The following is a 57,671-nucleotide window of genomic DNA, read 5'->3' on the forward strand; positions in this document are numbered from 1 at the left end:
CAGCTCTTGAAACACGCGGTTGCAGAGTGTCCCGAACTCGGCGACGCGTGGTACTACCGGAGCCTGGTGGAAAAACGGCTCGGCCATGATGTCCAGGCCAAATACGCTATGGACAAGGCAAGCTTCAACGGCTCTGAAGCATTGCAGCAAGGTTTGAATCCATTGGTTCTCTCCACGCCCGCGAGCCGCGGCCTCTCCGCCGTAGCGGGTTCTGAAAGTGCAAGCACTCCCTCATCCGTTCCCGTTGGTCCGGTCAACCAGAAGTGGGCTCTCGTCGTCGGTATCGGCAAGTTTGGCGATACCGGCGTCCCAGCGCTTCGCTTCACCACCGCCGACGCAAATGGAATTGCAAACGCGCTGAAAGATCCAGCCATCGGGCGCTTTCCGCCGGCAAATGTGCATGTCCTGACCGATGAGCAGGCAACGACGAAGAACATCAAAGAGGAGCTCAACTGGATCGCGCGTCACGCCCAGCCCAATGATCTTGTGCTGATCTACGTGGCCACACACGGCACGCCCCGCACGCTGGATTCCAGCGGCGGTGCGAATTATCTGGTCACATACGATACCGAAATCTCCGCTGGAAGCGGTGTTAACGAAGACGCCCTCTATGCCACCGCATATCCCATGGTGGATTTGGCAAACGCAGTGGCTACGCGCATGAAGTCTCTGCGGACTGCGGTGATCCTCGATACCTGCTACAGCGCCGGATCCATCAAGACCGATGCATCCTCCGTTTCCCCGATCGCCAGTTCAGCGCCCTCCGATCAGATGTTGAAACACATGACCGACGGGACAGGCCGCATCGTAATCGCGGCAAGCGGAGTGAATGAGGAATCCCTCGAAAGCCCCGACTTGAAGCACGGGTATTTCACTTACTTTCTGTTGCAGGCTCTCGAGAAAGGCAAAGGACGAACTCCCCTCAGCCAGATATTCGCATCTGTCGCGAAACAAGTGTCACAGAGCGTGAACACACAGCACCCCGTAATGAGCCGGAGTTCACCCGATGCCGACTTCGCCATCGGCGACAACTCGACAGCAACCGCTTCGAGCGAGCCGTAGACACCGCCATTTACCCCAGTTCAGCGATTATTTCTTCACGCCTCCACCACCTGATGGCATGGATGGGGCTGAGGGAGCGGCAATCGGAGCGGGAGACGCGGTCGTCCCGCCGCCGCGCATTCCGCCTGACCCTGCGTAGGATGTCCCGAAGGAATTCCCCGAGGATGATGAACTCGAAGAAGGCGCATACCCGCGATGGATCGATGCGCTCAGCATCTCCGACTTTGTGATGCCGCCCCCCATGGGCTGGCCCGCCCGCGGAACGCTGGCATAAATCGCAGTGCTGGCGGTGCCGTGGCTGATCGATTCGCGTGAGAACTTATTCAGGTTCCCGAGCGTTCCCCGCGGCACACCCAATCCGGCCGAGTCCTTTCGGAATTCGAACTTCGTCGGCGATGCGACTTGCGAACCCACGATGGGCCTGGTGTTCACAGCGATCATCGAGGGCGCATGCGGAAGCGGCGGGTGGCCCGGCAAGTGCGGCGGCTGCGTGCGTCCACTGCCTCCTCCCGAAGTGTGTCCGATCGGCGTAAGGGCGGCGACGTTATTCAGGCCGTACCATCCTCCTCCGCCTGCGCCGGGAAACCATCCCCAGCCCATATCGCCGCAGTACGCCCACGAGCCAGAGTGATACGGTGTCCACCCCCATGGGTACGGAGAAACCCAGGAATAGCCCGCGCCCTGGTACCACGCCCAGGTGCCATTCGCGAACGGATCCCACGCCGCGCTGGCGAAGTAAGGCCGCCACATTGACCCGCCACCACCACAGCCGGCGGCATTGACGAAACTTCCGTAGTACGACATATCCCGGGTGCCATAGGCATAGGGAGAGTTGACCCCGCTTAACGCAGCCACACCCGAGTGATACGAGGACGCTTCGTGATCCCATCCATCAAACGGGCTTGTCTCGACGTTGTGGGCGATCGTGGGCTCACTCTGATCCGAAGTCTGAAACGTCGCTGTCTTTTTTTTGGGAATGCTCACTGCGCCGTTCGCTTCATCGATGTGAAGTGCTCCATCCATCACGGCGAGCTTGGCCTCGGTGCCTTCGAGGGCCAGCCGAATATGCGCCGCAGGATCGAGATTGAGCGTGCGATCTCCAAAAATCAATTTGAATTCATTCGCCGCCTTGCCGCTCTGCGGCTTCACCAGGCTGACGTACGCGGTTCCCTCGATGAGGTGAATGGAAGAGATGGTCGCTCCGCTTGCAGAGCGCTCCAGGCGCGGAAACTCGACAAGGGAATTCGGCGCCAGACGAAGGGAGCTGTTGTCTTCAAACTCCACCTCGGCGACGCCCTCGCCGGTGCGCAACTGGTTGTGTTCGACGATGGGCAGGTTTGCGATGGCCCGTTCATAGCCGCGCCCGTCGCTGCGGTCGACCTGGACAGAGCCCTTCACCTGGCTCAGGCGCACAATGCGTACCTTGGATACGCCAGGAGTTGTACCTGTTGCGTCATTCGACTGCGCGTGCAGGATCGGAGCAAGCAGCAGCAGCGGGAGAAATGTCATGGCCTTGGAAAGGTATGTCGATCGCATGTTCGCATCCTCTTGTTCTTTGTTGGGCGAACGTTGGTAGTCAAGCGCCTAGCCACAGCACCGGCCAGGACGCACCGTGCCACAAATGCTAGCACGATCTTTGACGGCTTGCTGGCTTTTCAAGTTCCGCGGTTCCCTGGGTATATTTCGTTCGGGAAATCTCCGCTTTGAAGGAATCCAACCTTGCTTTTGAGAATTCGGAGTGACCGACTCCAAAAGCCTGCAGTGTCGACAGTCCGGTCTGCAAACCCAGCGGCCCCCTCACCTTGGCTGTGCGACAGTAAAAGTAAGCATGGCAGAAGCAACGACATTGACCCCGCGCACCCGGTTTCTCGGGTACGGAGCATGCGCAGTCGCGGGATGCCTGTGGGGTACCGGTTTCTACTTTGGTCGGCTCGCGCTCAATGAGATGAGCGTGGAGCACATGGTGCTCTACCGGTTCCTGTTTGCCTGCGTCGGCCTTCTCCCCGTCGCGCTGCTCAACCGGGTGCGTTTCACTGGCAGCGAGATTCGCATCCTGCTTGTTTCATCGTTCTTTGGGATTCCCGTCCAGTTCCTGATTCAGTTCCACGGCCTGGCACACACCACGGTCAGCCACGCATCCCTGATGGTCGGCTCCATGCCGGTCCTGCTCGGCGTCGCGGCGGCCCTCTTTGCCGGCGAGCATCTCGATCGCTTTGGCTGGGCGGCCCTGATCGCCTCCACCATTGGCGCGGCGCTGATCGTCCTTGGCGGCCACATCGGGGTCCCCGACGAGCGGTCTTTGCTTGTTGGGGTGATTCACCGCGGTCCTGCAACGCTGGGCGAACCCACACTGTATGGCGATTTGCTGGTGGTCCTCTCGCTTTGCACCGCGCTCAGCTGGATCCTGCTCAGCAAAAAGCTGATGCAGACCCACAGCCCCATGGTGGTCACTGCCTACAGCATCGTGGCCGGCACCGTCATGCTGGTGGCGTGGATCCTGGGGCCGATGATCCTGAACCCCTGGCGGGCAGACAAAGTGGCGCCGCCGCCCTTCGCCCATGTCAGCCTCACCGCCTGGGTGGCCCTGGCCATCAGCGGCCTGGCCTGCACGGCAACCACAACCTTTCTGTGGAACTGGGGCATCCACCACGTCCCGGCTTCGCGCGCCGGAGTCTTTCTCAATATCGAGCCAGCCCTCGGCTCCTACCTCGGCGTCCGGCTTCTCGGCGAACACCTCGGCCCGTACGCCTGGTTCGGCGGAGCTCTCATCCTCGGCGCTGCCATCGTTTTAACAACGCGCAGCCATAACCAACCAGACGTGATCCTTGAATAAGACTCCCAGGAGTAAGAAGCACCAGAGTAATGCGCCGAGGTCACATGCCGGGTGAACCCAAAGGCTCATGCCCTCCCCACCATAGCGCCATTGTGACTCTCCTCAGCGGAGCTAGACTTGCCCTTGTTCGTGGAGGTGAAAGTGACGCTTTTGACGTGGAGTCACGAGTGCATCGTCGGCGTCGAAGCCATCGATGATCAGCACGGCATCCTTATGGATACGCTGAATGAACTGCGCGTCATGCTTCTGCGCGGAGGCGACCGCCGAGACGTCACCCTGCAGCTCGAACGCCTCATTGACTTCACCCACATGCACTTCCGAAGTGAAGAACAGCTTTTGCTGCAACAAGGATTCCCCGGTATCAACGACCATCGGACCGCACATCATCACCTGATGGGAAAGCTTTATGCGGCTCTGGAACAAATCAATCACGAAGAAGTCCTTCACTTCCCATCGTTGCTTGGGTTCCTGCCCTCGTGGTACCTCGATCATGTGGAGAAGCTGGACCAGCCCTGCGGCGCGTGGTTGAACCAGCACGGCGTCTATTGATTAGCTACAGAAGGCAGCTTCAGGGCCTTCTACCCCTCGAACGACAACTGCGCCGAGGCCCACGGCGATGGCGCGGCTTTCGGCTCCGCTGCCAGGTCGTACACCAGCCGCTCCAGCACAAGCCGCTTATCCGGCGGCGACGAGCGAAGCTCGAGATCGGCACGCGCAATCAAGCGAAGCGCCCGCGTTAAATCGCGCCGGCTCTTGTACCGCCGCGCCTGCCGAATCAGATCGTCCGCTGCGAATGGCGGCATGCGAAACCCCTGCCACAACGCCTGCCAGATCGCGCGCGAATCCCGCACATTCTTCTCGACGATCACCAGCATCTGCCGAAACGTGCGCGCCAGCATATACAGGTGGCCGATCGCGGCATCCTCGCCCGCATCCGAGCTGTTCAGCAGCCCGTGCAGCAGCGCGAGGGCCTTCGCCGTATTGCGTGAGCTGATGGCGTCAGTCAGTTCATAAAGCGAGCGCTGCTTGGCGGCCAGCACCATCGTCTCGACATCCCCCAGCGTAATGCGGCCCCGTCCAAAGGTGTAGAGCAGCAGTTTCTCCAACTCCGACGCAATCAGCATCATGTCCGCGCCCAGGGCATCCACCAGCTCGCGCGCCGCGTCTGCCTCCAGCTTCGTATCGGCAGCCAGCGCCGTGGCGACAGCCCAGCGCATCGCATCTTCGTCCGCCACGCGCGCCAGTTCGACCATGCCGCAATGCTCGCCCAGCGTCTCGGTCAAGCGCTCGAAGCGGTTCTTGTCGTCCATCTCCATGCGCCGCGTATCGGTGGGAATACGCAGAAAATCGGCGACAAAAATCAGCAGCGCCTGCGGATTCGGCGACTTGAAATAACGATCCAGCGCGGCAAACTCGTCCTTTTTCGCCCCACGCGTATACAACTGGCGCACATTGCGCACAAAAATCACTTGAAACGGCGCCATGAGCGAAGGCGTCTGGGCACGGTCCAGCACATCGAAAATCGGAGTTGAACCCAGGTCGAGGTCGGAGAGGCAAAAATCCTTCAGGTCGGGAGGAACAAATGCCTTCAGAACAGCCTCGCGGCACCGATCCAGCAGGAAGATCTCATCGCCCGCGAGCACATAGCCCGCCCGCAGGGAGCCTTTTCCGGCGGCCGCAGCCTCAATCTCCCCCACAAAACGCCCGACGGCGCTGATGCCCGCGCCCCAGCGAGAGCCGGTCATCGCACAAAGCCCCAGATTTGCAGAGCGGCAGGCATGCGTATACAGATTACCAGCGCATCACCATTGGAAACCTGAGGATTAGAAGGCCGAAACCCCGCACGCAACAGCCCCCGACTCTGGGCTTGTCACTCCCTATTCCCTAGTCCCTGGTCCCTATTCCCTGCTTTTTACATTCCTTCCAGCACATCCGCCACCAGCGCCCGGGCAAATTCGCGTGACAATCGGTCAATTGCCGCAGGGCGCTCATCCAGAAATGTCGGCAGATCGGAGGTCGACTGGTACTGTCCGCGAAAGACGTAGTTCTTGTTCTCATACAGCACCTTGCCCTCGCGGTCCTGCAGCGTCACGGAAACAACCAGAGTAATGAGAAAACTCGACGACTGTTGCGTCGTGGTGTTGTAGGTCAGCGGCGCCACCGTTTCGTTCAGGATCGTCCCCTTCAAAACCACGTCGGAATCAGTGTTCGCGGACGGCGTCACGCGCATCCGCGAACGCGCCGCAAACTCGCGAATCACCGCGTCGGTCAGTGCAGATTCGGTGTGGTAAGCCTCGGTGTGCGTGGCAAACACCGGAACCGAAAGGGTGCGCGCATTCGGAGGCAGATGGGTAGGCGCGCCGAGGGTGTGGTATCCGCAGCCGGACACGGCGCCCAGGGCCGCCACAACTACGAATCCTAAAATGCTGCGCATCATGCTGGCTCCATTGTAGCGTCGCGTCGCTTCCGACTTCACACCCACGCAGTAGCCAGCATCCCCAGGCCGAGCAGAGAAAGCTTCAGGCCATCCGCGCGGTTGTTGAAGTAAAGATCGTTCAGGCGGACAGAATCGACTTGCTCGACGCGATGGAATCCCGCCTGTCGCAGTTCCGCCTCCAGAGTCTCCGGTGTAAAGAAAAGCTGGAACGGCTCCCCGGCCGCTGCGACGCGTTCCGCCAGCCGGTCAAACGCAATGCGTCCGATGGGGCTCAGCGTCTCTGGATCTACTGCGTAATCGAATGTGACCGCACTTCCCGCAGGCATCTGCGCCACCACGCTCAACGTTGCGCGAAATGCTTCGAGCGTCAGATACGGCACAACGCCGAGCCAGCCGAAGAACGTCGGCACTTCGAAATCCAATCCTGCCTGCCAGAGCCCTTCGGCCAGCGTCTGGTGCTCGAAGTCCAGCGCGACAAATACGAGATTGGACGGCAATGCGATCGCAGCCTGCTCCAGCATGGCTCGCTTCCACACCTGCGTGGCCGGAAAGTCCACCTCAAACACCCGCAATGCCGGAAATGGATTGCGGTAGGCAAACGTGTCCAGTCCCGCTCCGAGCACCACGTATTGCGTTATGCCGCCGGCGACAGCCTCAGCCAGCCGGTCCTCCGCATACCGGCTGCGCGCCGCCATGAATCCGCGAAAGTCGCGCCCCACCGGGTGCAGTGCACGCTCCATCAGCCGCGGATATCCCTCGCCGACCAGGCGCAGCGCAATGGGGTCATCCAATACCGGAGGCTTGTCGGCCAATTGATGCGCCGCGCGCCGAATTGCCACACCCAGAGCTGTTTTGCTGGCCCGACCCGTCTCCATAAAATCCAGTCTAGATGAAGGAACAACGGGCCGCTGCCGCATACCATAAGTGCTATGACTTGGATTGGATGGGCGCTTCTCTCAGCCGTCTTTGCCGCTGCAACAGCCTTGCTCGCGAAAGTGGGCGTGGCGCACGTCGACTCAAACCTCGCCACCGCCATACGCACCACGGTCGTCCTCGTGTTTGCGTGGGGCATCGCGCTGGCGCTCGGCAAGCATGGCGAGATCCGCCTTCTCGACGGGCGCACCTTCCTCTATCTCGTGCTCTCCGGACTGGCCACCGGACTTTCGTGGCTCTGCTATTTCCGCGCTTTGCAACTTGGACCAGCCTCGCGCGTCGCCCCGCTCGACAAGCTGAGCGTGCCGCTCGTGATGGTCTTCGCATGGCTGCTGCTCGGCGAAAAGCTCACTGTACCGACCGTCGCCGGAGGTCTGCTCATCACCGCCGGTGCAGTAGTGATGGTCCTCGGATGAGTTAGCTTGCCTGGCGCCCAGATCTCGCTTTTGGAAGACTCTGAGAGAGCAATACCTGGATTAACCGGAGCCGGACCGAGTCGGAGTCTGGGTGCTCACGATTTTTCATGTCAATCCCCTTTACCGGAAATATTTCCTAACTATCTTTCGCTTCAGTCACTTCCCGATAGGACCATTTTGCAGGTAATTACTGTACTCGGCGCATAATGGAATCAGCTTCACGAGATAGGTTCTGCTTGCACTGCCGCACATCGGTTTATGATCCCTTGGCCCCTGATCTCTAATTGCTGGGTCGTAAGTCCTTTGTTGAGAAATATTTACGCATAGACTCTTTCTTGTGAAGATTCTGCTGGCTTGCCCGCCGCTAGGTTGCTGAAAGAAGCTAGCTTAGCCCCAAAGTGTGTAGGGGTACCCCCGGCCCGAGCCGAGACTGGAAGGCCTCGTTTTGGTAATGAGAAATCAAACAGCGCCGCCGCGCCGCATCGTTCTCACCGGCTTCATGGGCTCCGGCAAATCCACTGTCGGTCCCATCCTCGCCGCGCGCCTCGGCTGGCAATTCATCGACGTGGACAACGTGATCGAGGCCGAAGCCGGCGCCGCGATTGCTGAAATCTTCGCGCGCCACGGCGAGAGCGCCTTCCGCGACCGCGAGCATGCAACCATTGCGCGGCTCGCCGCAAGCGACGCCTTGGTGCTGGCTCTCGGCGGTGGCGCCATCGAACGCGAAGACACACGTACCCTTCTTCTCAACGCTCCCGGCACCCTGCTCGTGCACCTCGAAGTCGAGCTCAACACAACACTAGCCCGGTGCAGCGGGACCGAAAATACGCGTCCTGTCCTCGCCGATCACTCCAACCTGGCCACGCGGTACGAGCGCCGATTGCCGCTCTACCGCACAGCCCACATTTCCGTTCGCGCAGACACTCTCACGCCCGAACAGGTAGCAGACGCCGTCCTCGAAGCCGCAGGACTGAACCGCCGCATCGACTGAGAGCCGGTTCGAATCCTTTTTTGCTGGTGCCTTATGCCTCGCAACGACGACCTCTACAACGAACTCGCGTTCTACACCCTGGCGCACCCCGACCCCGCCTTCATCCATCAGCTCGTTGTCGATGCCTACGCCGCGCAAAATGCGGACGAATCCACCAAACCGATCGCGATTGTCTTCTCCCTGATCGGCCTCTACCTGCACCTCGAGAAAAGCTTCACCGGCAAACAGGTGCAGAGGGCGCATATGCAGCTCGCACGGTGGCCGAATACCTGGACGAAGCCACCCCTCCCCGCCTTCCGCGGCGCGATTCGCATTGAGGATGTACTCGCCGCCGAACCCGGCTCTGCTCGCGACGCGATGATCGAACGCTGGTGCGCCAACGTATGGGAATGCTGGCAGGCGAGCCGCGCCCAAATCGTGGAAGTGGCACGAAAACACCTTGAAGTGGCCTGACACACCGGTCAGCCCTGTACGGTCGCCGCTTGATATCATCAAGACAGGTGCCAGGGCTCCGCGCCGCCACAGAGGTCACTTTCCGCACAATGACTCCCGTTTCCCAGACTGTCACCTCATCAGAATTCGCTGAGCACGAGGCACGTCTGCCTGGGGAGCCTGCACATGCCGCACACCAGATTCACGCTCCGAGCCCCGGTATGACGGCAACGCTGATCACCGATCTGCGCGAGCTGTTCAAGGTGCGCGTCACGGGAATGGTGGTTATCACCGGGTGGGCGGGTTTCTACCTGGGGTCGATGCAATCGGGAATCTCCAGCGTTCAGCGCGGCCTGCTCGACACACTCATCGGCATCGGCCTGGTTTCCGCCGGGGCCAGTGCCCTTAACCAGGCTCTCGAGCGCAGCAGCGACGCCAAAATGAAGCGCACCGCCGATCGGCCCATTGCCGCCGGGCGCATTTCGCTTGCCCAGGGAATCGTGGCGGGAATCGGCGCCCTGGCGTTCGGCGGATGGTGGCTGCTTCTGCACACCAACCTGCTCACCGTGTCTCTCGCGCTGCTTACGGCATTCTGCTACGTGGCGATTTATACGCCCCTGAAGCGCGTCACTTCGCTTGCAACATTCATCGGCGCATTTCCTGGAGCCATGGGCCCGATGCTCGGCTGGACCGCCGCCCGCGGACGCATTGAGTGGCCCGCAGTTGCGCTCTTCGCTATTCTCTTCGTCTGGCAGTTTCCGCACTTCATGGCCATCGCGTGGCTCTACCGCGAGGACTACGGACGCGCCGGCATCCGCATGCTCCCCGTCGTTCAGCCCGACGGGTGGTCCACCTTTGTGGAGGCACTGTTCTACGCCATAGTCATGATTCCGGTCAGTCTCCTGCCGTGGCGGCTCGGCATGGCAGGCGCGGTTTACGCGTTTCCCGCAACCGCACTGGGACTCTTCTATCTCGCCTACACGATCCGTTTCAGCCGCATCCTGCGCGCGACCAGCGAAACTGAGAGCCGCATGGTGGCCCGCGATCTGCTGAAGGTGAGCGTCATCTACCTGCCTCTCCTGCTGACCACGTTGATGGTTTGCGCCATCGCCAAACACTGAGGAAAGAATGGGCGCCACGGCAACAACATCGCAACCCCGCGCGAATACGGGTCCGGCCATTCTCGCCATCCTCGCGATCAGTGCGGCTGCTTCTTTGTTTCTCTTCTGGCTGATCTACGAACACCCCGCCGCTGACACCACAAGTACAAAGCTTGCATTTCTGCCCGCGCTCAACGCCGCACTCAACGGCCTCAGCGCAACCGCGCTCCTCGTTGGCTACACTTTTATTCGCGCCCGCAAGATCGCCGCTCACCGCGCGTCGATGATCACAGCTTTCGGTTTTTCCACGCTCTTTCTCGTCAGCTACATCCTGCACCACTACCTGCACGGAGACGTCCGCTACCCCCACGACGCCGCATGGCGCTCGGTCTACCTCCCGCTGCTCGCGAGCCACATCGTTCTTGCAGTCATCGCGCTCCCCATGGTGCTGGTCACGTTCTTCTTCTCCCTTACGGGTCGCTTTCCACAGCACCGTATAATCGCGCGCTGGACATTTCCGATCTGGCTTTACGTATCAGTCACCGGCGTCGTCACCTACGTGATGCTGCGCCTCGCGCAGGGATCGTGAGCCGCATGCCCGTGATCGACCGCGCCCCAGCATCGCCGCAACGCATCACCTCACCCAACGACGGCACGCGCCAGCTTTTGCAATGGGGATCGTCCATGGTGGGCGCGGGCGTGCTGGCCGCAATTCTGCTTCAGACACTGCTCGGCGGCTTCGGCCCCACCGGCGCCAGCACCAACGCCGGCTGGTTCGCTCTCATCGTCGCGCTGATGTGCATCCCGTTCGGCGGACTTCTTCTTACCCTCGGCGTCGCCAAATGGTTTCGCAATCGCAGCCTGCGGCGCTCCGGCAGCCGTGGCGTCTGACACGCCGTCCTCAGCGAGACAGGCCCGCTTCCGCCCCTCGCTCAGATTCCTCATCCGCTCACCGCAATCGCTTGTGGAACTTTCCGTCCTTCACAATCATGGCAATGCTCGCGTGATCCCCTGCCAGTAGAGAAATCTTCTCCAGAGGATTCCCGTCAATCACCAGCAGATCCGCAGCCGCCCCCTTGCGGATGCAGCCTAGCCTGCCCGCCTGCCCCATCAGTTCCGCATTCACCGTGCAAGCCGAACGCAGCACATCGATCGCAGGCAGCACCTGCGCCCGCAGCGTGAACTCCGTGCTCTGCCGCACGTGCTGCTGCCCCAGAAGGTCGCTTCCCAATCCCATCTTCACGCCGGCACGCTTCATGATCTCCAGGCCCTTGAGAGCGGAATCGCCGATCTTCCGCAGTTTTTCCACGCTGACTGCAGGAAGACCAAGCGCCTCACCCTCTTCGAGAAGTCCAAAAAGCGTCGCCATGGTCGGCACCGCGAACGAACCACGATCCGCCACAAATTCCGCCGTCTCCCGATCGATCAGCGTCGCGTGCTCAATCGACCTCACTCCGAACCCAGCCGCGCGACGCACCGCCTCTGTTGGATGACAATGCGCCGCGATATACGATCCGGCACGTTCCGCCTCGTCCACTGCGGCCTTGATTTCATCGTCGGAATACTGGCAGCGATCCAGCGGATCGGTAGGAGAGGCAACACCGCCGGACCCCATGATCTTGATGTGCGCCGCGCCACGCCGCAACTCCTCCCGCACCGCGCGCCGCACCGCATCCGCCCCATCCGCAACCACCGCCATGTGATCGCTGTGGAACGAACAGCCGCAACACGCCACACCATCGAGTGCGTGATCGCCGGGCCTGAAATCCCCATGCCCGCCCGTTTGTGAAATCACGCGCCCTCCATAAAACAGCCGCGGTACGCCTCCCAGCAATCCGTCCCGGATCGCCGAGGCGATCCCCACATCCGCTCCGCCCACATCGCGCACCGTGGTAAACCCGCGATCCAGGCATCCATGCAGAAACTTCGCCGCAAAGTGCGCCAGGTACGACATCGGCGATTGCACCACGCGCGTAATATTCAACCCTGCGGCATACACATGCACGTGCGCATCAATCAATCCCGGCATCAGCACGCAGCCGCTGCAGTCAATCACTTCAGCGTCCGAGTCACTGCTGGGATTGGGTGCGGCAACGTCCTCAATCACTCCGCCCGCAACGACAACGTCTCTGCCGTCGATCAAGGCATCCGAATCACCATCGAATATCCGTGCCGAACGGAAAACCAGCTTCTTGCCTGCTTCTTCCACCTTCGCCATGAATCCTGATCTCCTTTGAAACCTCTCCGACCTTACAAGCCTGGGTGTCCCAGGTCTCGCGTCTGAGACTTGGGATGCTGCAAATCTTCGCGCTCATAAACAATACTTGCTGTCGTCCTTCTAAGCCGGGTACTAGGCATTACCCGATTCCTCACCCTCTTCAGAATCATCCTTTAGATGGAAGTACAACATACGCGAACCAACTGATGACGCAGCAACTCGACCTGCTGAGCGTCACGCCAAGAAAATTTGCAAGTTCCAAGTGCTGCCTCCACCTGATGGATGAGGTCGCGCCGACTATCTATCGGCAAGAGAGGGTGTTGATATTCGGCGGTCAGGCTCTCGCCTTGTCGTGTTCGTCAGTTGATTTCACGTTCGAATGAATCGAGAAGCCGCATTCGATCTTCATTCTGTACGTCCATCGGTTGACCCAGCCGGCGAGCAGCCACCTGAATCTTCACGATGGTGTTCAAGTCGCTTTTATCTCCAACTTCGCTCGATGTTCAAAAAAAACGCTTGCATGTGGTGCGGTGTTATGGTTAACTACAACACCATAGAGGTTGCGGCCGGTGTTGCCTGATGCGGGCTCGCCCCGAAAGAGCCGCACGCTCGCGGAGGAATCAAAATGAAAACGCGTAGTCTGAGTGTGTCGCTCGTTGTTTTGTTGATCTCCACAGCGGCTCTTGCGCAATCGGCCGCGCAAAGCTCATTCGAGCAGCTGAAAGCCTTGGCGGGATCCTGGGAAGGCACCATGGATGGCCAGGCTCTTCATGTTTCATTGCGCGTGACATCGATGGGCAACGCGCTTATGCATGAGATGAAGGGAGCCGGGCCCGATAATCCGATCACCATGTTCCATCTCGATGGCGACCGTCTGCTTCTGACCCATTATTGTGACGCGGGAAACCAGCCCCGTATGGTGGCAACCACTTCGCCTGACGGCAAGACCATCGTTTTCGATTTTCTCGAAGCCACCAATCTTCTAAGCACGCAAATGGGACACATGCAACGCGTCACCTTCACGTTCATCGACTCCGATCATCACACCGAAAAATGGGAATTCGCAATGGCCGCCGGCAAACAGATGGGCGGCTTACTCGACCTGAAGCGCACCAAGTAAACGCTCTGTAGCGGTCGAAGCGTTATTGATTCGCTCGAATAGCTCGTCTTGATCAACAGAGCAACTGAGAGCAGAGGATATCTGGGACAGAGGATGGATTTCGAGTGGAACGACAGTCAGCCGATATACCGCCAGCTTCGCGACCGGGTTGTCGCCATGATGCTCGACGGCGTGCTCAGAGAAGGGGACCCATTGCCTTCAGTGCGCACCGTGGCAGCCGAATATCGGGTCAATCCCCTGACGGTCCTGAAGGCCTATCAACAATTGGTCGACGAGGAACTGGTGGAGACGAGGCGAGGGCGCGGCATGTATATCAATGCCGGCGCACGCACTTTGTTATTGCGAGGCGAACGGCAGAAATTTCTGGACGAAGAATGGCCCAGGATTTGTGCGACCATTCAGCGGCTCGGGCTAAAAGCGGAGGATTTGCTCGATGCCGCGTCGGCGAAGAGCGCCAAGCTGGATTCCCGAAAGAAGGAGCGCTGAAGCCATGGCATGCATAGAAGCGCGCGGTCTCCGCAAGCAGTTTGGAACGACGATCGCGTTGGATGGCATCGAAATGCGTGTCGAAGAAGGCCGCATCCTGGGGCTTATTGGTCCCAACGGCGCGGGCAAGACCACTGCACTCAACGCCATTCTCGGCTTGTTGCCCTATCAGGGTGAACTGCAGGTTCTCGGTCGCGACCCATGGACGCAACGCGATCAGCTCATGCGCGATGTCTCGTTCATTGCCGATGTCGCAGTTTTACCGCGATGGATAAAGGTATGGCAGGTGCTCGACTATATTGCCGGGGTGCATCCCCGGTTCGATCGCGCGAAGGCGGAAAGTTTCCTATGTAAGACGGCCATCGGACATACTCGCAAAGTCCGCGACTTATCCAAGGGCATGGTGGCTCAACTGCACCTTGCCCTGGTAATGGCGATCGATGCCAGGCTGCTGGTGCTAGATGAACCGACGCTGGGGCTCGACATCCTTTTCCGCAAGCAGTTCTACGATTCGCTTCTGAATGACTACTTCGATCGCAGCCGCACCATCGTCTTGACGACGCATCAGGTTGAAGAGATCCAGCACGTCATCACCGATCTGATGTTTATGAACAGAGGTCGCGTCGCCCTCAGTTGCAGCATGGAAGAAGTTGAGTCCCGCTTTCTTGAAGTGATGGTCTATCTCGACCAGGTAGACGCAGCACGGGCTCTCAAACCAATCGACGAGCGCCAGGTAATCGGTGGCAGCATCCTGATGTTCGACGGGGTGGATCGGCAACGGGTGGCGGCGTTGGGCGATGCGCGAACCCCCGGCATTGCCGACTTGTTCGTTGCTGTGATTGCTAATCAGGACAAGCAGGCACAAGGAGCGGCCAGGTGAACAGTCAATCGAACGTAATGCCCGAATCGTCTCTCCGCTCGCAGGGAATCGCAGCTGTGTCCATACCTCCTGCAAGGCTCATGTACTGGTCGGTGCGGCGCGAATTGTGGGAGAACCGGGCCATCTATATTACCCCCGTCGCCGTCGCATGCCTGTTCTTGTTAGGCTTCTCGATCAGCATCCTTCACTTGCTGGTTAAGATGCACGCCGCGCCCGGGCTCGACGTGATGCAGCAGCGTGAGTTGCTCGGGCAGCCATACGAGTTCGCTGAAGATCTCATCATGGGTACCGTTCTCCTAATCGGACTGTTCTACTCTGCAGATGCTCTGTATGGGGAACGCCGCGATCGAAGCATTCTGTTCTGGAAGTCGACGCCGGTCTCGGATCTCACTACGGTTCTGTCGAAGGCCGCGATTCCGATGGTAATTCTTCCTCTGCTGGCATTCGCAATCACCGTACTTACCCAATGGATCATGCTGATGATGAGCAGCGCGGTGCTGCTGGGCAGCGGCCAAAACGTGGCGACCCTTTGGTCGCGAGTGGGGATTTTCCACCGCTGGCCTATGCTGCTCTTTCACTTCCTGTGCATTCACGGGCTCTGGCAATCGCCAATTTATGCCTGGCTCCTGCTGATCTCAGGCTGGGCACGGCGCGTGCCGATTCTTTGGGCTACGTTGCCGCCGCTGACCATCGGCATCGTGGAGAAAGTTGCCTTCAACACAAACTATTTCGGTTCTATGATTGGCAACCGCTTCACCGGCGGCTCCGAAGGTGCCGAGATCATGGGACGTGGCAGGGCAATGGATCCCACAATGCACGTTGGACCGCTCCATTTCCTCATCAGTTCGGGTTTGTGGATTGGCCTGGCGATCACTGCCGCGTTTCTCGCTGCTGCCGTTCGCATTCGCCGATGTCGCGGACCCATCTGATTCGTACACCGGCCTCATTCCATCTCGACGACTTCATTCAATCCCAAGGAGGATCTATGGAATCCCTCGTTTCTCTGACCTGCTCGGAACAGGTTGTTTGCAGTTCCCCCTCGCCCACAGCGTCGATCTGGCAGGACGTTCTAGCCCAGGCATTAACGGGTGAGCTCATGGCTGCCATGAACTACCGCGCGTTATCGACTATTTGCGACGACCCCGAAGAAGTTGCCGATGCCCTGGAGCACGCCCAGGGAGAACAGGGACACGCCGTCGCGTTCGCTGCCGAAGGTCGGAAGATCGGAGTGAATGTCCCCAACAGTGTCAACGCCAGGTACTGGAAGCGGATCCGCGAAGCATTCATGCGCTCGATCGCGGAGCGCGACTACATGGCCTGTCTGATCGTTCAGGAGATCATGCTCGAATCATTCGCTGTCGCAAGCTACACCCGCGTCGGGAAGGCTGCTCCGGGCAGTCTCGGCAAGACCTTTGCCGCGATTGCTGCAGAGGAGGAAGGGCACATCGAGCACGCGATGGAAATTCTCAGAGCCGAGCGAGCCAGAGACCCACAGCGCTTCGATGACAAGGTGTATCGGCTTCATCTTGACGTCATGACTACGCTCGCGGAGATGGTCGCCAGGGAATGTCGGCATGGGGAGTGCGAGCTATGCCACAGCACTTGCGTGAAACCATCGCTTTCCGAGGTCGGGCTGACCACAGTCGAACTGCGCGGAGCGTCGCTGCAACAGTACCTGAAGACGCTGGACGCGCTGGGACTGCCCGGGGAGGTAACACTTCAATGGGTCACGCAGCTGCCGGTGTAACCGCGCGAGAGCGGCGGACCGATGTGGATTTCGCTCTGATCGGGCATCAGGAAAGCTGGCGCGCGGCCGCGGATGTGCTCGCGGTTCTGCGCGGAGCCGAACGCGCGCCATTACCCGATGAGGAAATCCGGGAGATCTTCCCGTGGATTCCGCCGCGAGCCGTCTGCAAAGTCGAGGTCACGTCAGCAACCGGAGCGAAAGCGCGTGGCCTTTACATCGACTGCTTCATTCCTCCAGATCACCTGGATTGCGAATACGTCCACGACAACATTGGCCGGGTTCGTGCGGCTGCCGCCTGTGCGATCAACGCAGGAGCAAGGGTCGTGAGCCTGGGTGGGTTCAGCTCCATTCTGATTGAAGGCAACTTCCATCAGCTTCCCGAAAGGACCGATACGATCTTCACGACCGGCAATACCCTGACGGTCGCATTCATCGTTCAAGGCATCAGGAAAATGTGTGCGCTGGAAGGACGGGAAATCTCCAGATCGACGCTCCTCATCGTTGGAGCAACAGGCGATGTGGGTTCCGGCTGTGCCCGCTGCCTGGCGCCTTTCGTCAAACGTGTGATAATTTGCGCGCGCAACCCGGAGCGGCTCCGTACCCTCGCCGCCGAACTGGAGGCTGATGGAACCGCGGTAGAAATAGCAACCCGTCTCGAGCAAGTCCCGTGTGCGGCCGACATCGTGATCTGCGCGGCGAGCCTGGCTTCCCCTTCACTTCGCTTGGGCTGCGTTGCGCCCGAAGCCATCATTTGCGATGCGGGCTACCCGAAAAACCTGAGTCCTTGCGGCGATACGCCTGGCGCCCATGTCTTCTTTGGTGGTCTGGGACAGATTGCGGGCGGGTTGAGTTTCATGCCCGATTTCAAAGGCGTTCTGAATCGGCATCCATTCCCCGATGTGGCCCATGGATGTTTACTCGAAGGCATGGCCCTCGCGCTGGCGCGACGTTTCGAGCCGTTCTCCCAGGGACGAGGGTTCATCACGCGGGAGCGGGTCGAGGAAATCGAGACCATCGCTGCCCTGCATGGAATCCATCTCGCGCCGCTCTTCAACGCTGAAGGGCCATTGGAGGGAATGCGCACATCCAAAACCGAAAGATGCAGCCCAGTTTTCCAGGACTAGATCACAACTTTGGCCGTTCGGCCACTAATCAGGTCTTTTGACATCTTCTTCTGCTGCTGCTGCTTCAGAGTTGCGGATGGATCAGATTCGCATCGGCATCAGCACGTATCGCGACCGATATTGCGCCATCGGAGCTGCACTAGCCTGCCCGGCCTTTGCTAGCGCTCCGCCCACTCACATATACTTTGGACGAGAATCTGCGGAGAAAGGAAAACTGTTTCTGCCCGATTTGCCACAAATCCCTGTGCCGCCAAGTTTAGAAGCTGCTGACACGAGATTTTGGTGTGCACGAAATATGGGCCGAGATTGGCTCGAGATTTTGGCACGCGACATGAAAAATTGGCAATGAACAGCAGCAGCAGCAGGAGCAAGCATATGGCAAAGTCAGTAAATAAGGTCACTCTTTTGGGTAATGTGGGTAAAGACCCCGAGATCCGTTCCACTGCCGGTGGGACCATGGTCGCAAATTTCACTCTCGCCACCAGCGACCGGCAGAAAGATGCACAGGGCAACTGGCAGGACCGCACCGAATGGCACAATCTTGTCGCCTTCACGCGCCTGGCTGAAATCGTGCGCGATTACGTTAAAAAGGGATCCAAGCTCTACGTCGAAGGCAAAATCCAGACGCGTAGCTGGGACGACAAAGAAACCGGCGTGAAAAAGTATCGTACTGAAATCATCGTCAACGATATTTCTCTTCTCTCAGGCCGCGAAGACGGCGGCTCGAGTTCCGGCGGATACAGTCGTCCAGCCGCTTCACCAACCAGCGCCGACCAGCGCCCGCCCGCCGGCCACGACGAATACAGCCAGTCCGCGGAAATCTCCGACGACGACATACCGTTCTAGGGCTCGCCGTCGCCGCACATTTATTTACCGAACCGCCCTCCTGATGGGCGGTTCGCTGCGTTGAGATACGAATAGCCGCGCAAATAGCAGGTAACCTTCCCTTACAAGTACCTCCCATAGAGTGCGAGCTTTCGGCAAGCTTGCGTGAGGTAAGGGAGCAATTGCGTTCAATACTTCCGATGTGGCCAAAATTGGGTTCTGAAAGTGAAAACTGCGCATTGCAAATTCCATGAGACTGTGGGACGATTCTTATCGGATTCCGATAGGAGGGCGGGCATGGGGCAAAAACGTACGGATCTTCTACGTGGAACTCTCGACCTGCTGGTGCTGAAAGCACTGTCCCTGGAGTCCCTGCACGGAGTTGGAATCTCTCGACGTATCACTCAAATCACCAAGGGCGCTTATCAGGTAAGCTTCGGTTCGCTTTTTCCGGTACTACACCGCATGGAGGAAAGCGGATGGGTAGAAGCCGAGTGGCGCTCGTCCGACAACAACCGCCGCGCAAAATATTACCGGCTGACTTCCGCTGGGCGCGCTCAGCTGAAGGATGAAGAGCGGCAATGGAATCAGGTGGTAAAGATCATGGCGGCGGCCATTCAGTCCATGTGAAATCCAGATGGGATGCATCAGCCACTCTCCTCAGCGACTAACTCAACCTACCCCTGCCACCCGCGCGAATCATGCAGTCTCCCTGAAAACTCACATTAAAGACATGCGGGAGCTAGCCGAAGGTTCAGAAGAACATCAGCCATCCATCGATCTTCGGCATCGCTACCTGCCCTCTTTGTTAGATAGGACAGTCAACCCAGCCGCACTATAATCATCGCTACCCAGCCGGACACACTATGCCATCTGCAGATACCGCAGTAGTCGAGCCCACCATCGCACCTGAAGTGCAGCGCAGCGAGCGCGGCTTCTGGGCTCTGATTGCGACCCAATTCCAGGGCGCATACAGCGATAACATCCTGCGCAATCTTCTGCTCGCCATGATCATCGGCATGGGCCTGCGCAATGACGAGCGCGACACCTTCGTCTCGATCATCACCTTCCTCTTCTCCATGCCGTTCGTGCTCTTCAGCATGACGGGCGGCTGGCTCGCCGACCATTTCAGCAAGCGCCAGGTCACCATCTGGACCAAGGTCATGGAGATTGGCGCCATGACCATCGCCACCGCCGGCCTGGCCCTGCATCTACAGCCGCTCACGCTCGTCGCGCTGGGTTTAGTCGCCACCCAGGCCGCGCTCTTCGGTCCGTCAAAATACGGCCTTCTCCCTGAATTGCTCCCTGCCAGGCGCCTTTCCTGGGGCAATGGCGTCATCGAACTCGGCACCTTCCTCGCCATCATTGTCGGCACGATCTCGGGCGCCGCCATGGCCGAGCACTTCCATGGCCACGAAGTCTACGCAGGCTACACGCTCCTTGCCCTCGCCTGCGCGGGCCTCGCCACCAGCTTCGGCATCGATCACGTTCCTCCCGCAGCACCCGAAAAGAAATTCCGCCTGAACTTCATCGGGGATCTCTGGCAGCAGATTACGCTCATGCGCCGCGATCAGCCGCTCTTCCTCGCGGTCCTCGGCAACACTTACTTCTGGTTCCTCGGCTCGCTCCTGTTCTCCACCATCATCGTGTTCGGTCCGGATGTGCTCCACATCGGCCAGACGGAAACCGGCTATCTCAACGCCACTCTCGCCGTTGGCATTGGCATTGGCAGCATGATTGCCGGGCTGCTAAGCGGCAACAAGATTGAGTACGGCCTCATCCCGCTCGGCTCCATCGGGATGACGTTGACCGGCATCGCGCTTGGCACCGTGCACACCGGCCTCATCGGTTCGGCAATCCTGCTCGGCACACTCGGCTTTTGGGCCGGATTCTTTGCCGTTCCTGTGAACGCGCTCATCCAGCATCGCCCCGCCGAAGAAAACAAGGGCGGCATCATCGCCGCGGCCAATCTGCTGTCCTTTGTCGGCATCGCCCTCTCTTCAGGCGCCTACTTCGTATTCACAAAATTCGTCCACCTCAATCCGCGCGGCATCATGCTTGCCGCCTCGGTCATCACTGCAGCCGGCACGGTCTACGTTCTCATCCTGCTGCCAGAGTGGTTCGGGCGCTTGATCCTCTTCTTCGTCACCCACACCGTCTACCGCGTCAAAGTCCTCGGCCGCGACAACTTCCCCGAGAGAACCGGCGCGCTCCTCGTCTGCAACCACATGTCGTTCGTCGACGTGGCGCTCCTCATCGCCTCGACAGACCGCCCCATCCGCTTCCTCATGTACAAGGGCATCTACGATAACCGCATCATCAAACCCTTCGCGCGCATGATGAAAGCGATTCCCATCTCGAGCGAACAGCGGCCTCGCGAGATGATCCGCTCGCTGCGCACTGCAAGCGATGCGCTGCGCCAGGATGAAATCGTCTGCATCTTCGCGGAGGGCCAGATCACCCGCACCGGCCAGATGCTTCCCTTCCGCCGCGGACTCGAACGCATCATGAAAGGCGTCGAAGTCCCCATCATCCCGGTCAACCTCGACGGCGTGTGGGGCAGCATCTTCAGCTTCGAGCGCGGCCGCTTCCTCTGGAAGATTCCCCACCGCATTCCCTACCCGGTCACCGTAAGCTTCGGCGCGCCCATGCCGCCTACGACCTCCGCCATCTCAGTCCGCGCCGCCGTGCAGGAACTCCAGGCCGAAGCCTTTCGCGAGCGCAAGCGCCGCATGCGCACGCTCGATCGTGCCTTTGTCCGCACAGCGCGCCGCTTCCCGCTGCGCTTCATGATGGCCGATGCAAAAACGCCCAAGGTCCGCTTCTTCTCGGCGCTCACCAAAACCATATTCATCGCGCGCCGCCTCCGCCCTGCCATCGGCGATCGCCAGATGATCGGCCTGCTGCTGCCGCCCTCCGTCGGCGGCGCTCTCACCAATTACGCGTTGACCTTGCTGGGCCGCGTGCCAGTCAACCTCAACTACACTGCATCGAGCGAAGTGATCGCCTCCTGCGCGCAACAATGCGACGTGGATGTCGTCATCACTTCAAAAGCATTCGTCGAGCGATTCCCGAAGCTTGAGATTCCCGGCCGCACTATCTTCCTTGAAGATGTATTACAGTCTCCGCGCGTCACGGAAAAGCTCTTCGCGTTGCTGCTCGCATCCACCATGCCGCAGACCCTTCTGCGCAAATCCATCGGCGCCGCTCCCGGCAAGCGCAACGTCGACGATCTTGCCACCGTCATCTTTTCCAGCGGCAGCACCGGCGACCCCAAGGGCGTAATGCTCACGCACTACAACATTGGTTCCAACATCCAGCAGGTCGCGCAAGTCTTCATGCTCGACGGCCATGACAAGATCCTCGGCATCCTCCCCTTCTTCCACTCTTTCGGCTTCATGGCTGCTCTGTGGATGCCCGCCGCCAACGGCGTCGGCGTCGTCTACCACCCCAATCCGCTCGACACGAAGGTCATCGGCGAACTGGTCGCGCAATATCGCGTCACCTTCCTCATCGCCACGCCGACATTTCTGCAGGCCTATATGCGGCGCTGCTCTCCAGAGAGCTTCGGCAGCCTGCAATACGTCCTCGTCGGCGCAGAAAAGCTCGCCGACCGCGTCGCACTTGCCTTCGAGGACACCTTCGGCATCCGCCCGCTCGAGGGCTATGGGTGCACCGAGTGCTCGCCCGTGGTCACCGTCAATGGCCGTGACTTCCGCGCTCCGGGCTTCCGCCAGGTCAGCGCGCGCCGCGGAAAAATCGGCCACCCGCTTCCCGGCGTCACAATCCGCGTCGTCGATATCGATACCGGCCAGCCCGTCGCTCCCGGCACTCCCGGCATGCTCCTCGTCAAAGGCCCGAATGTCATGAAGGGCTATCTCGGCAAGCCGGAGAAGACTGCCGAAGTGCTGCACGATGGCTGGTACACGACTGGCGACGTCGCCATCATGGAACAGGACGGCTTCCTCACCATCACCGATCGTCTCTCCCGTTTCAGCAAGATCGGCGGCGAGATGGTGCCCCACATCCGCATTGAAGACAAGCTGCAGGAAATCGCCGGCGTCACCGAGCAGGTCTTCGCCGTCACCGCTCTGCCCGATGAAAAGAAAGGCGAGCGCATCGTCGTCATTTCCACGCTCTCAACAGAAAAGCTCGCGCCCGTGATCGAAAAATTCGCGCAATGCGATCTGCCCGCTCTGTGGAAGCCGCGCTCCGGCGCATTCTTCCATGTCGACGCGCTGCCCATCCTCGGCACAGGAAAAATCGACCTGCGCGGCGTCAAAGCCCTGGCCGCCTCGATGGCGTGATCACGTTTCAAGTTGGTTTGCAACTGGGTGCCCGGGTCTCGCTTTTGAGACCTGGGATACTACAAATCTTCGGTCAGGATACTACTCGGTGGTGTAGCGAATCTCAAGCCGCCGCATTCGATAGCACGTGTACGTCAGCACCACCGCGATCAACGCGAGCAATCCCAGTACCGCCACCCATGCGGCCACCGGTTCTGTCTCGACGGTCAGCAGCGCAAATACGCCCTCCGCCGGCACACTCACCGGCATCAGGTGACGAAGGTACGAGGCCACGCTGAACTTCTGCAGCAGCGACGGCATAACCGGATTGATCGCCTCCCACCCCAGCAGCAGCATCGCTCCCGGCATGGGATTGCGAAACATCAGGCTCAGCAGCAGGAAGATCGATCCGTACCCCAGGCAGCCCAGCACCACGATCAGCAGGTACGCCTCGATCTGTCCCAGTCCCGGCCCGTGCATCATGAAGTCCCGGCCCGCCGCACCGTATCCCGCGTACATCAACACGAAATCGGCAACGACTGCAACGCCAAACAGCAAGACCGCGCTCACTGCGCCGGCAAAAAACTTCGACAGCAGGATCACTTCTCGGCGCACGGGCGACAGCAGGTAATAGTGCAGGCTCCGCTCGATCATCTCGCCGCGAATCAGCCGCGAAAAGATCCCCAGGCACCCGAAGAAGATCCCCAGCCGAACATAGTAGAGCTGCACAACCCCTGCAAGCACCGCGCTGTCGTCGCTCATACCAAAGCCGGGGTGCGAGTCGATGAGCAGGTGAATCAGGATGATGACTGCCGGGATGAACGCAAGAAAATATATCCACCACGCGCGCCGCGTAAACAGGTTACGCCTTATCTCAATCCGGGTCAGTCGCCGCGCTTGCACCCACCACAACGACCACGGCTGTTGCCGCAGGATGCCGACCGCGCTGCCAAGACTCTGCTGCATCATGAGGCGCTCCCGTCTGAACCAATCAGGTATTGGTAGATGGCGTTTGCGTTGTCATCGGCCGGAGCCACCGCCTCGATTTTCACCAGTCCCTCAGCCGCAATTTCGTTCAGCAGCCGGTAAAACTGGTCGATATCCCCAGTGCGCAAAAACACGCCGTGCCCATCCGCATGCAGACGAGCCTCTACACAGTGATTTACCGCAAACATCTTCGACGCCAGCAGTTCAGGGCTGTCGCAGCGAATCAGCACCTGCATCGGCTTGTCGCGCACTTCTTTCCGCACTTCGTGAATGTTCCCCTGCGCGATCAGATAGCCGCCCGTAATCAGCACTACGCGGTCGGAAATGCGATCCACTTCGTCGAGAATGTGGCTCGAGATCACCACGTGCATTCCCTGCCGTCCCAATTCCTGAAACAGCGCCAGCGACTCCGCCCGTGCCATTGGATCCAGCCCATTCAGCGGTTCATCCAGCACCAGCACCCGCGGATGGTGCGCGATCGACTGTGCCAGCCTGATCTTCTGCCGCATCCCTTTGCTGTAACCGGCAATCTTTCTGTGCGCCGCCTCGCCGTCCAGTTGAACGCGCTCGAGAGACTCTGCCGTCAAGGCATGTGCATCTTCTTCGCTCATGCCGAACAGCATCAGGCTATCGAGCACAAATTGAAATCCGGTCAACCCGCGTGGGAATGAATCGAACTGCGCGCAGTACCCGACGTTGCAAAAGAACTCCGTCGCGTTCGACGGCGAAAGCCCCAACACTGAGACAGACCCGCGTGAGGGTTGCACCAGCCCCGTCATCAGGTTCATCAGTGTGGTTTTGCCTGATCCGTTTGGTCCAACCAGCGTCGAAATCCCCGGCGTCAGTGTCAGCGAAACCCGGTTCACGCCGAGCACCTCGCCGTAGAACTTCGAGACATTCTCGAAACGAATGGTGTCCGTCACTGCATTCATCCGCGCACCACCTCTCGCGCACGGATACGCGCATTCAGCACCGCGACGCACAGCAGACACGCAATCACCAGCACCACCACCATGGGAAAAGTCGGCAACTCAAACCGCGAGTTCATGACGGCTGGCGCACCCAGCATCCGCTGCCAGAGCTCCGACATCACAACCGGCAAATTCAGCAGCAGTCCCCACCTGGTGCGCAGAATGGCGCTGGCGATACCGCCCACGCCCGCCGGCACAAACACCACAGCGAAAATCGCCCCCGTTGCAATCACCCGCCACTTCACCCAAGCCGACACCGCCAACCCCACCATCGAGAGAAGAACAACCCACACCGCCGCCCCGGCGAAAATCCCCAGCGCGAGAGACAAATGCGCCATCGCCCACGGCTGCGGCGAAGCGTAGCACTGGTAGACAAACAGGATCAGGCACGGAATCCAGGTGACATAGGAAAGCGAAAGAATCAGCGCAAGAAACTTCCCCAGCAGATATCCGAAACGCGAAATGGGATGGCTCAGCAGAATCGGCAGCGCGTTATCGCCCAGGTCAAACGACACCAGTCGTGGCGCGATCCACGCCGCCAGCACCAGCGCAAACCAGCATTGTGTCTCCAGAACGTGCAGAAAGAAGCTCTGATCGATGTCAAACGCCGGGCCGCCGCGCATGATCAGCGCCCGCGCCATAGGATTATCCGCCACATAGATAATCACCAGGTCCACCAGGCAGGGCAGAAGAGCAAGGACAAACAGCCCTATTGTGATCTTCGACGACCACGCTTCATTGAGCGCATACCGTGCCAGCACCAGCGGACGCGACCCCAGCGGAGTCAGACGGCCTTCATAAGGCCGGTAATCATGATTAAACACCGACATGATCTACCCTGCCTCCCTCGTACTCCATCGCTCGCAGGAAAATATCCTCCAGCGAATCCCGCCTTTGCTGAATGCGCCGGATCTGCACCCCAAATTCCGCGGCCGTCACATATAGGTCTTTCGCGCTCAATGCGTCCGGCATTACCAGCTTCACGCGGCCGCCGGCAAAGCTCGCGCACTCGCATCCCTGCGACTGCATCTTCTGCACAAACCCATCGGTGCTGCCCGTCATTTCCATTTCAATAAAATGCCGATGCGACCGCCGCTCCTCTTCGATATTCGAAATCGCGGCGATGCGCCCCTTGTTCAGTATCAGCACCTCATCGCACGTCTCGTCGATGTCGCGCAGCAAATGCGACGAGATCAGCAGATGTGTACCGCCCTGTTTGCGAATGTCCTTGATCAGCTGAATCATGCGCTGGCGCGCGGTGGGATCGAGCCCGTTGGTCGGCTCATCCAGAATCAGCAGCTTGGGCCCGTGCGCCAACCCCTGCGCCAGCTTGATCAACTGCTTCATGCCCAGCGAATACGTGCTGATCTTGCGATAGCGCACTTCGCCCAGCCCCACGTAAAACAGGGCCTCGTGCGCGCGCTCCAGCGCCTCGGCCGGAGGCAGCCCCGCCAGTTCCGCCATGTAGCGCACAAACCGCACGCCGTTCATGTTGCCGATGAAGGAGTCATTCTCGGGCATGTAGCCGACGCTCTGGCGGATACGCATGCGATCCACCCGTGCATCCAGGCCAAGCACCTTTGCGACCCCGCCTGATGGCTCGTGAAACCCAAGCAGCGTGTTGATCAGCGTAGATTTTCCCGCGCCGTTTGGCCCCAGAAGTCCGATGGCGTGACCGCGTAACTCTCCCGTCAATCCATTCAGGACGGTGCGGCCGCCAAGCCGCACCTCCAGTCGATCAAGTTCGATCACGCCCATGTCTTCTCTTACGTGCTGCTCACTGCATTTGTTCCGTAGCAGGAACTGCTTGTTTGTTGCCTGAATGCAATAGGCTGCCGAGGGTTAGAAAATCGAATCCGAACAGGTTGCTGTTGCTCGCTACCTCGATCCCCGCGTCCTTGCCCCACGCGCAGATCGCCGTCGGATGCGCGTCCGAAGCGAGCTTCTTCAAGGCATCCGCCGACTCGCCGCTCATGTGCGACAGCAACGGCGTCAACACCGGCCCAAGATTCTGATACGCTACCGCCGAGTAGTTCTCATTCTGATCCACCGGTAGCAAAGCCTTGAAGCTCGCCGAGTGCCCCAGCGTGTCCCCTGTTGAATGCGCGCGCAGTGCATCCATCAGCAGCGCCCGCGTAGGAGCAACGATCATATACCCATCCGCATACGTGTACTCCGCGACCACGACGCCAGTTGTTGAATTGTGCACGCTATGGAAAGTCTGCCCGCCCGCCTGGCTCGCGTCCATCGTGACACCATGTCCACCTTTTTCCTGTACATGGCTGTTCACCGCCTGCACCAGCCGTTCCAGCGTTGTCTCGAATCGTGCAGAGTCGCGCACCTCAATCACTGCCTTCCACGAAGGCGTCGGAAGCACTGGCCCATCCAGAGCGAACAAATATTCTCCGCCCAGGTTTCCAGCAAGATCGTTGCGAATATCAATGCCCAGATCGGCCTGTGCCTTGTTGAACTCGTCCGAGCCGTTCTTGTCGGTCGACATCATGGCCATCAGGTCATCCACAATCGCCGTCGGATCCTTGGAAACGCCGGCCACCGCCAGTGCCGCATTGGTTGAAACAAAGTCCAGCGAACCCATCGGCGCCGGACTGCCCAGCCACGAAGCCACGCGCTGCCGTTGACCGGAGAATTGCAGACTCAGATGATTTTCCGGAGTTCCATTCGACTCGCGATGCTCGGCAATCAGGTAGCGTACCCCGCTGATGCCCGACTGCTCGAGAAACGCATCGCCTCTCTTGGCCCCATGGCTCTCCGCCCCAGCCAGCATCTGCTGCAGATTCGCAGCCAGAATCACGCCGGCACCGCGGTCGTAAGCAGCCTTGATTCTCTGCCCGAAATCCGTTGCGGCAAATCCGCTCGATCCCGCATTCAGTTGCGCGTCAATCGCCTTCAACGTGTCCACGCTGTTTGAGAAGACCACTTCCCTCTCCCGCACCAGCGCATACGCTCCATTTCCTTTTTTGTCCGCAGTCGCTCCGCGCAGGGCACTCTCATCCAGCACCGTCAACGTGCCCGGCGCGCCCTTCGCAAATTGCTGCTTCAACAGATCAGCCAGCCCGCTGCGTTGCACATCGGCAACCACGGCGAATCCCCCGGCGCCCGTCTGTTGCTTCAGCGCCACGACCACCATCTCGTCGCCCAGATACTGACTCAGATCGTGCACCTTGTTCACCAGCGCATCCATCTCCGCGGTCTTGTCTTGGTTGCCTTTGCTCCACCACTGCTGCAGCACGGGGCTCTGCTTGAGCTGGTCCTCAAAGATCGTTTTCGCCTGGCTCACAAAATCACCGAGGTTCGGAATGCTCACGTAAAGCTGCGTGTCTCCCGGCATCCGATCCAGCAGATCGCTCCCATACCTCTGCGGAATCGGAATCTGTCCAATGCGATGCTGCAGGGTCGAGAATTGCGCCAGCAGTTCAATGTACTGTTCGCGATTCGGGCTCCACGCCACCTGCTCGCTCACCGGCTCGGGAGCCAGGTTCTGTGTGCTGGTATATTCATCGCCCGCATGGATCGTCGACGTCACGCCGGCGTGCGCCACTTCCACCGCGCCTTGCAGAACCGCCACGCGCGATCCCTTGATGCCCGCATTCACTGAGAACACAGTGCCAGTCACCGCAACGCTGCAATCATCGGTCTTCACATACAAATGACCCGAAGTCCGGTGCGCAGCTCTTACGATCACCGCTCCGTGATCGAGATCGACCGTCAGGTTGTGCCCGCGCGCGCCCACGCTCACCGCGCTGCGCTCATTCATCTCTACTGTCGAACCATCCGCCAGCCGCAGCACCGCATGCGACCCGCCGGATGTCCTCAATTCGTCGCCTTCCTTCAACTCCGCGCCTGCCGCAAGCAGGCGATCGCCGTTGTCCGTGATCAGCGAAGCCGACCCGTCAATCGACTGAACCTCCGCCCGCACTCCCGGCGGAATTTGCCAGTACGTCCTGTACACAAACAGCCCCGTCGCCGCCACGGCCAGCGACGCTGCCACCGCCCACCCCATCGTCCACGGCTGCACACGCGCCCGCGCCGGCATCGCCTTGGGCGTCGACCAATCCACCGCGCCAGAGCCCGAGTGGAAACGACGCAGGCATACTCCGCACTCGCGTAGATGCGCCTTTACCAGCAGCGCACGATTTTCAGGTAACGTTCCCGCGCGATACGCATTAAGCAACGACCGCACGTCCTCGCAACTCTCAATAGCCGCGGATTCCGCAAACGCAATACCCAGCTTACCTGCTACCTTCTCGGCAGCAGCGGAAATCTGACCCGCCTCGGGCTGCGCCTCGCGCATCGCCTGGGTCGCACTGTCCAGCAAAACTTCGTCGTGGTTCTTCATCGATTCCCCCGTTCCATCTCTGTGAGCCGCTTCTTCAGCTTGGCTCGCGCCTGGTGCAGCGTCACGGCCACCACGGCCTGCGACGCGTTCATCAGCGAGGCAATCTCGCGATTGTCCAGCTCTTCCACATATCGCAGCGTGAACATCTCCGCTGCCCGCGGGCTAAGGTCGCCCAGTGCTGTTCGCAACCACTGCACCAGTTCGCTGCTTGCAGCCTCAGCCTCCGGCCGCGAGCCGCGTCCCTGCGACGCCACGCCCGCTGCCGAATCGAGCGGTTCGTTTGCTGCGGCAGTCCTCCGCCGCAACAGGTCGAGCGCCCCATTGATCGCCGCGCGGTACAGGTAGCTTTCCGCGTTGCTGACCGCAAGTTCGTTACCCGCCAGTCGCAGAAATATGCTCTGCGCCACATCTTCCGCATCCGCCATGCTGCCTGTAATGCGATAGGCAGCCAGTAAGACGCGTCGATGATGCATCGCAAACAGGTCGGAAAGACCCTGCTGCATCTCCACCACCGGCAGGGTTGGACTAGCGCTTGCCACGGGCTGACCTTTCTGACTGTTCATAGAGATGACGTTGGAACCAGCCGATTATTAAACCGGCTGAACCAAATTACGCCAAAAAGCTGTGACTGGTTCAGACTTTCGCGCAAAACCCGAATCCCGGCGGCTCAACTGTCTCGGAACACCGTCACTTAATCTCGTTAGAATGAGTCGTTCATTGGCTTGTGCCGAACGCGAGGGATGAAACACGCCGGAGGCGCACTGTTCGTTAGCCCGCGCTTCAGCGTGGGGAATCGGATCCTCTGAAGACCGCGAGTCCCGTAGGGACGGCGCCTTCTCAATTCTTGTTTGCTTGTCAAACTTGCCGGCGAATCCTCTACTCCGTCTTCGCCAGCGTCGCGATCAAATTGTCGCGGTTGCGATTGGCGAGGACATCGGCATGCGCCAGAACGCGCATCCACACCACCAGCGCCACCCCGGCCATCACCAGCAGACACGGCGCGGCCAGCCACCGCTTATCGAAAAAGGTGCAAATCGCCAGCACGGCCACACCGCACCCCATCACAATCGCCTGGATCAGCATGCTCACCAATGCGCTCGCCTGCGATCCCCGCTGACGCGAAATGCGCCCAAGATTTACGCGGTACGGCATGGTCAGCGAAAGAAGATTCCCAGCCGCAAGATTCATCGGCAACGCAAACAACACCCACGCTGCGGTAGTCGCCAGCAGTGTCAAGTTCGGCTCGCCCAATCGAAGCGTAGCCAGGACCCCTGCCAGAAATGCCACTGAAACAAACAGCGCCCCGTGGAACAGATTCTTCGCCAGCAGCACCTTGCGGATCGGCGTGGGAGAAAGAAACAGCATCTGAATCCCCGTACCTTCCGAACCCAGGTTGTTAAAGATCATCTGCGTAAATCCCAGAAGCGCATAGCAGACGCACAGCGGAAACGCGAGTTGAAACGGGCGGCCGCCCAGCGCTCCGTTTTTGAATACCGTGCTGATCACTAGTACCGTCAAGAGCGGCGCCCCAATGGCAAACAGCAGAGGCATCGATCGCGGGACGGTGCGAAGCTCTTTTTCGATCACCGCTGCGACCGGACCCGAACCGTCAATCAGCCACCTGCTGTCGCTAGCATTCCTCTTTTGCGCAGACGGCGCTTCGCTCAACTTCTCGCCGCGATACTCCGCGTGAAGCCGAACCCCCAGCAGCGCGCCGGTCGCCACGATGTAGATCGCGAGCACACCCAATGACTCGAGCGCTGCGGTCGCATCCCCCGATGCGCGCCGGTAGACTCCACTGCCGGCCACACCGGGCGGCAGCCATGGCACGACGGCAAACGCCGATTTCAGCCACGCCGGGAACTCGGTAAACCCATCGCTTCCAATCGGGTGAGTGACCGAATTCCTGGCACCGTGGTGCCTGTTCTGTTGATGGAGCGCCGGATTCAGCAGTTGCAGGCTCAGCATCAACAGGAGGAAGATCGCACTCACAATCTCGCGGGTCCTGCGCCTTGCCAGCCAGCGATCCACCCAGGCCAGCACGGTCCGCGCCAGCAGAATGTTGAACAGCGCGAAAATCGCCAGCACAAATGCCGTCCAGCCGAACAACGCGGGGCGCGCCAGCGTCACACCGGTCAGGATTCCCAGGCAGCAGATGCTCCCCAGGATCGTCGGCACATCTACCAGCCCGAAGACCAGGTTCAGCACGTAAAATGAGCTGAAGTTCACCGGAAAGCGCAACAGCCCGCTGAGGTCGAATTGTTCCTGGAACGATGCCAGCGCGATGGGCAGCGCCTGCCAAACCAGAAACACCGTCCAGAACAAGGCCGAAACCAGTTGCGGATGTCCGCCCGACACAATCGAATACGCGCCCGCCCCCAGACCAAAACCCAGCCCCAGCCCCATGATGGAGTAGATAAGAAAGGCGACTCCTCGCGCGCCGAATTCAAAGGCGCCCTGCACGGAGCGCACATTGTTGGCCACCATACGCCACCGCATGGTCACCAGCGCTACATACTGCCGGCGCGCCATCAGGCCGAGCGGGGCGCCTGTTCCCACAGCCGTGTCTTCGCCACGCGCTATGCCAGCCATGAAAGCTCCTGCGCCGGTTCCTGCCCGCTTGCGCCCACGATGGAAAGAAACATCTCTTCCAGCGTCAACTTTTGCTCGGTCTCAGTTCCGGGAAGGGTACTTGCCACGCCGGCACGCAATTCCTCAAGCGATCCATTCGCCACCAGTCGTCCCTGGTGAATGATGGCCACGTGACTGCAAAGCCGCTCCACGATTTCGAGCACATGCGTTGTTAAGAAGATCGTTGCCCCGCGATTGATCATTCCCTGCAGCATGGTCTTCAACATGCCCGCCGCAATCGCATCTACGCCTTCAAAGGGTTCGTCGAGAAACAGAACCCGCGGCCCGTGAATCACCGCTGCCGCCAGCGCCAGCTTCTTCTGCATGCCATGCGAGAAATCCGTGACCAGCTTGCGGCGCTCGTCCGCCAGTTGCATGAACTCGAGCAATTCCTCTGTTCGGCGGTTGACCGTCTCCCTCTCCAGCCCGTACATCCTCCCCACAAAGCGCAGATACTCCGGTGCCGTCAGCCGGCCCAGCAGCGCCATGCCTTCCGGAACTACGCCAATCTGCCGTTTCAGGTCGAGCGCCCCGGCGGTGAACGGCTTGCCCAGAATCTCAATCGTACCCGCGGTCGGCTCCAGCAGCCCCGTCAGCATCTTGATGGTGGTTGACTTGCCCGCGCCATTCGGCCCCAGAAACCCAAAAAACTGGCCGCTTGCCACCGTGAACGTCACGTCCTGCACCGCGGTCAGCGCGCCGAAGCGCCGCGTAAGCCCGTGTGTCTGAATCGCCGCAATTTCCATGTGGGCCAAGGATAACAAGATCAGAGCATTCGACAAAGGCGACGTTTGTAAATCGCACTCACACTTTGGTCTCGCCCGATTCGGTCTCCGCACCTTTCAGGGGATCATTATCGCGATCGGTCACATCCACAAGTGCCGCGACCCGGGCCGCCAGCGGCGTGGTCCAGCTTCCTTCCGGCACACGCCAGCTCCAGTTTCCGCTGGGTACCGCCGGCGTATTCATCCGGGCCTCAGAACCGAACTCCAGCAGATCCTGCACCGGCACAATCGCAATCTCCGCCACGCTCCCCGCCGCCGCGCGAATCAGCGGCCATGTTGGGCGATTGTTCACCGGACCAACCAGCGCCTCAACGGCCGCGCGCTCCGTCTTTCCCAGCGTTGCCCACCACCCATGCGTCGTGTCGTTATCATGGGTGCCGGTATACGCTGCCGTACCAGGCACAAAGTGATGAGGCAAGTGGATGTGAGCCCCTTTGTCTCCAAATCCGAACTGCAGCACGCGCATTCCCGGCATCGCCAGCTTCATTCGCAGCGCATCCACCTCGGGCGTAATCAGCCCCAGGTCCTCGGCTACAAGCGGCAGCGGCCCCAGTGCTGCTTCCAGCGCTTCAAACAGCTCCAATCCCGGCGCCTTCACCCACGTTCCATTGATTGCCGTGTCCTCGGCCGCCGGAATCGACCAGTACGCTTCGAACCCTCGAAAATGATCGAGCCGGATCATGTCGTACAGATCGCGTGACCTGTGAATCCGATCGATCCACCAGTCAAATCCACGCGCGCGCAGCACATCCCACCGGTACAAAGGATTTCCCCACCGCTGTCCGGTCGGTGAAAAATAATCCGGCGGCACTCCGGCAATATGCACCGGCCGCAGATCCGCATCCAGCTCGAAGATGTCAGGATGCGTCCACACATCCGCCGAATCCATGTTCACGAAAATTGCAACATCACCCAGGATGCGAATCTTGCGCCGTGCCGCCGCCGCGCGCAGATTCGTCCACTGCACCGCAAACGCAAATTGCAGTACCTGCTCCTGCGCCAGCATGCGTCCCGACTCCGCCGCGACCTGTGCCAACGCCTTCGGTTCCCGCCGCCCTATCGCTTCCGGCCACTCGGTCCACGCACCGGTATTGAACCGCCGTCGCAACTCCGCATACAGTGCGTAGTCGGTCAGCCAGCCTGCCTCGACGCTGCAGAATTCCTCAAAGCGTTTCCACTGCGCTGCCAACTCCGGATCGTGCGGCCCGCGATCGAGAAAATTTCCCGCGGCCTCGTACAGCAACGGCAGCTTCCGCGTCTCCACTTCGTCGAAATTTACATTGCCGCTGCGCCCCGCAAGCCCCGCAATGCGATCTCCGCCGATCCAACCCCAATCCACCAGGTACTCCAAGCTGATGAGGTAGGGGTTCCCCGCAAACGCCGACGAGCCCGCATACGGCGAATTCCCATATCCCGTCGGACACAGCGGCAACACCTGCCACACATGCTGCTTCCCCGCCGCCAGAAACTCGATAAACTCATGCGAGGCAGGGCCAAGATCCCCAATCCCTCCGTACGAAGGCAAAGAACTGATGTGCAATAAAACGCCAGAGCAACGCCGGAAATCCATGTCGTTATTATCTCCGCTGCGCATGCCGGACAGCCCCGCGCACGATTCGCATCCCCAAAAAACAACGAGCCCGCTTCCAATCGTCGGAAGCGGGCCCTTTCCCCTCGAAACCTCGGTTGCGAACTACTCGCCCGTAAGCGGACTCTGCGGCTTCGCGTTCATGTGCACGAGATTCTTCTTCTTGTAATCCGTAATGATGCTGTTGGCGAAGATTTCAAATGCCTCCTGCCGCTTCTGCTCGAGCATCTGGTCCCTGACCTGATCGAGATTCTTCGCCATGTCCGCGTCGCTCGGCTGTTGCTTGTCCACCAGCTTCGCCACCACACCCGTCCTGCCCGCATTGATCGGTCCGGTGATCGAGCCGGGCGTCTGGTCAAACAACTGCGGAGCCACCTGCCCCACCGCGCCCAGTTCCGGCACCTGCCCGGTCTGATCCACCAGGTCGCTCGTCTTGAAGCTTGCACCCATCTCTTTCGCGGCTTTCGCAAGGTCGTTTTCCGCCTTCGCCTTTGCTGCCAGTTCCGCGGTCTTCTGGCTCAACAGCGCGGGGACCTGCTCGTTGCGATAGTCGTCTTCCACGTGGCTCTTCCAGTCCGCGAACGTCGGCGCATGCGCTGCAATCACGCTTTTCACCTGGAAGACCGCATACCCTTCGCCCGTGGGTGCCGATTGCGGCGGATCGCTCGGCTTCGCATCAAACGCATGCGCGATCAACTGCGATCCATCCGGCAGCGCCGGAATCACGCCCTTCGCATTCACCGGGGCTGTCGTTACCAACTGCAGGTGATGCGCTTCGGCAGTCTTTTCGAGGCCGCCCTTGATCGCCTCTGAAGTCAGTTGATGCGCAAAGGCATCCTGCGTCGCCGTCGACTTCTGGCGAATCAGCGTCGCCTGGATCGTCGGCAAAACTTCAGAAAGCGACTGCGCATGCGCCGCCGTCCGCTCCTCCACCTGCACAATGTGATAGCCGTACTGCGTCTTCACGATCTTGGGATCGCCGAGCTTCTGCGTGAAGATCGCGTTGTCAAACTCCGGCACCATGTGCCCGCGCTGCGCAAAACCCAGCTCGCCACCGGAATCCTTGCTGCCCGGGTCGTCTGAATTCTTCTTCGCCAGATCGGCAAAGTTCGCGCCCTTCTCAAGCTGCTTCAGAATGTCCTCCGCCTTGGCCTTCGCCGCAGCATCGGTCTTCGCATCCGCATTCGGAGCTACCTGGATCAGAATGTGCCGCGACTTGGCCTGCTCCGGCACCGAGTACTCGCTCTTGTGCGCGTTGTAATAGGCCTCGATGTCCTGCTGCGTGGGTTGCTGCACGCCCCCCGGAACATCGTTCGGCGTAAACGCAAAGTAGCTGATTGTCCGCTCTTCCGGCACGGCATTCGCGTAGCGAGCCGAGTTCTTCTTGAAGAACGCCTGCAGATCCCCATCCGACGGATTGATTGACTTGCGAATGTCGTCCGACGCAATCACCGCGTAATCGAACTTGATCTTGGTTCCCTTCTTGAGGTACTCCGCGCGCGCTTCCTTCTCGCTCACCGTCACGCCGGCTGTCACATACGCCCGCAGCCGCTGAATCGTGATGTCATGGCGGACACTCTCTTCAAACTCGGTCACCGACATGTCGAAACGGCCAGCGATCAGCGCTGTGTACTGGTCCTGTCCGATGAACTTGCCGTTCGGAAACAGCACCTGCCCCGCCTGCCCCTCGTGCAGAAACTGAAGTACGTCATTGTTGTTCGCTGAGATCCCCAGTTGTGCCGCTTCGGCCAGCAGAATCTGCTGCTGCACCATCTGCTGTCCTACCTGGTTCTCAAACAGGCTCACGATCATCGGGTTCGACGCATACTGAGGATTGCGCTGCTGCAACTGCTGCCGCGCCTGCGCCGAAACCTTCTCCTGGCTGATCGTTTCACCGCTGGCGAAGAACTTGCTGTACCAGTGCGGGTACACCACGGCGTAGGTGCCCGCCGAAACGCCACCCTGCCCGGTCAGGCCGGGAATCAGGTATACGACCATCGAAACCGAGGCCGCCGCAATGATGACCACGAACAAAGCTTTAACGAGGCGATTGTCTTTCGACTGCAGGAAACGAATCATGGGTGGGTTTAAGCCTTCAACTCTCTACGCGCATACTGGAAAGCTTCGCCGTCCCGCAAGCGGATTCTCTGGGGGCAGCTCTCTCAAAAAGCGCAATTCTCGCTCATAGCGATGCCTCTTCATTATAGACGACCTCAGACCCTGCCACGGCTTTCACACCAACCTGGCCTGTCGAGAACAGCAGCACACCGTTTCATCACTCCCGTATGGCCTTTTCCCGGGCGCCAAGGTACGATTCGGGAAATCGTGCACTCTCCCCGAAGTGCCACGAGTCCGGCTGCTGTTCTTTTCCTCGTGAGGTCCGCCATGACCATCCTGCTTCAGGACTTGCGTTATGCCCTGCGCATGCTCCTCAAATCCCCGGGCTTCACGGCTATTGCCGTCCTCACCCTGGCCCTCGGCATCGGCGCAAACACCACGCTCTTCTCCGTCGTCAACGGCGTGCTGCTCAATCCCCTGCCTTACCGCAGCCCCGGCCAACTGGTCGCCATCTACGAAAAGGATGCAGCCCTGGACCGCGCCCCCATCAGCTATCTCAACTTCCTCGACTGGGAGCGCGCCAGCAAGACCTTCGCCTCCATGGCCATCTATCGTCACGAGGACTACAACCTCACCGGCACCGCCAAGCCCGAGCGCCTCAACGGCCTGATGGTCTCCGCCGGCTTCTTTCCCACCCTCGGCGTCCAGCCCATTCTGGGCCGCACTCTCACGCGCGATGACGATCATGCCGGAGCCGCCCCCGTCGTCGTGCTCAGCGGCGGATTCTGGAAGCGTCGATTCGCCGCATCGCCCGACGTCATCGGTCAGACCATCACTCTCCGGGGCACGGCCTACCAGGTCATCGGAGTTCTGCCGCCCGGCTTCGCCTTCTATGGCGTCGATCGCGACATCTTTACCCCCATCGGCCAGTGGACCGATCCCTCTTTCCTCGATCGCCGCGTCGAAATGAGCGCCCACGCCGTCGGCCGTCTCAAGCCCGACGTCACCCTGGCGCAAGCCCGCACCGACATGGACTCCATTGCGCACACTTTGGCTCTCAATTTCCCCGAAGCCGACAAGGACGTGGGCATCTCCCTCACCACCTTGAAAGACGACCTCGTCGGAGACGTACAGCCTCTCCTTCTTGTGCTCCTCGCTGCCGTCGGCTTTGTTCTCCTCATCGCCTGTGCCAACGTTGCCAGTCTCCTGCTCGCCCGCGCTACCCGCAGGTCCGGAGAGTTTGCACTCCGCACGGCTCTCGGCGCTGGACGCATCCGCGTCATCCGCCAGCTCCTCACTGAAAGCCTTCTCATAGCCGGAGTAGGCGGTGCGCTCGGATTGGTGCTGGCCTTCGTCGGGACCCGCACCGTCGTGCGCCTCTTACCCGCCGCACTGCCCCGCACTGATCAAATCTCCCTCGACACCCGCGTGCTGCTCTTTACGCTCTCCGTCTCTCTCGTGTGCGGCCTGGTCTTTGGACTTCTCCCCGCTCTCAAATCCTCGCGCACCAATCTGCAGCTGGTCCTTCGTCAAAGCAGCCAGGGCGCTGGCGGAGCGCGTCATCGTCTCCAGGGAATTCTCGTCGCTCTCGAAGTCGCGATGGCCCTTGTTCTTCTCATCGGCGCAGGCCTCATGCTGCGCACGCTGTCCGCGCTCTGGCGTGTCGATCCCGGCTACATCCCCGCCAACGCCATCACTTTCTCCATGTCCCTGCCCACCAATGCGAAGACCTCCGCCGCGGAAACCCGCGCACGCCTCCGCCGCTTCGATGCCGCCATCAGCGCCATTCCCGGCGTTGAAGCAGTCTCCGTCACCCTCGGCTCGCGCCCCATGATTCACGACTCCGAGCTTCCTTTCTGGATCAAGGGGCAGCCAAAGCCCGCCAACGATAACGACATGCCCCAGGCCATGTTCTATCTCGTCGAATCCGGATTCCAGCGCGCCATGGGCATCACGTTACAGCGCGGCCGTTTCGTCTCCGCGCACGATGACGAAAACACGCCGGTCGTCGTCGACATTGACGATGTATTCGCGCAAACCTGGTTCCCAAACCAAAACCCCGTCGGCCAACACATCCACATCGCAGAATTCGATGTTGAAGCGGAAATCATTGGCGTCGTGGGACACGTCAAGCAGTGGGGCCCCGGCAACGACGCGCATTCCCCCGTTCAGGCCGAGTTCTACTACCCGTTCATGCAGCTCCCGCCCAAGCTCATGGCCCTCGTCGCCGACGGTGTCGCCGTTGTCGTGCGCACCCACGACAGCGCAGCTAGCGTGATGCCCCCGGTCCGCCTCGCCGTCTCCGAAACCGATCCCGGCGCCGTCATCTATACCGTCCAGACCATGGATGAAGTCCTTGCCAACTCCCTCGCTCCCCGCCGCCTTTCCATGATTCTGCTTGCCGCATTCGCTATGCTCGCCGTCGCCATGTCGTGCGTGGGAATCTTCGGCGTCACGTCCTATCTCATCGGCGAACGCACCCGCGAAATCGGCGTCCGCATGGCCCTCGGTGCGCGCCGCGGCGACGTTCTGCGCCTCGTCGTCGGCCAGGGAGCACGCATGGTTTTTCTTGGTGTGCTGGTAGGAGTCGCCGCAGCTTTAGCCCTCACGCGCCTTCTGAGCAACCAGCTCTACGGCGTGGGCGCGCGCGATCCGCTCACCTTCATCGGCGTTGCCATCGTTCTTCTGGTTGTAGCTGTGTTCGCGTGCTACATCCCCGCCCGCCGCGCCACCAGGATCGATCCCATCGTAGCCTTGCGCTGCGAGTAAACGCGAACTCGCGCTGTGGCTGATGATGATCGAGGCGCGGAACGCCCGCGATCAGGACTGAAGCAGATCCCCTCTACTCTTCCTGTTCCGTCGCGGTGGCCTCGGTCCCGGCTCTTCCGAAGTTGAACCGAAGCATCCACACGCTGCGCTCCCGATCGCCATTCTGCACTGGCGGCTTGAACTTCCACGAAAGCGCCGCTCGTTGGGCGATCCTTGCAAAATAATTTCCCCTGCCCGGCACCACGTATGCCGCGTCTGAAACCGTGCCTTCCGGGTTCACCGAAACACGGATCAGCACCTCTATTGGCCTTCTCATCCCCCCGCGTGCGCCAGGCGACACCGTCGGCAATACGCGTTTTTCCACCAGCCCCTTCGCGTTCTCTTGCGTCCGCTCGCGATCCCCAGAAGCGGGTGCCGGTGGAACCGGCTGGTTCACCGTGGCCGCGCTTTGCGTTTCATCCTGCGGAGTTCTCTTGGTTTCCGCAGGCTGAGCGCTGGATTGCGGTTGGGAAACACCCGCGGCTTGCGCAGCCGGACCACTGGCAGGTTGCGCTTGCGGAACATCTTTGTCTTGCTCCTGCGATGCAGCCGGATCGGTCGCCGGTGCCGGTTGCGCCGGTGCCGTTTGCTCTGCGGCCGGCGCAGCAGGAGCAGTTGCTTGTTTCTGAGGCGTGGGTTCGCTGATCGCAGCCGCCTGCTCCGACCCCCTTGATGACGCCCCGGCCTTGTGTTCGCGCACAAACAGAAATGCGCCGATCCCGATCACTGCGAGTAGAACAACGGCGGCATAGGGCACCACCCGGGACTGAGGCAGGTGCGCCTCCTCAAAGTGAGTGAGCGTCCCGGAAAAAAGAGCCGGTTCAGATGATGCATCTGTTTCAATCTCCTCCGACGCGGAAAAGCGTGCCGCCGGCTGAGCAATGATTGGAACCTCGCTCGTGGCGATTGGCGCTGTCGCAGGCAATATGCCGTTGACCACGGGGCCTTCGATGACGGGCTTATCCTCCTTGGTCGGAATCGACCCCTCGGAGAGCGGCATCGCGTTGTTTGCGCTCAGCCGTTCCTGAACACTCTGAAGCGTGCACCGGCGAAGCGGATCCAATCGCAGACTTTCCCGCACAATTTCGCGAAACGGACTCGGCAGGGATTCCGGGACCTCCGGTTCATCTTCGCGCCACAAGTCCCACGACGGCGGAGCGCCCGCCATCGCTTCCCACATCGTTATACCCAGCGACCAGATGTCCGCCGCCGCACTCGCCTCACCCTGCCACAGCTCAGGCGCATCATAGTTGCCCGGCGCGGAGATCTTCCTCTTCACTGACCCGGCGATCAGTAAATCGGTGATTGCGAGTCTCGGCTTCGAGCCGGCCAAATGAATGTTCGATGGATTCACATGGCCGTGAATGACCCCATTGCTGTGCAGATAGGAAAGCGCATTGACAATCGGGTCGAAGATTTCTTGTGACCGATCCGCTGCGATCGATCCGCTCTCAATCGTCTTTGCAAGATTCGTGGAACAACGTTCGCTGACGACATACACCAGGGCCTTCGCATCGATAACGCATCGGCCCCTTGCCAATATTTTTTCCAAATGCGGGTGAGACAGAGACATTGCGAGATCCCATTGCGCAAGGTCTGCATCCTCCTGGGCGCTGTCAGTCGAAATCAGTTCAATGACGGCTTCGTGCAGGCCCTGAAGGACAGTGAGATATGAGCCGAAATTCTCGTTGCCTCCCAGCCTTTTCAGGAGCGGAAATCTCCCCTCGACAACGCGTCCCTCCCATCCGTCGACCAAAGAAGCCATCTCCATGGGAATCAATTCTATCCAAAGACACTGCGCTCAACGGCCCGTTCCCCGCGTCTACGCAGTACTTTCGATCAGGCTATGTTTGTTGTTTTCGAGATCGACACAAGCAGTAAATCTGATCGTCGATTGCGTCAACCCATGTCCGACTAAAAACGGCGGGCACCCTGTTATAGGATGCCCGTTGTCTTACACTCGCAAGTTTTGTCTTACAGAATCTGCCCGATGTCTTGCTGTATCCGGCCCGACTTACAAGCTGTCTCACAGCGTCTTACCGCCAGTAGTAGTACCCACCTGTAAAGTAATACGGCCTGTAATACACCGGAGCATACCCATACGGGTACCGCGCATATGGAGATGGCCCGCGACGATACAAATTTGGTCCACCCGGGTTCAACCCCTGCGCCAACCGCATCGCCTCCTGCTGCGTAACCGGCTGCACCGTCACTGGAGTCGCCAGGTGGAAGCTCACCAGCGCTTCCGCCGGAATCCATACACCCGGACCCGAAGATGCCGCCGATGCTGCTGCACCCGCGCCGCCGCCGGCAACCGCACCAATCGCAGCGCCCTCACCGCGGCCCACCGCGCCACCAATGATCGCGCCAATCAGCGCGCCGCCTACGACGTTGCCGGCCGAACGCTCACCTTTGCCCGGTCCCTTCACTTTGAACAAGTCCGACTGCAGAGGATAATTCTGTCCCATCAGGTCCAGCGAAGTCAGTTCCAGCGCCAGCTCATTGCTGCCGGTTAGCGAGCCCTTTTCAGACCGCTTCACCTCGGCAATCACGCCATGCACCGTCGCGCCGCGTGGAATTGCCAGCACCCCGCCCATGGTCACATCCTGGATCACCGTGAACTGGATCGGCTCGCCGTCCTTGGCGCGCTTGCTGTTCACCGGCTCATTCGTCCGCACCTGGATCAGAGTTCCCTGCGGAATGCCGACCGGTCCACGCGGCATCTCGTACCGCGGCGGAGGCGGAGCCTGCGCATAGTCCGGACGCTGTCCGTATCCCGGGGGTGGACCCTGCTGTCCATATCCCGGGGGTGGACCCTGCTGTCCGTATCCCGGAGGAGGAGCCTGTCCGTATCCCGGAGGCGGAGGTGCCTGTCCATAAGCCGGAGGCTGATTCTGCCCATATCCCGGCGGCGGCGGTGCCTGTTGTCCATATCCGGGTTGCTGCCCATATCCGGGCGGCGGAGGTGCCTGTTGTCCATATCCGGGTTGCTGCCCATATCCGGGCGGCGGCGGAGCCTGCTGCCCATACGCCGGCTGCTGCTGCTGGTTCTGATCACCCCAGTTCGGCGGAGGGGCCTGGTTGATGCTCGGCGCATTCTGCCCGTTATCCTGCGACCCCTGCGGCTGCGCCTGTGCGTCCGCCATGTCGTTCGATGGATCGTTTGCCGGCGCGCCCTGCGCATTTGCGTCATCCGCCGGATTCCCGATCTTCAGGTTGTTGTGAATCTTGGTCACGCCCGGAACCGTCTTCGCAATCGATTCTGCAAGCTGCTTTGACGAGTCGCTCGACACCGTTCCCGAAAGCGTCACCTCGCTCTGGACCGTCGCCGCCGTGATCAGGTCGTTCTTCAGGGCCTGCGAAGCGTCCAGCGCATGCACCACGTCCATCTCAATCTGGCCATCGCTCCGCGGTCCGCTTGTCGGCGCGGCGTCCTGTGCCACCGCCATCGCCCCCGCCAAAGCAATCACACCCATCGAGGAAAATACCCTGAACATCCATGATTTATTCATTCTCAAATCTCCCGCACGCCTGCTTGTGCTGATGCGCATCATTGCTGTGCCGATGTCCTTTATTTTGACGGGCACTTGTACCCGCCGTCATCGTTACTAACCCAGGTCCCGGCCAAAAGTTCCGCGCTTTGGTAACAGATTCGCACCCCCCGAGCCCCTGAATCCGCATGCCTTACGCCTGTGATGCCACCTGCTCCTCAGCCAGCAACCCGCCCGTCAGTTCCTCGTTGTCGGGAAAGAAGATCTGGAACACCGTACCCGAGGCCCCGCCCTCCGACCGCGCCCGGCTGCGCAAATGGATAATTCCGTGATGCTTCAGGATGATCTCGTGACTCACCCAAAGTCCTAGACCGGTCCCGGTAGCTCCCTTGGTTGTAAAAAATGCCTCAAACAGCCTGCCCTGCACCTCGCCGGTCATCCCGCTCCCGGTATCGGCAATCGTAATCCGCACCCCCTCGCGCAGCGGGTGCACCCAGTCCCGGGAACGCCTCGCTCGTACGATGAGCCGGCCCCCGCCCGCCGTTGCATCCATGGCGTTGCTCACAAGGTTTGAAATCACTTGGCGTATCTCGCCCGCAAAGCAGAACACATCGAGGCTCGGATCGTAGCTCCGCTCCACCGTGACACCCAGCGTCCCAAGCCGCGCGCTGTACATGTTCAGCACAGCGTCCAGCAGCTCCTCCATCGTGGCCCGCGCCGGCAGCGTCGATTGCCTATAAAAACGAAGCGTCTGCTGGGTGATATCCGACATGCGCCGCACCTCGCGCTCCGCAATCGTCACGTAATTCAATGCGACGGAGTCCAGCTCGCAGAACCTGCGCAGCAGGTAAAGCAGGTTCGTGATCGCCTCTAGCGGATTGTTGATCTCGTGCGCGATTGAAGCGGCCAGGCGCCCCGTTGCCGCCAGCTTCTCTGTCCGGCGCAGCGCATCCTCGCTCCGTTTGCGCTCGCTCACATCCATCACAATTGCGCCCACCCAGCGCACCCTTTCGGGAGTGGGCCGCACCGGGTAGGCAGTCACCAGCCAGGTCCACATCACACCAGTCTCGCTGCTTTTCCCTTCCAGTTCCAGATCGTGTACCGGCTGCTCCGATTCGATCACGTGCCGAATCGCGTCCTCCAGGCGAATGGCAATGCGCTCCGGTAGCACCTCTGGCAGCGTGCGTCCCAGGTGCCGGCTCAGTGCTACTCCCGTCATCTCCGCGAATACTTGATTCACCCGCACAATTCTGCACTGCCGATCGAAGAACACCAGCCCGATCGGCGCATTCGCCAGCATTGAATCCAGCAGCGACAGCGTGTCGTTCAATCCCGAGCGCTGTTCCTCCAGTGCGGCCACCATCCGGTTAAAAGCCTGGATCAGATCCCCGAACTCGTTGTCCACCGTTACCGGCAGTGGAAACTTCGCGCTCGTGCCCGGTCCCTCCATTAATGCGCGCGTCCCTCCTTGCAGAACGCTCAATGGCCGCGAAATGGAGCGCGACATCAGCAGCACCAGCAATCCCGATGCGCCAATCCAGATCAGCCCGAACGAAAACGAGCTGTGCCAAACCGTCTTCAGTTGCTCGGTATCCCACGAGCGGTCCGTCTCGACCCACGCATATCCGCGAATGTCCTTACCGTCGTAGATCGCCTTCACACCTTCGCGACGGTCATTGCCAAATGAAAATACGCGCGGCTCGTGCGCGTGCATCAGTGCGATCTGCGCTTTCTCTTCGGGGAGCAGTTGGGATGCCGCGTCGCCCTGGCTTACAAAAAGCACGTTCCCTGCCAGATCGGTGATCCTGGCCTGCGCCACGCTCGGCGCTTCGCCCATCATTCGCAACGACGGCAACATCATCTCCGGATGCTGCTGCCGATACGCCTCTTCCGCCTGCAGGGCCATCGAAGTGGCCTGGTGCGCCAGCCGCTCCAGCGCGCGTTGTCGAATCTGCCGCCCCTCGATGTTGACAAGGAACGTGGCAAACAGCGCTACTGAGAGCGCCTCAAGTAGCATCAGCCAGACAATCAGCTGCCACCGGACCGTGCGCGGCCACCACCGCATCAGTTCACCCTCATATTCATCGGAAACACGAGTGCCTTAAGTTTACCAATGAGCGCTGTCATTCTGAGGGAATAGGCCCAAACGCGGTTCCGTTTGGGGGCGTTGAGCGAAGAATCGAAGAATCTGCTTTCCAATTGACGCTGTCATTTTCCAATCGACGCTGTCATTCTGAGCGAACGGAGCCCCAAACGCATTTCAGTTTGAGGGTGGTGAACGAAGAATCTGCTTTTTGCATTCCCGGTTTCTGTCATCGACTTCAGACTCACCTCGCTACGAACCAAGAAGCGCCCGCGCAATCTGCCCCCCATGAAATCTGCCGTTCTCAATAAAGATCTCGTTGGTGCGCGATCCAGCCACAATCACGCCCGCCAGGTAAATCCCCGGCACGTTGCTCTCCAGCGTCTCCGCGTTGCACACCGGCAACTTGTCGGGCCCCTCGAACCGTACTCCCATGTTCTCGAGAAAACTGAAGTCCGGATGATATCCCGTCATCGCAAACACGAAATCGTTCTTGATCGTCTCGCGACCTTCCGGAGTTTCAATCACCACCGCGTCCGGCGTGATCTCGACGGCATTGGCGCGAAAGTACGCCTTGATCTCCCCGTTCTTGATGCGATTCTCAAGGTCCGGCTTGATCCAGTACTTCACATGGGGCTGAACCCCCGCACCGCGATAAACCACCGTCACACGCGCACCGCTCCGCCACAATTCCAGTGCGGCAATGGCCGCCGAGTTCTTCCCGCCGATCACAACAACATCCATATCGAAATAAGGATGAGGATCGTTGTAGTAGTGAAACACCTTGCTCAGCCTCTCGCCGGGAATTCCGATATAGTTCGGCAGATCGTAGTACCCGCTGGACACGATCAGCTTGCGCGCCTTCAACTCACCCGGCCTTCCGAACCGATCCTCCGTATGCACCGTGAAAGCGCCGTCCGCGCCTGTCACCCGCTCCACGCGCTCATACTGCCGCACATCCAGCTTGTAGTGTGCCGCCACCAGCCGGTAATACTGCAACGCCTCATTGCGCGAAGGTTTTGGATTCGGACTCGGAAACGGAATGTTCCCAATCTCCAGCAGCTCCGGCGTCGTGAAAAACGTCATGTGCGATGGATAGTGAAACAAGGAATTACAAACGCATCCCTTGTCCACCAGCACCACGCTGAACCCGGCCTTCTGTGACTCGATCGCGCAAGCCAGCCCCGTCGGCCCCGCTCCAATCACCAGCACATCAAACAAAGCGTCCGCAGCCTTCGCCCCATCGCGCACCAGCATCGACGAGGGTATCGCGTCCGGAATAGAATCCGCAGGATATTCCGCCATGACTCAAGCTTAGGACATCCACCCGACCAGCCGATCACTCGACCAACGTTCCAAGGTCCTCTCCACTCGTCTCCCGAATCATCAGCAACCCCACGATCGACAAGATCGCCGAGGCCGTCAGGTAGTAGCCGACAAATGAAAGCCCATACTTGTTAGCCAGCCACGTCGCAATATATGGGGCCAGCGACGCGCCCAGAATACCGGCCATACTGAATGCAAGCGATGCGCCGGTGTACCGCACCGGCGTGGGAAACATCTCGGAAACCACCGTGCCGAGCGGCCCATACGTCACGCCCATCAGCGCCAGCCCAAGCACCATCATCAGCAGCGCACCCTTCGGTCCGGCTGTGAACATCGGAGCCAGAAACAATCCAAAAACCGCAATCAAAATCGAAACCCCAAACATCACCGGCCTTCGCCCTCGCTCAGCGAGCCATGCTGAAGGCGGAATCGCTAGCGCAAAAAACACCACCGCGATCAGTTGCAGCACAAGAAACTCTGCGCGGGGATAGTGCAAGGCGGTCGTTCCCCACGACAGCGCAAACACCGTCATCAGGTAAAACAGAACAAAGGTCGCAAGGCAAACCAGAATCCCTGCGATCAAGTCTCGTGTGTGCCTTCGAAAGACCTGCGCGATGGGAATAGCCATGGGTTTCGCGCGCTTGGCCGCAGCCTGAAAGACCGGCGTCTCCGTGATCGATAGCCGCACGTAAAGACCAAGCAGCACCAGAACGGCGCTCGCCAGAAACGGCAGCCTCCACCCGAATGCAAAAAACTGTGCATCCGTCAGCCACCGCGAGAGCAAAAGAAAAATCCCCCCCGACAGCAGAAAGCCCAGCGGCGCCCCAAGCTGAGGAAACATGCCGTACAGCGCGCGCTTTTTCGGCGGAGCATTTTCCACCGCCAGCAGAATCGCGCCGCCCCACTCTCCGCCCAGCCCGATCCCCTGCCCGAATCGGCAGAGCGCCAGCAACAACGGCGCCGCTAACCCAATTGACTTATAGGATGGCAGCGTTCCAATCACGAACGTCGAAACGCCCATCGTCGAAAGCGCCAGCACCAGCGTCCGCTTGCGTCCGATCCGATCCCCGAAGTGCCCAAACAGCGCCGACCCAATCGGCCGCGCCACAAACGCAATCGCAAACGTAGCCAGCGACGCCAGCACCGACGATGCGGGATCCGTCGCCGGAAAGAACAGCCGCGGAAACACAAGCACCGCCGCCGTCGCATAAATGTAGAAATCGAAAAACTCAACCGCCGTCCCCACCAGGCTCGCAAACAAAACCTGCCGCGGCGTATTGATGCGCTTTTTTGCTGCTTCAGGGAAGGTCATCAGCTTGTTGCATTCTAACCAATGCGTCTGTCAATGATTGCCATTCAACGCACCGCCACAAACGCAAGTGTCATTTTGAGAGAACGAGGCCCCGAACGCACCAGGGGCCCCGAAGAGCGTCAAGCTCTTTGGGGCAGGTTCGGGGGTGGTGAGCGAAGAATCTGCTTTTCAGCCTCACTACACTCCTTCTGATCGGAACTACGATAGAGCTGTGCCCACCAACGTCCTCTTCACCATCGGTCACTCGACTCACTCGATCGAAGAGTTCATCGCATTGCTGAACGCGCACCGCATTCGCCATCTCGTCGATGTCCGCTCCATCCCCAAATCACGCCACGTTCCGCAATTCAACACCGATGATTTGTCATCCTCGCTCAGCGCCGCCAACATCGCCTACACGCATCTCAAAGCCCTCGGCGGCCGCCGTCACAGCCGCAAAGACTCCACCAACACCGGCTGGCGCAACCCCTCCTTTCGCGGCTATGCCGACTACATGGCCACGCCGCAATTCGCCGAAGGCCTCGCCGCCCTCGCGCAAATCGCAAGCACCACCCCAACCGCCATCATGTGCGCCGAAGCCGTCCCGTGGCGCTGCCATCGCTCCCTCACCTCTGACGCCATGATCCTCAAAGCCTGGGAAGTCCGCGACATCCTCACCACCGCCCCCGCCAAAGAGCACAAACTCACGCCCTTCCTCAAAATTGTCGACGGCCAACCCACATACCCCGCATCAGACGAATCCGCCACGCTGTTCGATCCTCCTAAAAAAAAATACCATCTTGAGCGCTCCCAGAGCGCAGTGAAGAGGCAGTGGAAAGATCTGCCCCGCAGACTCAATTACCGGCATCGAACAAGGGTGCCCCATCCAAGCTCCGCTTGGGTGGGAAAGCACGATCCCAACAATCGCCAGTCCTTCTTTCGGTCGCGTAGCGTCACGGATGCCCGGGTCCGGGCCCCACGGAAAGCGGAGGTATCGCAGTCCTGTCGCCGATCTCCAAGGAAGGGTAAGCTAAATAAATGTTTGAGCGGTCTAGTGAAGTCTCTGTCTTGAAAGGCAGAATCAAGCTATTAGAACAGCGCAAGCAACGCTTGTTGGCTGCGCTACGCGTCGAGGGAGATACGCACGACCACTATTTTTCGCAATCGGAGTTGGAGAGAATTGAGTCTCAACTTCAGGAGGCGAACCTTGAACTGGGCGAGGGCCCCAGGTCTCGCCTTTGAGACCTGGGAAAGCTGCAACGTCCGCGAACGGGCCTTTTCACGCGTGGTGAAGCGCAGTCGAAACATCTGCGGTTCTTCGCGAGATTCCAGCTGCAGAGATCCTTACTTCCGATTTGACGGTGATACGGCCAGAGCAGCCAAAATCACTTTGGACAGATTGGTTCCAGCATGTAAATACTGTTGCCCACTTCGTTCGCTTTATGAGAATACTTTGTGGGGAATACTAGTGCCGGTTGCGGTATGCCGTTTTTGTGCAGAATGAAAGCTAGATAATAGTTCGCTTATTTCGATCACGGCTTTCTTGGTATCGAGGGTGACGCCACTCTTGTCTCGAAGCTCCACAGTGATATCGTCGTCGAGCTCATAGACCGAGGGACTGCCACAAATATCTCCTGAACAGATTTCGACGCTGCCACAGAGGCAAGAAACCTTGTGCCGTCGCGCGGATTTCAGTGTTGAGCAGTCTGATGTACGGTTCGAGGTTTGGCAGACCGCGACGGAGCTGAGAACTAGCAGTGCTACATTTGCAAGGGCGCGGTTCACGGAGCCGTTGTCCTCCCATTCGGGTTATATCCAGCAGGAAACAATGCTACAGCGTCGGTTCGATTCACGCGGTGTTTCGCTTCCGGTCGAGTCGTGGCCAATTCGGAAGTAAAAACGCCAACACCCGCAGCAGCACCCCCTTCGTTTCGCCACCCATCCCTCCAGTCCTTTACCCTAGAAGGTTCGAGGAGCTCCACCCATGACCGTCATCCGCCAGGAAGATTTCATCCGCAGCGTCGCCGGCGCCCTCCAGTACATCAGCTACTACCACCCCACCGACTACATCACCTCCCTCACCAAGGCCTACGAGCGCGAGCAATCTCATGCCGCCAAAGACGCCATGGCGCAGATCCTCATCAACAGCCGCATGTGCGCCGAGGGTCACCGCCCCATCTGCCAGGACACCGGCATCGTCAACGTCTTCGTAAAAGTCGGCATGGATGTCCGCTTCCAAGGCCCCGACGGCGGGCCGCCCACCCTCGACATGCAGGGCATGTCCGATGAAGGCGTCCGACGCGCCTACCTCGACCCCGACAACAAGCTCCGCGCCTCACTACTCGCCGACCCCGCCGGCGCCCGCAAGAACACCAAGGACAACACCCCCGCCGCCGTCGTCGTCGAACTCGTCAAAGGCAACAAGGTCGACATCACCGTCGCCGCCAAGGGCGGAGGCTCCGAGGCCAAAAGCAAATTCGTCATGCTCAACCCATCCGATTCCGTCGTCGAGTGGGTCCTCAAAACCGTCCCCACCATGGGCGCCGGATGGTGCCCTCCTGGCATGCTCGGCATCGGCATCGGCGGCACTTCAGAAAAAGCCATGCTCCTCGCCAAGCAATCCTTAATGGACCCCATCGACATCCAGGACCTGATCGACCGCGGCCCCAAAACCACAGCCGAAAAGCTTCGCGTCGAGCTCTTCGACAAAGTGAATCGCCTCGGCATCGGCGCACAGGGCCTCGGCGGCCTTACCACAGTCCTCGACGTCAAAATTCTCGACACCCCGACTCACGCAGCCAACCTGCCCGTCGCCATGATCCCCAACTGCGCCGCCACGCGCCACGCGCACGTCGTCCTCGACGGCTCTGGCCCCGCATACCTTGATCCGCCCTCGCTCGACCTGTGGCCCAAGCTCACCTACGATGTCTCCCGCGCCAGGCGCGTCAACCTTGATATCGTCACCCGCGCCGAAGCTGCCACATGGAAACCCGGCGAAGTCCTGCTCCTCAACGGCAAGCTCCTTACCGGCCGCGACGCCGCCCACAAACGCATGACCGACATGCTCAGCCGCGGCGAAAAACTCCCCGTTGACTTCCGCGATCGCTTCATCTACTACGTCGGTCCCGTCGATCCCGTCCGCGAAGAAGTCATCGGCCCCGCCGGCCCCACCACCGCCACCCGCATGGACAAGTTCACCCGTCAGATGCTCGCTGAAACCGGCCTCCTTGGCATGGTCGGCAAAGCCGAGCGCGGTCCCACCGCCATCGAGGCCATCAAGGAATTCGGCGCAGTCTACCTGATGGCCGTCGGCGGAGCCGCATACCTCGTTTCCAAAGCCATCATCAACTCCCGCCAACTAGCGTTCGAAGATCTCGGCATGGAAGGCATCTACGAATTCGAAGTCAAAGACATGCCCGTCACCGTCGCTGTCGACTCCAAGGGCACAAGCGTCCATAACACCGGCCCAGCAGAGTGGCAGCAACGCATCGCCAATATCCCGATCCTGCAGTGAGTCACATTGTCGGATCAGAGATTTCCGCAACGCTGTCATTCCGACCGAGGCGCCATGGCGACGAGCGGAGGAACCTGCAGTTGCCTTTTCTTGGCGCAGGCACGTACCTGGCTGTCCTTGGCGAATGCAAATGCGAACCAGTCAAGAAGACGCTAGACTCTCTTCACGGCGATTAATGATTGACCGTGTGTCCCGTACCCCGATCCCCGCGAGGGAAGACATGAAACCACAGTTTGCTTTAAAGGTCGTTCTTGCTTTGGTCGGAATTCTGTTTCTTGCCCTGGCCTATCCGATGATCGTCTTTGTGCGCCAGGCGCCCGCACTCTCGATGCAGTTCAGTCTCTACGTCACGCTGGGTGTCTTTCTGTTGCTCGCCATTCGCAACCCTTCAGCACACCGCAGCCTCATCGCTTTTACCGCCTGGTCCAGCTTCGCGCACGCCGCTTTAATGGGTACACAGGCATTCTGCAATATGGTCGCGCGCGGAGAGCTGATTGGCGTAGCAGTTCTCATCGTCATCGGCATAGCCCTGGTTGCTCTCGCGCCTCCTCCGCCCCAGCCCGGTCCAGGCCCCTATCCGGCGCACCAATCGTGAAGACCGTTCCCGCATTCTCTACAGTCGAAGATCCCGCTCGGCATGGGTCATCGGCGACGAGCCCTATGTCTCAATCCACATGATGGGCCCCGCCAACTACGCCGTCCACAAATAGCAACGGCTCACCATCCGGTGAGCCGCCTTAGTCCCTATGTCCCTGGTCCCTCAGTCCCTGCTTTATTGTTTTCCAAACCGATACACAAACCCGTAAGTAAACCCGAGATCGTTCTGCAATGTCGAACCGAACCCGGTCGCCATATAATCCGGCGCCAGCCGCAACGACAGACTCGGCGAAATGTTCACCTCGCCGATCAAGCTCGCGTTGATCGCGTAGGTTGTCCCATCCGGATAGAGACCGTTTACCGCCGTGCCAAACCCGTTCGTGTCGCTTGCAAAGTTGCTCATCGCCACGCCGCCCTTCACGCTTCCGGCGATCGAATACTTCGGCCGCATCCTGAAGCGGTATGTGGGCCCCACCAGGACGTCATAGGTGCTGATTGCTGGCCGCGTGATGTTGCCGTTGTTCGGACGCAGACCCACAAATGCCGTCCCGTAATACCCGCGCCCGTCAAACGTCAGACCCAGCTTTTCGGTCCAGAAGCGCGAAACCGCCACATCCCACGAGTACATTGTTACCCGCTGCAACCCCGGTCCCGGCGTAAATCGCTGATAGCCGCCGCCCACAAACACCTCGTACAAATGCGAGTACGCGTCATGGATGGCCTGCGCCCGCCGCGCCTCGCGCCGCGCCCGGATGCGTGCCTGCACCGTCTGCTGACCCTGTTGGATTGGCGCAGCGGCCGGGCCTTGCGGCTGCTCCTGCGCGGGTGTGCTGCTGCTGGAATCTGTGCTCTGCGCCAGAGCACCGAACGATAAAAGCGAAATAACCGCCAGAACACCTGCAGAACGGCGAAAAGAAAACATCGGTCTTGACTTACCTCCAACTACTGGGTCCCCGCGGACAGGTCTTCGTCCGTGGGGTGGAACGCCGGGTTCGCCGCGGACAGGTCTTCGTCCGTGGGTGAAACCCTTTACGGAGCCGAGCGCACCCCTATCGATATTTAAACATCTCGAACTGGGCTGCGCAGGGCTGTCACCCTTTGGACGCGCGCCGGCGGATTTTGCCGCTATCCCCGCCTGCATGCAATACGATGAGAGCCACGGAGGCGATTACTCTTCATGGGTCGATTCCTGCTCGGATTCATCTTCGGCATTGTTCTCGTTCCCCTCGCCGTCCTGGCTTTCCTCACCTATGGCAGAGTGCCGGTCGCCGTCGGCGATCCCCCGTTTCCCTACGAGCGTCAGCTCGTCAGCCTGCCGCTCGATGCACGCATCCAGAAGGACATGGTCGGCACCCACATGGAACCCGATCAACTCAACCTGACCGCCGGCGCTCGCATCTACGTTGAACGCTGCGCCGTCTGCCACGGCCTCCACGGCAAAACTGCTGCCATCGGCTCCCATATGTACCCTGACGCTCCCCCGCTCCTTGAGCCGCACCGCAACGATCCCACCGTCGTCGGCGTCAGTGACGACCCATCCGGTGAAACCTATTGGAAAGTCGAAAACGGCATTCGCCTCACGGGTATGCCTTCCTTCAAAACCCAGCTCAGTGATACCGAAATGTGGCAGGTCAGCATCTTCCTGGCCAACGCCAGCAAGCCCATGCCTCCGTCCGCCCTCGAACTCCTCAATCGCGCACCCGCCCCGCCCGCCGATGCCCCGATCCACCTGCCCACCCCTCCACCAGCCTCAGAAGATCAATAGCATTCCAGGCAACAGAGAACGCAGTGCCTGGCCAACGGCATTCGCCCTGCGCTGCCCCACACGATACTCTGAAAGTGTCTCTGGAAAGGTCAGGCCATGAGTCTCGTCGATTCCTTCCGCAAAGGCCTTCGTTTCTTCCTCATGAGCTTCGGCATCTCCTCCCCGGCCAAAAAGCCGCCCCCCAAACCTGCCTCCAGGCCCAACTCGGGCCAGTAAACCCGTCCCTCCTGCAATTTTTCGAGCCAAATTTTCCGAGCCTAACAGCAGCTTTCACCACTCCAATAACCAGGTCACATGACCATCCGAGGATGCGATCGACGATGAGTACCGAACCCCAAAAAGGAACCCTCCGCGCTTTCTGGGATTGGTTCGTCCTCTTCAGTGGAATCTCCACCGCCTCCAACCTCTCGCGAACCCGCCGCGACCCCGTCCAGCGCAAAGGCCTCTTCCTCTTCCGCAAATCCAAACGCGGCTGATCCCGCTTCCACGAGTCCCTAGTCCCCTAGTCCCTAGTCTCTGCTCCCTGTAAACTTGATATATGTCGCTGACCCGCCAGCAAGCCCTCGATTACTTCAACTCCCCTGACCTCATCGGGCTGGGCTTCGAGGCCGACGCTGTCCGTCGCCGCCTCCACCCCGAAGGCGTAGTCACCTACATCATCGATCGCAACATCAACTACACCAACTTCTGCACCGAGTACTGCACCTTCTGCGCCTTCTACCGCCCCCTCCCCAAAGAAGGAAAGAATATCCCCCGCTCCGACGAGGGCTACATCCTCTCGCTCGAAAAAATCTACGAAAAGATCGCCGAAACCGAGGAGATGGGCGGCACCGGCGTCCTCATGCAGGGCGGCCTTCACCCCGACTTGAAGATCGACTGGTTCGAACGCCTCTTCACCGGTATCAAGCAGCGCTTCCCAAAAATCTGGCTGCACTGTCTCAGCGCATCTGAAATCCTCGCCATCGCCGAGTACAGCGAACTTGACCTGCGCACCACCATCGCCCGCCTTCGCGATGCAGGACTCGACTCCATCCCCGGCGGCGGCGCCGAAATCCTCGATGACGACGTCCGCAAACGCATCGCCCGCCTCAAGTGCCGCACCGCCGACTGGGTTGCAGTCCACCGCACCGCTCACGAACTAGGCATGCGCACCACCGCCACCATGATGTTTGGCGTCGGCGAGACATTCGACCAGCGCATCAACCACTTCGAAGTCGTCCGCAACCTGCAGGAAGAAACCGGCGGATTCACCGCCTTCATCCCCTGGAGCTTTCAGCCCGGCAACACCGCTCTCGGCGGCCGCGGTTGGGAAGAAGCCACCTCAGTCGAATACCTCAAGGTCCTCGCCATCGCCCGTCTCCACCTCGACAACATCGAGAACGTACAAGCCAGTTGGGTCACGCAAGGACTCAAGGTGCTCGAGTTGGGTCTTCACTTCGGCGGCAACGACGTAGGCTCCGTCATGCTCGAAGAAAACGTAGTCAAGGCGGCAGGCACCAGCAACTGCACCACCGAAGAAGAACTCCGCCGCATCATCCGCGACGCCGGCTTCAAGCCCGTCCAGCGCGACACCCTCTACCGCACCATGTTCCTCAATTAAGCATCGCTCCTTTAGCGCTTGTCAGCCTGAGCGCCGCGAGCCTGTGGCTCCACGAAAGTGGGGTAAGCGGCACGAAGGATCTGCTTTTGTTTTTCGCGCGTCAATCCGCAACAACCTGTCATCGAAAAGGTAACTTCCAGATTGACACTTCCCAATTGACCACAACTCGACCAAGTCACGACTCATCCCCTCCAAAACTGTCATTCCGACCGGAGCAAAGCGCAGTGGAGGAACCTGCAGTTGTTTTTCGGATGGTCCAGATCGAAGATCCTTCCGAATTGTCCACCAACCGCCAACGATTTCGAAATGATCGCGCTATCCTTGCTGAGACAAGTGGAAGGTGCAATTTGAATAACGACAAATTGCGCGATTGGTACCTAGGATTGTCGAACTGCGACAAGCAGATTTATTTGTCCCTTGTTTCCAACCAACTCACGATTCATGGAGCCGGTTAATGCCTAAAGCGTCCTAGTATCGCAGGAGTAATCTCCGGTTGAGCCACAATATGACCGGAATGCCGGTTTCGGAGATCAACCCACATCCGGTACACTCAAATTTCATACGGCCCCGGAAGAAAAATCAACGGTTGAGGTGTAAACACTAATTTCGCCGGTTCGGAAATAAACCGAAACACCATCGCCGCACCCGATTCGCACGAAAAAGAAGTCTCACGATGTCTGAAGATGCGAGCATGACCTGCGCGGAGTTCCAAAGCCTGCTCCCTGTGTTGCTGGTCTCCGACGAATTGATAGATAGTCACCCTCATTACAAAACGTGTTTGATCTGTCGTGATCTCATTCGCAACTACGAAAAGATGATTGACAAGGTTTTCCCCGCGCATTGTGACGACTGGTCCGAGTCCACGTGAAAGGCAAATGAAACAGGGGCCGAGGTTGTCTGATTGCGGCCTGACGGCTTTTCACAGATTCCCGGGCGAGGACCGCCCACTCGGGAACTACCCCTTGCTCAATAGGTAAAGTTCCAATCCCTTTTCTCCTCACGATTCCGTCAACCCCCATTTCCCGCCAAGCCCCCGCAACTCCCTCATTCTACGCACAAAATAAATCCGCAAACTTTGCAGATAATTAAGCCGCAAAATCGCACAATTGAACTGTAGGCATCGAGAGACGCTTCAACCGACTCTCGATGCCATTGTCATTTCTGAAAGGAACCCCCGTGTCCGATGCCGCCGCACTCCATGAATCCCAGCTCGCAATCGCTCCCACGTCGTCGCCGCTAGCGGAATCGCTGCCGGCGGTTTCTCCTGCCCCGATCTCTTCTGCCGGAACTCGCTGCGTCGAGGCCTACAACGGCGCCTACAAAACCGAGCGCGCCTCGCGCCGCGACGAAATCGCTGCGATCAGATCTGCCAGGAGAGCCTTCCGCGCTGCCCTCCCACCGCTCTCCGGGCTCGAAAACATCCGCGACTTCATCGCCTGTATCGCCCAGGCGATCCTCCTTGACGTCATCGATACCGCCGATGCCTCCAAGCTTCTCTATGCCGCGCAGGTTGCGATCGCCGCATCGCGCGTTCAGCCCCCTTCCGTCAAATCTCATGCTTCCTGATCCGCGCGGGCACCTACCCCCCACCCCCCTCCGATATTTGCGGTTTTCCACAAAATATATGCATGAAATTCGACGATGAAACTCCGACCAAACCAGTCCGCTTCAACACATCTGCAGGTTGTGCCCCAGGTCCGGGGTCCCCACGAACCGGTCTTGGTTCGCGGGGTGGAGATCTCGCTTCTGAAACCTGGGAAAGCAGAAAGCCAATCCACTTTTTTCTCTCGCGCAGAGGCTAGACAAGCCCCAAGAATTCCGGGGTCATTCGCGCCTGCCTTGTGCTATCCTCGCCGCGTGTCCGTCACTTCCTCGCCTCAAATGCAAGCTACCCGGCGCCACTCCGCGCTCGTCCGCGTAACCCACTGGCTCACCGTCATTTCGTTTCTGGCTTTGCTCGTAACTGGCGGCGAAATCGTCATTTCGCACCCGCGCTTCTACTGGGGCGAAACCGGCAACTCCGGCACCACTCCGCTCTTCAAGATCCCCATCCCCGCATCGCGCGATACCGTTCCCTCCGGCTACAACTACGTGATGCCCGATCAGAATGGCTGGTCCCGCTATCTTCACTTCGAAGCGGCATGGGTTCTCGTCCTCACCGGCCTCGTCTACGTCATCGCGAGCCTGCTCAATCGTCACTTCTCGCGGAACCTGCTCCCCTCACCCGCCGACCGCAATTGGCGCGCCTTCCGCAATGTCTTTGCCAAGAGCCTCCGCCGCGCTCCGCCCGATCCCGCGTCAAACGACGCGTACAACGTCGTCCAGCGCACCGCCTACGTCCTCGTGATCTTCGTCCTCTTCCCTCTCGTTATCTGGACCGGCCTCGCTCTTTCCCCCGCGTTTGACTCCGTACTCCCGGCAACCGTCAATCTGCTCGGTGGCCGTCAGTCCGCGCGCACGCTGCACTTCTTCGTCACCGATCTTCTCGTTCTCTTCCTCATCGTCCACGTCGCGATGATTGTTCTCGCTGGATTCTGGAGCCGCACCCGTGCCATGATCACAGGCCGTATCAATTCTTCCTCGGAGCGCCCATGAGCAACATCTCTCGCCGCAAACTCATCACCACCGGTATCGCCGCCACCGCAGGCGTTACCGGTCTTGCCGCCGCCGATCGCATCGCCCGTAGCTACGGCCTCATCCCACCCGATGGCGGCGGAATCTACGGCCCCGGAGAAACCCTCACCTATGCCGCCCAGCGACTGCTCACCCGCCACTCGATCGCCCGCGAATTCCCGCGCAGCATGATTTCCGAGAAACCCTTCCGCAACGAAACCGCGCCGCCGGGCGAAGAATTCAAGCGCCATCAAGCCACCGGCTTTTCCGATTGGAAGCTTTCCGTCGACGGCATGGTCGCGCATCCTACATCCTT

General features: G+C 59.8%; 49 protein-coding genes (2 of these 49 cut by a window edge). 28 read left to right on the forward strand and 21 right to left on the reverse strand.

From position 1 onward, the window contains the following. Positions 1 to 1,062 carry the 3' portion of a caspase family protein gene (locus tag VK574_RS15910; RefSeq protein ID WP_472800842.1) on the forward strand. It extends 153 nt beyond the left edge of the window, so only the last 1,062 of its 1,215 coding nucleotides appear in the window; its start codon lies off the left edge, out of view; the stop codon is at positions 1,060 to 1,062. A gap of 27 nt (positions 1,063 to 1,089) precedes the next feature. Here VK574_RS15910 and VK574_RS15915 read toward each other — a convergent pair whose 3' ends face one another. Beyond that, complete coding sequence (locus VK574_RS15915) at positions 1,090 to 2,598, reverse strand: DUF6600 domain-containing protein (protein WP_472800843.1); 1,509 nt, start codon at positions 2,596 to 2,598, stop codon at positions 1,090 to 1,092. A 292-nt stretch (positions 2,599 to 2,890) separates the two neighbouring features. Here VK574_RS15915 and VK574_RS15920 point away from each other — a divergent pair, with 292 nt between their 5' ends. Continuing rightward, the gene (locus VK574_RS15920) at positions 2,891 to 3,895 is read left to right on the forward strand and encodes a DMT family transporter (RefSeq protein ID WP_472800844.1); all 1,005 of its coding nucleotides are present in this window, start codon (positions 2,891 to 2,893) and stop codon (positions 3,893 to 3,895) included. Positions 3,896 to 4,036: 141 nt separating this feature from the next. Next, a complete protein-coding gene (locus tag VK574_RS15925; protein WP_472800845.1) occupies positions 4,037 to 4,444 on the forward strand; it encodes a bacteriohemerythrin in 408 nt (135 codons plus the stop codon). A 29-nt stretch (positions 4,445 to 4,473) separates the two neighbouring features. On the opposite strand, the gene holA is transcribed toward VK574_RS15925, so the two are convergent. The 3 genes from holA to VK574_RS15940 all read right to left on the reverse strand — a co-directional run bounded on the left by holA (position 4,474) and on the right by VK574_RS15940 (position 7,207). Next, on the reverse strand, positions 4,474 to 5,640 hold the full coding sequence (holA, locus tag VK574_RS15930; RefSeq protein ID WP_472800846.1) for a DNA polymerase III subunit delta: 1,167 nt from the start codon (positions 5,638 to 5,640) through the stop codon (positions 4,474 to 4,476). A 167-nt stretch (positions 5,641 to 5,807) separates the two neighbouring features. After that, positions 5,808 to 6,332: an LPS assembly lipoprotein LptE gene (lptE, locus tag VK574_RS15935; protein WP_472800847.1), complete on the reverse strand. Its 525-nt coding sequence runs from the start codon at positions 6,330 to 6,332 to the stop codon at positions 5,808 to 5,810. Positions 6,333 to 6,367: 35 nt separating this feature from the next. Then, the gene (locus tag VK574_RS15940; protein ID WP_472800848.1) at positions 6,368 to 7,207 is read right to left on the reverse strand and encodes a class I SAM-dependent methyltransferase; all 840 of its coding nucleotides are present in this window, start codon (positions 7,205 to 7,207) and stop codon (positions 6,368 to 6,370) included. Between the two features lie 54 nt (positions 7,208 to 7,261). Between VK574_RS15940 and VK574_RS15945 the strand changes: the two genes are divergently transcribed. From VK574_RS15945 to VK574_RS15970, 6 genes are all read left to right on the forward strand, one after another. Then, positions 7,262 to 7,681: an EamA family transporter gene (locus VK574_RS15945; protein WP_472800849.1), complete on the forward strand. Its 420-nt coding sequence runs from the start codon at positions 7,262 to 7,264 to the stop codon at positions 7,679 to 7,681. A 451-nt stretch (positions 7,682 to 8,132) separates the two neighbouring features. After that, complete coding sequence (locus VK574_RS15950) at positions 8,133 to 8,672, forward strand: shikimate kinase (protein WP_472800850.1); 540 nt, start codon at positions 8,133 to 8,135, stop codon at positions 8,670 to 8,672. Positions 8,673 to 8,705: 33 nt separating this feature from the next. Continuing rightward, the gene (locus VK574_RS15955) at positions 8,706 to 9,125 is read left to right on the forward strand and encodes a DUF5946 family protein (protein WP_472800851.1); all 420 of its coding nucleotides are present in this window, start codon (positions 8,706 to 8,708) and stop codon (positions 9,123 to 9,125) included. Positions 9,126 to 9,214: 89 nt separating this feature from the next. Further along, a complete protein-coding gene (gene cyoE / locus VK574_RS15960) occupies positions 9,215 to 10,225 on the forward strand; it encodes a heme o synthase (RefSeq protein WP_472800852.1) in 1,011 nt (336 codons plus the stop codon). A 7-nt stretch (positions 10,226 to 10,232) separates the two neighbouring features. Next, positions 10,233 to 10,793: a DUF420 domain-containing protein gene (locus tag VK574_RS15965; protein ID WP_472800853.1), complete on the forward strand. Its 561-nt coding sequence runs from the start codon at positions 10,233 to 10,235 to the stop codon at positions 10,791 to 10,793. Further along, a complete protein-coding gene (locus VK574_RS15970; protein ID WP_472800854.1) occupies positions 10,790 to 11,095 on the forward strand; it encodes a hypothetical protein in 306 nt (101 codons plus the stop codon). The genes VK574_RS15965 and VK574_RS15970 overlap by 4 nt, the downstream gene beginning before the upstream one ends. 58 nt (positions 11,096 to 11,153) lie before the next feature. On the opposite strand, the gene VK574_RS15975 is transcribed toward VK574_RS15970, so the two are convergent. Further along, positions 11,154 to 12,422, reverse strand: coding sequence for a metal-dependent hydrolase family protein (locus tag VK574_RS15975; RefSeq protein WP_472800855.1), 1,269 nt, complete (start codon positions 12,420 to 12,422; stop codon positions 11,154 to 11,156). Positions 12,423 to 13,047: 625 nt separating this feature from the next. Between VK574_RS15975 and VK574_RS15980 the strand changes: the two genes are divergently transcribed. The 9 genes from VK574_RS15980 to VK574_RS16020 all read left to right on the forward strand — a co-directional run bounded on the left by VK574_RS15980 (position 13,048) and on the right by VK574_RS16020 (position 22,911). Continuing rightward, a complete protein-coding gene (locus tag VK574_RS15980; protein WP_472800856.1) occupies positions 13,048 to 13,542 on the forward strand; it encodes a hypothetical protein in 495 nt (164 codons plus the stop codon). Positions 13,543 to 13,635: 93 nt separating this feature from the next. Continuing rightward, entirely contained in the window at positions 13,636 to 14,028 is a 393-nt protein-coding gene (locus VK574_RS15985) for a GntR family transcriptional regulator (protein WP_472800857.1), read from the forward strand. A gap of 4 nt (positions 14,029 to 14,032) precedes the next feature. Next, the gene (locus tag VK574_RS15990; RefSeq protein WP_472800858.1) at positions 14,033 to 14,908 is read left to right on the forward strand and encodes an ABC transporter ATP-binding protein; all 876 of its coding nucleotides are present in this window, start codon (positions 14,033 to 14,035) and stop codon (positions 14,906 to 14,908) included. After that, positions 14,905 to 15,837 (forward strand): ABC transporter permease, encoded by a 933-nt coding sequence (locus VK574_RS15995; RefSeq protein ID WP_472800859.1) that lies wholly within the window; start codon positions 14,905 to 14,907, stop codon positions 15,835 to 15,837. The genes VK574_RS15990 and VK574_RS15995 overlap by 4 nt, the downstream gene beginning before the upstream one ends. Positions 15,838 to 15,893: 56 nt before the next feature. After that, entirely contained in the window at positions 15,894 to 16,655 is a 762-nt protein-coding gene (locus VK574_RS16000) for a ferritin-like domain-containing protein (protein WP_472800860.1), read from the forward strand. Beyond that, positions 16,631 to 17,779 carry a hypothetical protein gene (locus tag VK574_RS16005; protein WP_472800861.1) on the forward strand — a complete coding sequence of 383 codons (1,149 nt, stop codon included), beginning with the start codon at positions 16,631 to 16,633 and terminating at the stop codon, positions 17,777 to 17,779. The genes VK574_RS16000 and VK574_RS16005 overlap by 25 nt, the downstream gene beginning before the upstream one ends. 375 nt (positions 17,780 to 18,154) lie before the next feature. Continuing rightward, on the forward strand, positions 18,155 to 18,625 hold the full coding sequence (locus VK574_RS16010; RefSeq protein WP_472800862.1) for a single-stranded DNA-binding protein: 471 nt from the start codon (positions 18,155 to 18,157) through the stop codon (positions 18,623 to 18,625). Positions 18,626 to 18,901: 276 nt separating this feature from the next. Next, positions 18,902 to 19,234 (forward strand): PadR family transcriptional regulator, encoded by a 333-nt coding sequence (locus VK574_RS16015; protein WP_472800863.1) that lies wholly within the window; start codon positions 18,902 to 18,904, stop codon positions 19,232 to 19,234. A 236-nt stretch (positions 19,235 to 19,470) separates the two neighbouring features. Further along, a complete protein-coding gene (locus tag VK574_RS16020) occupies positions 19,471 to 22,911 on the forward strand; it encodes an acyl-[ACP]--phospholipid O-acyltransferase (RefSeq protein ID WP_472800864.1) in 3,441 nt (1,146 codons plus the stop codon). 81 nt (positions 22,912 to 22,992) lie between these two features. On the opposite strand, the gene VK574_RS16025 is transcribed toward VK574_RS16020, so the two are convergent. The 10 genes from VK574_RS16025 to VK574_RS16070 form a co-directional block, all read right to left on the reverse strand. Continuing rightward, positions 22,993 to 23,859 (reverse strand): ABC transporter permease, encoded by an 867-nt coding sequence (locus tag VK574_RS16025; RefSeq protein ID WP_472800865.1) that lies wholly within the window; start codon positions 23,857 to 23,859, stop codon positions 22,993 to 22,995. Continuing rightward, the gene (locus VK574_RS16030; protein WP_472800866.1) at positions 23,856 to 24,809 is read right to left on the reverse strand and encodes an ABC transporter ATP-binding protein; all 954 of its coding nucleotides are present in this window, start codon (positions 24,807 to 24,809) and stop codon (positions 23,856 to 23,858) included. Before VK574_RS16030 ends, VK574_RS16025 begins: the two co-directional genes overlap by 4 nt. Then, complete coding sequence (locus tag VK574_RS16035) at positions 24,806 to 25,678, reverse strand: ABC transporter permease (protein ID WP_472800867.1); 873 nt, start codon at positions 25,676 to 25,678, stop codon at positions 24,806 to 24,808. Before VK574_RS16035 ends, VK574_RS16030 begins: the two co-directional genes overlap by 4 nt. After that, positions 25,665 to 26,606, reverse strand: a complete 942-nt coding sequence (locus VK574_RS16040; protein WP_472800868.1) for an ABC transporter ATP-binding protein — start codon at positions 26,604 to 26,606, stop codon at positions 25,665 to 25,667. The genes VK574_RS16035 and VK574_RS16040 overlap by 14 nt, the downstream gene beginning before the upstream one ends. Positions 26,607 to 26,625: 19 nt before the next feature. Continuing rightward, positions 26,626 to 29,205 carry a FecR domain-containing protein gene (locus tag VK574_RS16045; RefSeq protein ID WP_472800869.1) on the reverse strand — a complete coding sequence of 860 codons (2,580 nt, stop codon included), beginning with the start codon at positions 29,203 to 29,205 and terminating at the stop codon, positions 26,626 to 26,628. Continuing rightward, positions 29,202 to 29,744 carry an RNA polymerase sigma factor gene (locus tag VK574_RS16050; protein WP_472800870.1) on the reverse strand — a complete coding sequence of 181 codons (543 nt, stop codon included), beginning with the start codon at positions 29,742 to 29,744 and terminating at the stop codon, positions 29,202 to 29,204. Before VK574_RS16050 ends, VK574_RS16045 begins: the two co-directional genes overlap by 4 nt. A gap of 337 nt (positions 29,745 to 30,081) precedes the next feature. Further along, complete coding sequence (locus VK574_RS16055) at positions 30,082 to 31,797, reverse strand: hypothetical protein (protein ID WP_472800871.1); 1,716 nt, start codon at positions 31,795 to 31,797, stop codon at positions 30,082 to 30,084. After that, entirely contained in the window at positions 31,785 to 32,600 is an 816-nt protein-coding gene (locus VK574_RS16060; protein WP_472800872.1) for an ABC transporter ATP-binding protein, read from the reverse strand. The genes VK574_RS16055 and VK574_RS16060 overlap by 13 nt, the downstream gene beginning before the upstream one ends. A gap of 40 nt (positions 32,601 to 32,640) precedes the next feature. Then, positions 32,641 to 34,191 (reverse strand): 4-alpha-glucanotransferase, encoded by a 1,551-nt coding sequence (gene malQ / locus VK574_RS16065; RefSeq protein ID WP_472800873.1) that lies wholly within the window; start codon positions 34,189 to 34,191, stop codon positions 32,641 to 32,643. A 123-nt stretch (positions 34,192 to 34,314) separates the two neighbouring features. After that, positions 34,315 to 36,288, reverse strand: a complete 1,974-nt coding sequence (locus tag VK574_RS16070; protein ID WP_472800874.1) for a peptidylprolyl isomerase — start codon at positions 36,286 to 36,288, stop codon at positions 34,315 to 34,317. A gap of 306 nt (positions 36,289 to 36,594) precedes the next feature. Here VK574_RS16070 and VK574_RS16075 point away from each other — a divergent pair, with 306 nt between their 5' ends. Continuing rightward, on the forward strand, positions 36,595 to 39,036 hold the full coding sequence (locus VK574_RS16075) for an ABC transporter permease (protein WP_472800875.1): 2,442 nt from the start codon (positions 36,595 to 36,597) through the stop codon (positions 39,034 to 39,036). 73 nt (positions 39,037 to 39,109) lie between these two features. Here VK574_RS16075 and VK574_RS16080 read toward each other — a convergent pair whose 3' ends face one another. The 5 genes from VK574_RS16080 to VK574_RS16100 all read right to left on the reverse strand — a co-directional run bounded on the left by VK574_RS16080 (position 39,110) and on the right by VK574_RS16100 (position 47,287). Further along, positions 39,110 to 40,840 carry a protein kinase domain-containing protein gene (locus VK574_RS16080; protein ID WP_472800876.1) on the reverse strand — a complete coding sequence of 577 codons (1,731 nt, stop codon included), beginning with the start codon at positions 40,838 to 40,840 and terminating at the stop codon, positions 39,110 to 39,112. 271 nt (positions 40,841 to 41,111) lie between these two features. Next, positions 41,112 to 42,587 (reverse strand): BON domain-containing protein, encoded by a 1,476-nt coding sequence (locus tag VK574_RS16085; RefSeq protein ID WP_472800877.1) that lies wholly within the window; start codon positions 42,585 to 42,587, stop codon positions 41,112 to 41,114. A 172-nt stretch (positions 42,588 to 42,759) separates the two neighbouring features. Next, positions 42,760 to 44,631 carry a sensor histidine kinase gene (locus VK574_RS16090; protein ID WP_472800878.1) on the reverse strand — a complete coding sequence of 624 codons (1,872 nt, stop codon included), beginning with the start codon at positions 44,629 to 44,631 and terminating at the stop codon, positions 42,760 to 42,762. Between the two features lie 270 nt (positions 44,632 to 44,901). After that, the gene (locus tag VK574_RS16095) at positions 44,902 to 45,906 is read right to left on the reverse strand and encodes a YpdA family putative bacillithiol disulfide reductase (RefSeq protein WP_472801006.1); all 1,005 of its coding nucleotides are present in this window, start codon (positions 45,904 to 45,906) and stop codon (positions 44,902 to 44,904) included. Positions 45,907 to 45,988: 82 nt separating this feature from the next. Further along, a complete protein-coding gene (locus VK574_RS16100) occupies positions 45,989 to 47,287 on the reverse strand; it encodes an MFS transporter (RefSeq protein WP_472800879.1) in 1,299 nt (432 codons plus the stop codon). A 211-nt stretch (positions 47,288 to 47,498) separates the two neighbouring features. On the opposite strand from VK574_RS16100, the gene VK574_RS16105 reads away from it, so the two are divergent. The 3 genes from VK574_RS16105 to VK574_RS16115 all read left to right on the forward strand — a co-directional run bounded on the left by VK574_RS16105 (position 47,499) and on the right by VK574_RS16115 (position 51,375). Then, the gene (locus VK574_RS16105) at positions 47,499 to 48,338 is read left to right on the forward strand and encodes a DUF488 domain-containing protein (protein WP_472800880.1); all 840 of its coding nucleotides are present in this window, start codon (positions 47,499 to 47,501) and stop codon (positions 48,336 to 48,338) included. Positions 48,339 to 49,250: 912 nt separating this feature from the next. After that, on the forward strand, positions 49,251 to 50,780 hold the full coding sequence (locus tag VK574_RS16110) for a fumarate hydratase (protein WP_472800881.1): 1,530 nt from the start codon (positions 49,251 to 49,253) through the stop codon (positions 50,778 to 50,780). Positions 50,781 to 51,000: 220 nt separating this feature from the next. Beyond that, a complete protein-coding gene (locus tag VK574_RS16115; RefSeq protein WP_472800882.1) occupies positions 51,001 to 51,375 on the forward strand; it encodes a DUF6632 domain-containing protein in 375 nt (124 codons plus the stop codon). Between the two features lie 177 nt (positions 51,376 to 51,552). Here VK574_RS16115 and VK574_RS16120 read toward each other — a convergent pair whose 3' ends face one another. Then, on the reverse strand, positions 51,553 to 52,299 hold the full coding sequence (locus VK574_RS16120; RefSeq protein WP_472800883.1) for a hypothetical protein: 747 nt from the start codon (positions 52,297 to 52,299) through the stop codon (positions 51,553 to 51,555). 255 nt (positions 52,300 to 52,554) lie between these two features. On the opposite strand from VK574_RS16120, the gene VK574_RS16125 reads away from it, so the two are divergent. From VK574_RS16125 to VK574_RS16150, 6 genes are all read left to right on the forward strand, one after another. After that, entirely contained in the window at positions 52,555 to 53,142 is a 588-nt protein-coding gene (locus VK574_RS16125; protein ID WP_472800884.1) for a c-type cytochrome, read from the forward strand. 320 nt (positions 53,143 to 53,462) lie between these two features. Then, the gene (locus VK574_RS16130) at positions 53,463 to 53,618 is read left to right on the forward strand and encodes a hypothetical protein (protein WP_472800885.1); all 156 of its coding nucleotides are present in this window, start codon (positions 53,463 to 53,465) and stop codon (positions 53,616 to 53,618) included. Positions 53,619 to 53,680: 62 nt separating this feature from the next. Beyond that, the gene (gene mqnC / locus VK574_RS16135) at positions 53,681 to 54,742 is read left to right on the forward strand and encodes a cyclic dehypoxanthinyl futalosine synthase (RefSeq protein WP_472800886.1); all 1,062 of its coding nucleotides are present in this window, start codon (positions 53,681 to 53,683) and stop codon (positions 54,740 to 54,742) included. Between the two features lie 1,176 nt (positions 54,743 to 55,918). Next, a complete protein-coding gene (locus VK574_RS16140; protein WP_472800887.1) occupies positions 55,919 to 56,308 on the forward strand; it encodes a hypothetical protein in 390 nt (129 codons plus the stop codon). 291 nt (positions 56,309 to 56,599) lie between these two features. Next, the gene (locus VK574_RS16145; RefSeq protein WP_472800888.1) at positions 56,600 to 57,337 is read left to right on the forward strand and encodes a cytochrome b/b6 domain-containing protein; all 738 of its coding nucleotides are present in this window, start codon (positions 56,600 to 56,602) and stop codon (positions 57,335 to 57,337) included. Then, positions 57,334 to 57,671, forward strand: the beginning of a protein-coding gene (locus VK574_RS16150; RefSeq protein WP_472800889.1) for a molybdopterin-dependent oxidoreductase. Its footprint extends 421 nt past the window's final position; 338 of the gene's 759 nt are visible here — the first part of the coding sequence; the start codon lies at positions 57,334 to 57,336; its stop codon lies off the right edge, out of view. Before VK574_RS16145 ends, VK574_RS16150 begins: the two co-directional genes overlap by 4 nt.

It is taken from the genome of Occallatibacter sp. (assembly GCF_035317045.1).
In the GTDB taxonomy this organism is placed as follows: domain Bacteria; phylum Acidobacteriota; class Terriglobia; order Terriglobales; family Acidobacteriaceae; genus Telmatobacter.

Coding starts and splice junctions, on each gene's coding strand:
- VK574_RS15915 (WP_472800843.1), bottom strand. CDS start 2,598: ATGCGATCGACATACCTTTCCAAGGCCATGACATTTCTCCCGCTGCTG.
- VK574_RS15920 (WP_472800844.1), top strand. CDS start 2,891: ATGGCAGAAGCAACGACATTGACCCCGCGCACCCGGTTTCTCGGGTAC.
- holA (WP_472800846.1), bottom strand. CDS start 5,640: ATGACCGGCTCTCGCTGGGGCGCGGGCATCAGCGCCGTCGGGCGTTTT.
- lptE (WP_472800847.1), bottom strand. CDS start 6,332: ATGATGCGCAGCATTTTAGGATTCGTAGTTGTGGCGGCCCTGGGCGCC.
- VK574_RS15940 (WP_472800848.1), bottom strand. CDS start 7,207: ATGGAGACGGGTCGGGCCAGCAAAACAGCTCTGGGTGTGGCAATTCGG.
- VK574_RS15945 (WP_472800849.1), top strand. CDS start 7,262: ATGACTTGGATTGGATGGGCGCTTCTCTCAGCCGTCTTTGCCGCTGCA.
- VK574_RS15950 (WP_472800850.1), top strand. CDS start 8,133: ATGAGAAATCAAACAGCGCCGCCGCGCCGCATCGTTCTCACCGGCTTC.
- VK574_RS15955 (WP_472800851.1), top strand. CDS start 8,706: ATGCCTCGCAACGACGACCTCTACAACGAACTCGCGTTCTACACCCTG.
- cyoE (WP_472800852.1), top strand. CDS start 9,215: ATGACTCCCGTTTCCCAGACTGTCACCTCATCAGAATTCGCTGAGCAC.
- VK574_RS15965 (WP_472800853.1), top strand. CDS start 10,233: ATGGGCGCCACGGCAACAACATCGCAACCCCGCGCGAATACGGGTCCG.
- VK574_RS15975 (WP_472800855.1), bottom strand. CDS start 12,422: ATGGCGAAGGTGGAAGAAGCAGGCAAGAAGCTGGTTTTCCGTTCGGCA.
- VK574_RS15980 (WP_472800856.1), top strand. CDS start 13,048: ATGAAAACGCGTAGTCTGAGTGTGTCGCTCGTTGTTTTGTTGATCTCC.
- VK574_RS15985 (WP_472800857.1), top strand. CDS start 13,636: ATGGATTTCGAGTGGAACGACAGTCAGCCGATATACCGCCAGCTTCGC.
- VK574_RS15990 (WP_472800858.1), top strand. CDS start 14,033: ATGGCATGCATAGAAGCGCGCGGTCTCCGCAAGCAGTTTGGAACGACG.
- VK574_RS16000 (WP_472800860.1), top strand. CDS start 15,894: ATGGAATCCCTCGTTTCTCTGACCTGCTCGGAACAGGTTGTTTGCAGT.
- VK574_RS16005 (WP_472800861.1), top strand. CDS start 16,631: ATGGGTCACGCAGCTGCCGGTGTAACCGCGCGAGAGCGGCGGACCGAT.
- VK574_RS16010 (WP_472800862.1), top strand. CDS start 18,155: ATGGCAAAGTCAGTAAATAAGGTCACTCTTTTGGGTAATGTGGGTAAA.
- VK574_RS16015 (WP_472800863.1), top strand. CDS start 18,902: ATGGGGCAAAAACGTACGGATCTTCTACGTGGAACTCTCGACCTGCTG.
- VK574_RS16020 (WP_472800864.1), top strand. CDS start 19,471: ATGCCATCTGCAGATACCGCAGTAGTCGAGCCCACCATCGCACCTGAA.
- VK574_RS16025 (WP_472800865.1), bottom strand. CDS start 23,859: ATGATGCAGCAGAGTCTTGGCAGCGCGGTCGGCATCCTGCGGCAACAG.
- VK574_RS16030 (WP_472800866.1), bottom strand. CDS start 24,809: ATGAATGCAGTGACGGACACCATTCGTTTCGAGAATGTCTCGAAGTTC.
- VK574_RS16035 (WP_472800867.1), bottom strand. CDS start 25,678: ATGTCGGTGTTTAATCATGATTACCGGCCTTATGAAGGCCGTCTGACT.
- VK574_RS16040 (WP_472800868.1), bottom strand. CDS start 26,606: ATGGGCGTGATCGAACTTGATCGACTGGAGGTGCGGCTTGGCGGCCGC.
- VK574_RS16045 (WP_472800869.1), bottom strand. CDS start 29,205: ATGAAGAACCACGACGAAGTTTTGCTGGACAGTGCGACCCAGGCGATG.
- VK574_RS16055 (WP_472800871.1), bottom strand. CDS start 31,797: ATGGCTGGCATAGCGCGTGGCGAAGACACGGCTGTGGGAACAGGCGCC.
- malQ (WP_472800873.1), bottom strand. CDS start 34,191: ATGGATTTCCGGCGTTGCTCTGGCGTTTTATTGCACATCAGTTCTTTG.
- VK574_RS16070 (WP_472800874.1), bottom strand. CDS start 36,288: ATGATTCGTTTCCTGCAGTCGAAAGACAATCGCCTCGTTAAAGCTTTG.
- VK574_RS16075 (WP_472800875.1), top strand. CDS start 36,595: ATGACCATCCTGCTTCAGGACTTGCGTTATGCCCTGCGCATGCTCCTC.
- VK574_RS16080 (WP_472800876.1), bottom strand. CDS start 40,840: ATGGCTTCTTTGGTCGACGGATGGGAGGGACGCGTTGTCGAGGGGAGA.
- VK574_RS16085 (WP_472800877.1), bottom strand. CDS start 42,587: ATGAATAAATCATGGATGTTCAGGGTATTTTCCTCGATGGGTGTGATT.
- VK574_RS16090 (WP_472800878.1), bottom strand. CDS start 44,631: ATGCGGTGGTGGCCGCGCACGGTCCGGTGGCAGCTGATTGTCTGGCTG.
- VK574_RS16095 (WP_472801006.1), bottom strand. CDS start 45,906: ATGCTGGTGCGCGATGGGGCGAAGGCTGCGGACGCTTTGTTTGATGTG.
- VK574_RS16100 (WP_472800879.1), bottom strand. CDS start 47,287: ATGACCTTCCCTGAAGCAGCAAAAAAGCGCATCAATACGCCGCGGCAG.
- VK574_RS16110 (WP_472800881.1), top strand. CDS start 49,251: ATGACCGTCATCCGCCAGGAAGATTTCATCCGCAGCGTCGCCGGCGCC.
- VK574_RS16115 (WP_472800882.1), top strand. CDS start 51,001: ATGAAACCACAGTTTGCTTTAAAGGTCGTTCTTGCTTTGGTCGGAATT.
- VK574_RS16120 (WP_472800883.1), bottom strand. CDS start 52,299: ATGTTTTCTTTTCGCCGTTCTGCAGGTGTTCTGGCGGTTATTTCGCTT.
- VK574_RS16125 (WP_472800884.1), top strand. CDS start 52,555: ATGGGTCGATTCCTGCTCGGATTCATCTTCGGCATTGTTCTCGTTCCC.
- VK574_RS16130 (WP_472800885.1), top strand. CDS start 53,463: ATGAGTACCGAACCCCAAAAAGGAACCCTCCGCGCTTTCTGGGATTGG.
- mqnC (WP_472800886.1), top strand. CDS start 53,681: ATGTCGCTGACCCGCCAGCAAGCCCTCGATTACTTCAACTCCCCTGAC.